Here is a 54,744-nt window from a genome sequence, read left to right on the forward strand (position 1 = left end):
CGATCACCTTCGGTTTCTTCGGCGGCCACTCCATCGTCAGCAGCTGGGTGGGGCGGCGCGCGGGCGCTGCCAAGGCGCAGGCCTCGTCGATGTACCTGTTCTGCTACTACATGGGCTCCAGCGTGGCCGGCGCCAGCGGCGGCCTGTTCTACGCCGCGCACGGCTGGAACGGCGTGGCTGCATTCACCGGCACTCTGGTGCTGGTAGGGCTGCTGATCGCGCTGGGCCTGGTCCGGCTCAAGCCGCTGGTGAACGTGGCCACGCCGCCCACGCCGATGAGCAAGGGCGCGATGGGGTGAGCTGTCAGCTTGATCCGGCGCACCCGTCATTCCGGCGCAGGCCGGAATCCGGTCAGGCAACTCGTGCGCAGCACACAGAAACTGTCTCGTGTGCTACGCGCGCACATTTCACTGGATTCCGGCCTGCGCCGGAATGACGGCAGATAACGGTCAGCGGTCCGCCGGTTTCAGCATGCCCTTCACCTGGTTGTAGTCGCCATCGTTCTTGCCGGCAGGAATGCCGAGCAGATGGGTCATCAGCGGGTAGACGTCCACATTGGGGAATTCCGGATAGCGCAGGCCGACCTGGAACGCCGGACCGTGCGCGATGAACAGCGCGCCCATGCGCGGATCGGCGTTGTCGTAACCGTGTTCGCCGACGCTGATGTGGCCGGCATGCTTGGCCAGTTCCTCGGCGGTGGCGATGCGCCAGCCGGTGTCGGCCAGGCACACCAGCTGCGGTACGCGCGGGTTGCTGCCGTAGTGCAGGCGTGCCGGGATGCGTGTCTTGTCCCAGCAGCGCATGTGCTGCTGCGGCTGTTCCAGCGTGCGTTCGATCGCGGCGAAATCGTAGCCCGGCTTCGGGTTGAAGCCGGCGACGATGTCGAGGTTGACGGTCTGCACTTCATCCAGCGGGATGAGCTTTTCGATCAGGATGGTGTTGGCGAGCGGCACGCTGGCCATGCCGTGGTCGGCAAGCACGATGATATTGGTCCGGTCGAACAGGCCGCGTTGCTGCAGTCCCGCCATCAGGCGCGCCAGCGCGGCGTCGGTGTCGCGCAGCGCCTGGTTCACCTCGGGCGAATGCGGTCCGTGGTCGTGGCCGGCATGGTCCACCTGGTCGAAATACAGGGTGACGAAAGCCGGCCGCTGGTCGGCCGGCAGGTCGAACCAGGCCAGTACCTGGTCCACGCGCTGGTCCGGCGTCACCTTGCCGTCGTAGGGCATCCAGTAGTCCGGATGCCTGCCGTGGATGCCGGCCTCGGTGCCGGGCCAGAACATGGTGGCGGTACGCAGGCCGTGCGCGTCGGCGTCCTCCCAGATCGGCGTGCCGCTGTCCCACCAGCGGCCGTCGCCCACGGCCTTGCGGTTGTCCAGCGTGAACTTGCCAAGCACCGGGTCGACCATGGTGTTGTTGACGATGCCGTGATGGTCCGGATAGAGCCCGGTGACCAGGGTGTAGTGGTTCGGGAAGGTCAGCGAGGGAAACGAAGGCCGCATCGCATCGGCATGCACGCCGCCCTGCGCCAGCATGGCCAGGGTGGGGGTGAGGCCGCGATCGAAGTAGTCCGCGCGGAACGCATCGATGGAGATCAGCAGCAACGGCGCGGGCCGGGTTGCCGCGGCGGTCGGCGGCGCTGCGGCAGGTGCCTGGGGCTGCGTGGCGCAACCGGTGCTGAACGCGACCAGGGTGGCCAGCAACAGGCGGGACAGTAGTTTCATGCGGATGCCATACGATACGGATGTCTCCCTCCATGATCGCCCAGAAGCCATGACAACCGCACGCTTCCTTTGCTCGCTGGCTGGCTTGCTCGTCGTGGCCGGCACGGCCTCGGCCCAGACCACGCCGGCCAACGCACGCTTCCAGCAGACCACGCAACAGCAATGGGTGAGCGACCAGGCGCAGAAGAACCAGCAGCAGGCGCAGCAACGCCAGAACGTGTCGAGCATGGCGCAGCAGCCCCTGGCGCAAAGCTCGGATGCGCGCAACCAGATCCGGCAGGCCGACCAGGCGCAGCAGCAGCGCGACAACGCGCGGCAGCAAGATCTCGTCAACCAGTATCGCGACACCTCCACGTCGACGACGACGGCGCCGCAGGGTCACCTCTGAAAGCCCGCTCACATTGCCGCGAACCGCGGGAAGACTTTGAACAGGCTTTGAGCGCGTTTCAGTCCGTGCGTCGGCCAGGCAACGCCACCAGCAGCAGCGTGGCAAGCAGCGCCAGATTCAACCAGACGAACCAGTCGCCCCAGCGCGCATAAAGCGTGCGTGTCGCGCGCAGCGGCAGATCGCCCACCAGCTCGGCATCGCGTCCTTCGCTGGATGCTTCGGCCAGCACGCGGCCGCGGTCGTCGCTTAGCGTGAGGCGCCCCTTGCGTGCCGCGCGGGCAATGGCGAAGCCGCTTTCCACGCCGCGCATGATCGACATGCGGCTGTGCAGCCAGCCATCCACCGTGAAATCGTCGGCCGGCACCAGCAGGAGTTGCGCGCCGCGCGAAGCGTAGGCGTGGCCGATGTCGTGGAAATCCATGTCCTTGCAGATCGCCAGGCCGATCCGCGGCGTACCGTCCAGCATGCGGTAAGTCTGCCCGGGCGTGTAAGGGTCGAGGCCGGGAAGCAGGTGATGCTTGTTGTAGGTGGCAGGCATCGCAAGGCCGGGCTGGAACGCCATCGACATGTTGCGCCGGGCCTGCGGGTCGCCCTTGAAGTCGATGCCCGTATCGAGAATCAGGTCTTGCTGCCGGGCCAGCTGCGCGAATGCCGGCACAGTAGGGGATGCGGTCGAGAAAGAGGTTTCCGGAATCACCACGATGCGAGCGCCCTCGCTCGCCAGGCGCTGGATCACCGATGCGTAACGGACTTCCAGTGCGTGGCCGGCGGCGGCCGACAGCGACGGCTGAACCGGCTTTTCCAGCGATGCCAGGCCGATGCGCAGCACGCTCGTTGCGGGTGCTTGCAGGCGGAAGACGCCATAGATCAGCGCTACCGCAATCAGCGACAGCGCAACCGCGGTCGTCGTCACGCGCACAGGCCGCGTTCCTCGCGGCATCGCCTGCGCTGCGATGGTGGCCGGCAACAGCAATACGAGGAAGCCGACGCCCCACAATCCGGTGACGGCGGCAACCTGGATCACCGGCAGCACATCCATCTGGGTGTAGGCGATATTGCCCCAGGTGCCGTGCGGCGAAACGAGGTTGTAGAGATATTCGGCGGACACCCACAGCGCCGGCACCGACAGCACTGCGGCCATCGGCTTTCCGCGCAGGAGCAACCTGCGGAACAGCAGCGCGCACAGGGCCAGGACCAAGGCCGGTTCGAAGAGCAGGCACAGGATGACCACAAGAGGCAGGCCGAGATCGACGCGCGCATAGGTCCACAGGTCGAGTCCGCCTATGGTGTAGGCCACGAGCGCGGCGAGCGCCGCCCAGTGTGCACGCACACGGGGTGCCAGCCACAGCACCGGCAGCGGCGCGATCCAGGTCAGCCACCACAACGGATGCAGGCCGCTGCCGAACCACCAGCCCAGCGCGGACAATGCAGTCGCTGCCAGCCAAGCCGGCAACGCGCGACGATCAAGCCCTGATGCCATCGAGCAGCCTCCCTATCGATGCGCGGTAGAACGCGCGGAATTGTTCTTCGTCGTAACTGAAGCGTCCGGCGCGATACAGCGCGATCAGCCCGTGCGTGTGCGCCCAGAACGTCATCGCAACGTCCCACGGGTCGTCCTTGCGCAGCACGCCTTCGCGCATGCCTTCGGCCAGCGTGTCGGCCACCACGTTGAGCGTGGGCGAGCGCCGTGCGCGGAAGTCCTCCGGAAAGCGCCGGGCGTCGTCGCGGCGCACCGAGAACGCGTGGTCGAACAAGTGCGGATGGGCCAGCGCGTAATCCAGATAGAGCATCTGGGTGGCGTGCAGGCGCTTGATGATGTCGCCCCGGCCGGCGTGTTCCTGCCACGAATCCGCCACGGACTGGAAGCCATCGTCGGAGATGCGTTTCAGCAACGCTTCGCGGTTCGGAAAGTGGCGATAGATCGCCATTGGCGTGATGCCGACCAGCTCGGCCACGCGACGCATCGTTACTGCATCGACGCCTTCGCGGTCGAACAGCGTGTGCGCGGCGCGCAGGATCTTTTCGGCAGTGGTCAGGCGCTTCATGTATACACTGTATACATGAAGCGCGAGCCGCGTCAATGCACCTTGGTGGGGACTTGGGGATATCCGATGTCCCGGTTCGCGGACTCCAGGCAGCGCAAGCGCTCGCCTCGAACAACGAAGCCAGACAACTTGAGTTCACTGAACACAAAAGGTGAGTCCCTCTCCCTTCGGGAGAGGGTGCCGGCAGGCGGGAGAGGGTTCGGGCAGAGCGAAATGTTGCCGCAAGCCTGGACACTCACTCCCGGTCCTCTTCCTCGCGCCTTAAAAGCGCGGCCATCCATGGTCGCTGCCCACGTCCGGAGGGAGAGGGGAGAAGATCGCTTGCGAAATATTCCGGACAGCAGTGTGCGAAAGTTGGAATCCCGCGCTTTTGCATTCAAGGATTGCAAGCACTGGTTCCCGGCTTGAGCAGTCATCGGCTGTTGAAAGGCGGCGCGCCGGAATGACCAGAAAATCAGCGGCTCACTGACGGATTACGCCGAGGCGAACAAGTCCCCGCCGGCGACCCGCGCCTCCATCGACAGCAGGAACTGCTTCACCGGCAGGCCGCCGCCGAAGCCGGTCAGGCTGCCGTCCGCACCGATCACGCGATGGCAGGGCAGCACGATGGGCAGCGGATTGCGGCCGTTCGCCGCGCCCACCGCGCGCATCGCCTGCGGCTGGCGGATGCGCCGTGCCATTTCGCCGTAGCTGATCGTGGCGCCGTAGGGGATGTTCGCCAGCTCGTGCCACACCGAGAGCTGGAACGGCGTGCCCACGGGGTGCAGCGGCAGCGCGAACGTCTGCCGTGCGCCGGCGAAATATTCCTCCAGCTGCACGCGGGCGAAGGCGAGCTTGCCCGGGTCGTGCACCCAGCCCGGATCGAGCGACTTCGGATGCTTTCCGCTCTCAAACCACACTTCGCGCAGGCCCTTGGCATCGGCGAGCAGGCGCAGCAGGCCGATGGGCGTGGGCAGTTCGTCGTACCAGATGGTTTCCAGGGTTTTCATAGATCGGCTCCCTTGCGTTTTGTGCGTGGTGTCGGCGCGGAGTCGCTGCTGGCGCGCCACAGATGGATCACGGCATAGGCGCGCCACGGCCGCCATGCCTCGGCGAGCGCGGTCAGCGCCTTGGTACTGAGGGCGTCGCCGCCGCCTGCCGCCGCCCGGCGCAGGATCAGGTCGGCGGCGGGGAAGGCGTCGGGATGGCTCAGCGCGCGCATCGCCATGTAATGCGCCGTCCACTCGCCGATGCCGGGCAAGGCGACCCAGCGCGCCACGAATTCGTCCAGCGGCTGCTCCGCACGGAAATCCACGCGGCCGTCCAGCAGGGCACGCGCCACGCCGCGTATCGTTTCGGCGCGCGCCGTGGTCACGCCGAGTGCGCGCAGGTCGGCATCCGCCAGCGCTTCGGGCGTGGGGAAAAGGCGGTCCAGCCCGGGCAGCGGCGCTTGCTCCAGCACGACACCGTGGCGTTGCACCAGTCGCGACGCCAACGTGCGCGCCGCGGCCACGCTCACCTGCTGGCCGAGGATCGCGCGCACCGCAACCTCGAAACCGTCCCAACTGCCCGGCAGGCGCAGCCCTGGGCGCTTGCGCAGCAGCGGGCGCAACGTGGCCTCGCCGCGCAGTGCGTCAGCGATTGCCCGCGGGTCGGCATCCAGGTCGAACAGCCGGCGCACGCGCGACACCACGCCCTGCATCTGCGCCGGCTGCGGGCAATGCAGTTCCAGCTTCAACGCATGCTCGCTGCCAGACCACGCGGAAACGCGCAGCCAGCCCGGTGCATCGGCAGGGCCGAAGACGCGCGCGTAGGCGATGTCGTCCACCTGCTCGATGCCGGGCAGCGCACGGCTGCGCAGAAAGTCGAGCAGCGAGGCGAAGTCGAACGGCGGCCGATAGGCGAGGCGCAACGTCAGCGCATCGCTTTTCGCCGCGCGCGGCTGGCGGCGCAATTCGCGCGGCGCAATATGGTTCGCCTGCGCGAACGCGGCATTGAAGCGGCGCAGGCTGCGGAAGCCGGAGGCGAGCGCGACTTCCGTCACCGGCATCGCCGTCTCGGTCAGCAACTGCTTCGCGAACAGCAAGCGACGCGTGGTGTGCACGCTCAGCGGCGCCGCACCCAGCCGCTCCGTGAACAGGCGGCGCAATTGCCGTGCACCCACGTTGACGCGCGCGGCAAGTTGTTCCAGCGAGCCCTCGTCCAGCGCGCCGTGCTCGATCAGCTTCAACGCCCGCGCCACCACATGGTCACCCCGCTGCCACACGTCGTTGCCCGGCGACAGCTCCGGCCGGCAGCGCAGGCAAGGCCGGAAGCCGGCTGCTTCCGCCGCCGCCGCGGTGGCGTAATAGCGCACGTTCTCCCGCTTCGGCGCGGGCGCGGGGCACACCGGCCGGCAATAGATGCCGGTGCTGCTGACGGCGGTGAAGAACAACCCGTCGAAGCGCGCATCGCGGCTCAGGCGCGCCTGTTCGCAGCTGCGCGGGTCGGGCAAGGTGCCGGCATGGAGTTCGTTCATGCCGTCAGGCTAGCACCGGCGAGTCGGTGCGACTCGCCGTTTTCGGACATCAATGCGGGCGCCCCGCCGTAACCGCGCCAGCTCAGTGCACGGGCGTCATCAGGTGTTGGTACGGCGTCCCGGGCCACATCACGTAGGGCACCGCCGTATCCGGCGTGGCGTCCTTCGGATACAGGTCGTAGAACGCCGTATCCGCGCCGAAGATCATCAGGTGCGGGCCGGTGCGTATCCAGTGCTGGCCCGTGGCGGGCTTCGTGGCAAACGGATCGGTGTTGCTGGCGTCGACACCGCCTTCAAGCATGTATGCCATGCCGACGCCGGGCGGCGGCGGCTTGTGCGCCATGTACGCTCCGAGCCATGCCCACGCGTTCTTGTCCGCGCACATCGGGTCCGGTCCTGGCGTGGCCGGGTTGTCCGGCATGCAGGTGAAATCGTTCGTTCCCTTGCGCAGCGTGCGCATCGTGCCGTCTGCGCCCGGCACGACAATCGTGGCGTGCTTCGCGATGCCCGTCGGCGCCGCACTCATCGCGCTCGCGATCAGCTCGGCATCCGTCGGCATCTTCTTGTCCGCAGCCTGCAACCCGCCCGCGACGAGCAGCATCGCGGTGGCAATCGTGAATCGGCAGAACGACTCGGTTGTACGCATGGCAGCCTCCCCCGCTATGACGCGCGATGGCCACTCCCGGATCCCCGGCTCGCCAGTCTCCGCCGCTGCCCGGGGCCCGTCAATTAGCGCACGGAGTAGCCGGTCGGTGTGCCGACGTGCCCTGGAGTCGCCGGGCGGCGGCCCGCGGTGGGCCTATCCGTCGCATTGACAGTTGGCCGCACGCTGCCGAACGATCCAGGTTGGCGACCCTGCCATCTCCCGGGGAGGCATGCATGACACGCGCCTATCGCATTGTCCGTTTTCCGCGCGCCGCGACGCTGGCGGCGTTGCTGTCGGCCTGTCTGCTGCTCCAGGGCTGCGTCGTCGGCACGCGACCCTCGACGCAAAAATGGGTCGCCAGTTGGGGCCAGGCGATGACCTCGCAATACGTGCACGCCGTCGGCAACGACGGCAAGCTGGTGATGGATGCCTATGGGCAACCGCTCGAGCGCGTGCCCACGGTCGATCACCTGACCCTGCGCCAGAGCGTGAATCTCAGCGCCGGCGGCGAGCGCGTGCGCATCCGCCTGTCGAACTACTACGGCCGCGAGCCGCTCACCGTGAGCGCTGCGCACATCGCGCTCGGTGCCGGCCATGCCGGCGACCTGTCGGCGATCGATCCCGGCAGCGACCGGCCTTTGAGCTTCGACGGCGGCAACACGTCGATCACCATCGCGCCTGGCAGTGAAGCGGTCAGCGATCCGGTCGAGCTGCGCGTGCCGCCGCTGTCGAACGTGGTCGTCAGCCTGTACTTCGACGGCCCGGCGCAACTGGCCGATTTCCACCCGCTGGAACGGGCGCACACCACGTACGCGGTGGATGGCGATGCCATGCAACGGGCATCGCTGGCGCAACTGCCGCCCGGGAAGGCATTGCCGACCACGCGGGACGATCACATCTACCTGCTGTCCGGCGTCGAGGTCGAGGCGCAGGCCGGCACCCGCGGCATCGTCGCGTTCGGCGACTCGATCACCGACGGCTACCTCGCCCGCGCGCCCACCGCATCCTGGCCGGCAGTGCTGGCCCGCGTCGCGCAGCGCAACGGCGACGCGGCGGCGGTGGTGAATGCCGGCATCAGCGCCGACGAACTCACCGTCGACCAGATCGGCGCGCCCGACGCCGGCACCTCCGGCCTGAAGCGCTTCCTGCGCGACGTAGTCGACCGCCCCGGCGTCACCGATGTGGTCGTGCTGTTCGGCGCCAACGACATCAATCGCGGCATCGATGCCGCCGGTTATCCCGACGGCGCGACCACCGGCGATCTCGTCGCGTCCATGCGCATGCTGGCCGACGTGGCGCACCAGCACCATCTGCGCATCTATGCCGGCACGGTCACGCCGTTCGCGGGATTCCCGGGCTGGTACACCCCGCGGCGGGAGGCCGTCTGGCTGCAGTTCAACCAGTGGATACGCAGCTCGGCGACCTTCGACGGCGTGGTCGATTTTGCCGATGCCGTGGCGGGTACCTATGTGCCGCCGCCGTTGGTCGCGAAGCAATCGCCGTTGCCGGTCGGCATGGCGGCTGTCTGCGCGGGTGACGCGGGCCTGCATCCGAACGATCGCGGCTACGCCGTGATGGGCACGCTGGCCTACGACGTGCTGTTCCACGCGGAGTTGCAGCCGCCCCAGGGTTGTCATTGAGGTTCCGCTGCTTCCAGCTTCCGGCTTTGGTTTCCGCATCGCGTGGACGAGCCGTACCGCCGGCATCGTGCCATACGCGTTTGGCGAGCTGACCCCTCACCGCCAGGGGGCAGGTCGGCGCCGCAGCTGCGCGCGTTCGAACGGGCCAACGGGGACATATTCGGCCGAAAGAGGCTTGTCAGTCATAATGGCGGGTTATTTCCCATTGACGAGCTTTCCCGCGCATGAAAACCCCTGCTGGCCTGCAGGCGCTGATAGACGATGGCGTGATCGACGAAGTTCTGCGTCCGCTGAAAAGCGGCAAGGAGGCGTCGGTCTACGTGGTGCGTTCGGGCAACGAGGTGCGTTGCGCCAAGGTCTACAAGGACATGGCCCAGCGCAGCTTCCAGCAGCGCGTGCAGTACCAGGAGGGCCGCAAGGTGAGCGGCAGCCGCCAGGCGCGCGCGATGGGCAAGGCCAGCAAGTACGGGCGCAAGGAAGCCGAGGCCGCCTGGAAAAGCGCTGAAGTAGACGCGCTGTATCAACTGGCGCGCGCGGGCGTGCGGGTGCCGCAGCCATATGGCTATTTCGGCGGCGTGCTGGTGATGGAGCTGGTCACCGATGCCGACGGTTGCTCGGCGCCGCGATTGGGCGAAGTGGAGCTGTCGGCGCAGACGGCACGCGACTATCACCGCTTTCTGATCCGCCAGATCGCACGCATGTTGTGCGAGGGACTGATCCACGGCGACCTGTCCGAATACAACGTGCTCGTGGCGGCCGATGGCCCGGTCATCATCGACCTGCCGCAGGTAGTCAGCGCCGCCGGCAACAATGCCGCGCGCACCATGCTGCGGCGGGACGTGGGCAACATCACGATCAGCCTGTCGCGCTTTGCGCCGGAGCTGCTCGATACCCACTACGCCGAGGAAATGTGGGCACTGTTCGCGCAGGGCGAACTGCGACCGGACAGCGAGCTGACCGGCCACTTCATCTTCGACGAGGGCGCGGTGGACATCGACAGCGTGATGCAATCGATCATCGATGCGCGCGAGGAAGCGGTCATCCGGCAGCAGGGTCGCGAGGCGGCGCAGGCCGAGGATTGATCCGGCGCTGGCGGACACGCCGGGTAGACCACGCAGGGGCGCAACCGTCGCTACGGGGTGCAGGTCTTGCGCAATGGCGTTTCCCTAGGCAGGTCGACAAAGCGCCGCGCGCAGCCTTGCCTGCCGCGTCGCGGCGCTTGCGACGACGACCATTTCCGGATGGCGAGGATCTACTCGCGACGCCTCGCGATCATGCTCGCCAGCACCCCGTCGCGCCGGATCAGCCCGTGGTACAGCGCCGCCGCCATATGCGCGAGGAAGGTGAGGAACAGCAGCATCGCCAGCCAGCTGTGCAGATGGCGCAGGACGGCGAAGGCGATCGGGCCTGCAGGGAAGATCGCCGGCAGGCGCAGCGAGTCGCTGAGCATCACCGGATAGCCGCCGGCCGAGAGCATCGCCCAGCCCACCAGCGGCATCGCGATCATCAGCGCGTAGAGCAGCCAGTGCGAGGCGTGCGCGGCCAGCTTCTGCAGCATGGGGAGATCCGCCGGCAGCGGTGGTGGCGGATAGCGCAGGCGCACGGCGAGGCGCACCACCGCCAGCACCAGGATCGCGATGCCCAGCGGCTTGTGGATGCGTAGCAGCCACGCGTGGCGTTCGGACACCGAGGCCACCATGCCGACGCCGATGAACAGCATCGCCAGGATCATCGCCGCCATCAGCCAATGCAGCACGCGGGCGGGCAGGGCAAACAGTCCGGTCGTGTTCTTCATGGCCGGGCCTCCGGCTGTGCTTTCGCAGGCAGAGCTGCGGTGCCCGGCAGATGCGCCTCCTCACTGGTGCGGCGCAGGTAGGAATCGGCATAGGCGGCCGAGCGCGCGGGCAGCAGCGGATCGTCGGACGGCTGGATGCCGCTCGGCAGCACGGTCGGGTCGTAGTTGATGTCGCGGCAGGGGCCGCTGTCCTGCGCCTGCTCGCTTTCGACCACCAGCGTGCCGGCGTCAACGGTCTGGCGATCCGCCGGCCATGCCTTGGTCGCGTCGTCGGTGGGATCGCCCGGGTTGGCCAGCGTCACCTCCAGCTTCCAGCGCAGCGGGCCATGGGAAAGACGCTGGCGCAGATCGGCAGCCAGGTAATCGGCATCGGCCGCCGGTGCGGCACTATCGTCATCCGCGGACTGCGGCACCATGCGCCAGCGCACCGCGTGGCGCAGACCATCCGATCCCGTGAACACGAAGGCATCGAGGCTCCAGTAGCTCTCGGTGGCGAAGCTCGCCGAGGGCTTTGCGGTCTTCGCCCAGGCACGGAAGGCTGCCGTTTCAGGGTGCGCGGCGAAGAACGTCGCCACTTTCTTCGGATCGGGCTTGCCGGTGGCCGGGTCGGGCTGCTGCGCCTGCAACTGCGCGTAGAACGCCTGCGGCGTCGCCACCGGGAATACCGGCATGCTGTTCATGCCCGTGCGCCATTGCTGCCCGTTTGCCTGGGTGAAGCGCAGCGCCATGCTGCGGATCGGCACGCTGTTGTCCGGCGCATACGGATTGCTGCCCGGGATCGCGAAGCGGCCCACCACCGGCGTGCGTTGCCCCGACGCGAACACCTGTGCCATCGAATACGGCGCGGCCTGGCCGCTGCTCTGGAAATAGCCGGCGACGCACACGCCCTTGGCGTGGTTGCGCCGGTAGCCGGGATGCACGCCGGCGTTGGCCTCGAACTGGTCGACAAGGCGCTTCGGCGTGAGCCGCTGCGGCGCGAGCCAACCGCCGACGTAGCCGAAGGCCAGTGCACAAGCCGCGGGAACGGCGGCGATCAGTACCCAGGCCCCTAGGTGGCGCGGTCGTTTTTTGGGTGTCGGTGACTCTGGCATCGGGTGCTCCGAAACAATCGAAATAGCGGTGGGCGTCGCTGGCACAGGGCGCGCCAACGACAGCTGCTTCCGGGATATTCGCCCGGCCTTCGTCCGGGGTTACCCGCATGATCGAAATATGTGGCTACGCAGGGTGCGCAGTCGACGCACAGCACTGACAACTCTCGCATCGCGATGCTACTGTCGCGCCTTTCGTGCCTTAGGAGGAGAGGCGAATCATGTCGACGCATGGACGCATTGCACTGATCGTTGCACTGGCCTTGGCGGGCATCGCAGGCCTCGGCGCATTCGGCTGGTTTGTCAGCAGCGAGATGCCGCTATTCCTGACGACGGCCGCCAAGGAAGCGCAACCCACCGGCTCCCGCATCCAGCCCCCCGCCATGCTGCGCAGGCATGCCGGACCCGTCTTCACTCTCGACGAAGTGCATGCCTTTCTCGCCAAGGTTCGCAGCGCCGAGGCCATCGCCGATCCGTTGCAACGCTGCATGAGCTATCCCGATCCACCGCGCAGTCACTGGTCGCCGGCGACGGTAGAGGCCTATTGCCGTTATTACTTGCAAAAGACGATCTCGTTTGACGAAGCGCAGGCACTCATCCAGAACGGGCGCGCCGCCGAGCTCGATCGCCGGCTAGCGCAGGCGCTTCAGGCGCAGCTGGCCTATCCCGAGTCGCATGGCCTGCTGGATTACACGTACTTCAAGGCGTTCGGTGAGGGTTCGCTCGGTGTCCGCGAAACCCTGGATGCATGGAAGCGTGCGTCGCCCAATAGCGCGTTTGCCTTTGCCGCAAGCGGCTGGGCGTATGTGGCCATGGCCTCGAAAGCGCGCGGCGGTGCCTATATAAGCGAGACGCCGCAAAGCAACATCGACGCCATGGATCGCCTGCTGGCGCGGGCGGATACCGATCTGCAGCGCGCCATGGCCTTGGATCCCAAGGTCACGCCGACCTACGTCGCGATGATCCATGTCGGTTCGATGAGCTTTGGGGCCGCCTACGTCGATCGTGCCGCGCGGAGTGGCCTCGCGGTGGCGCCCGACAACTATGCCATCTACGGCACGCTGAGCAGCGCGGCGGAACCCCGCTGGGGCGGTTCGCTGGCAGCCATGGATCGCGTGGCCCAGCAGGCGCAGGTGCTCGTAAAGGAAAACCCGCTGCTGGCGATCCTGCTCTCCGCCGAGCCGGCCTACGAATATGACGTGTGCAATTGCCGCTCGTCGGTCGATTGGTCGGCGTATCCCAAGGTATTCGACAACGTCGGCAGCACGACCCTGCTGGGCAACGCCGGCAACGTCGCCAGCGAGCACGGACACGCGGAACTCGCTGTGGTCTATCTGTCGGAGAGACTGCGCTTTCTTCCAGATGCGCAGGGCACGCGCCGGCGGCGGGACAGCAACCTTGCCGGCGTGGGCGAATCCCAGATGGCGCTCGACGACGCCAATCGCCTCATCGCCGGGAATCCCATGAACCCCGACAACTACCAGCTGCGCGGCACCGTCTACCTGTCGCGCGGGGACAGCCAGAACGCCGAAAAGGATCTCGAGCACGCACTGGCGATGAACCCCGACGACATCGGTGTGCTCATGGTGCTGGGGAATCTCTACACCAACCAGACGCACGAGTGGGACAAGGCCTGGGACATTACCGACCGCATCATCCGCAAATACCCTGGCAGCCCGGCGGGGTGGGTCATGCGGGCAAGCATCCAGGAAACGCAGCCGCGTGCCGGCCTGGACAGCACCTACCGATATTTTCTCGACCATTTTGCCAACGATCCGAATCCGGGCATGCAATGGCAAATCAGCCACATGCGTGAACTTCTCGCCAAGGCGCCGCCAAACGCGGCGGCGGGGCCGGCGCCGAAAGGCCACTAGACGGGTTGCCCGCGGGTACAACACACCTTCCCCGCAGGTTTTTCCGCCGCCATGCCGCAGCGCGCCTTTTCACGCGCCGGATGGCTCGCCACAATCGGGTTTTCCCTCGTTCCCCGAGATCGCCATGAACGCTCCCACCCGCATCGACACCACCCGCACCATTCGCGCGCCGCGCGGCACCGAGCTGAGCTGCAAGAGTTGGCTCACCGAGGCGCCGTTCCGCATGCTGCAGAACAACCTCGACCCCGAGGTGGCGGAGAACCCGGCGGAGCTGGTGGTGTACGGCGGCATCGGCCGTGCCGCGCGCAACTGGGAGTGCTTCGACGCCATTCTGCGCAGCCTGCGCGAGTTGAACGACGACGAGACCCTGCTGGTGCAGTCCGGCAAGCCGGTGGGCGTGTTCCCCACCCACAAGGACGCGCCGCGCGTACTCATCGCCAACTCCAACCTGGTGCCGGCCTGGGCCAACTGGGAGCACTTCAACGAGCTCGATAAGAAGGGCCTGATGATGTACGGCCAGATGACGGCCGGCTCGTGGATCTACATCGGCTCGCAGGGCATCGTGCAGGGCACCTACGAAACCTTCGTGGAGATGGGCCGCCAGAGCTACGGCGGTAGTTTGAAAGGGCGTTGGATACTCACCGCCGGCCTCGGCGGCATGGGCGGCGCGCAGCCGCTGGCGGCCAGCCTCGCCGGCGCGTGCAGCCTCAACATCGAGTGCCAGCAGAGCCGCATCGACTTCCGCCTCAAGACCCGCTACGTGGACGAGCAGGCCAGCGACCTCGACGACGCGCTGGCGCGCATCGCCAAGTACACCGCCGCCGGCGAAGCGAAATCCATCGCGCTGCTCGGCAACGCCGCCGACGTGCTGCCCGAACTCGTGCGTCGCAACGTGAAGCCCGACGCCGTCACCGACCAGACCAGCGCGCACGACCCGGTCAACGGCTACCTGCCCAGCGGCTGGACCGTGGAGCAGTGGTTCGAGCGCCGCAAGAGCGACCCCAACGGCACCCGCGACGCCGCCAAGCAATCCATGAAGCAGCACGTGGAAGCCATGCTCGCCTTCCACGCGCAGGGCATCCCCACCTTCGACTACGGCAACAACATCCGCCAGATGGCCAAGGACGAAGGCCTCGCCAACGCGTTCGACTTCCCCGGCTTCGTGCCCGCCTATGTGCGCCCCCTGTTCTGCCGCGGCGTGGGCCCGTTCCGCTGGGTCGCGCTGTCCGGCGACCCGGAGGACATCTACAAGACCGACCAGAAGGTGAAGGAGCTGATCCCCGACGATGAGCACCTGCACCGCTGGCTGGACATGGCCAAGGAGCGCATCAATTTCCAGGGCCTGCCCGCGCGCATCTGCTGGGTCGGCCTGGGCCAACGCCACAAGCTCGGCCTCGCGTTCAACGAGATGGTGCGCAACGGCGAGCTGAAGGCGCCGGTGGTGATCGGCCGCGACCACCTCGACTCCGGCTCAGTCGCTTCACCGAACCGCGAGACCGAGGCGATGAAGGACGGCAGCGACGCCGTGTCCGATTGGCCGTTGCTCAATGCGTTGCTCAATACCGCCGGCGGCGCGACGTGGGTGTCGCTGCATCACGGCGGCGGCGTGGGCATGGGCTACAGCCAGCACTCTGGCGTGGTGATCGTGTGCGACGGCAGCGCCGAGGCGGACAAGCGGATTGCGCGGGTGTTGTGGAACGATCCGGGTACCGGCGTGATGCGGCATGCGGATGCCGGGTATGAGATTGCGGTCGCGTGTGCGAAGGAGCAGGGATTGAAGTTGCCGATGGTTTGAGTACAAAAAGGCCAAGCTTCAAGCTTGGCCTTTTTGTTGATGTTCAAGTACTAGGATGGAAGGCCGCTTTCAGGGGGGGCATTTTCTGTTGATGTCAATTCACTGAAAATTTCAATCTGACCTGGATTTTCTGGCACTTAAATGGCGATAACCATGATTCCAGCGTCTGTGCGTTCCGAGATAAATAAGCGCGTTGAGCGGGCTGAGGCTGAGCACGGTGTTCGAGTATTGCTTGCCGTCGAGTCGGGAAGTCGGGCGTGGGGTTTCGAGTCGCCAAACAGTGATTACGATGCCAGGTTCATTTATGTGCATCCCCGGGACTGGTATCTGTCGGTTGGTCTGGAAGAGCAGCGTGATGTCATCGAATACGAGATCGTCGACGATATCGACTTGAATGGTTGGGATCTTCGCAAAGCGTTGCGACTATTTTGGAAATCCAATCCTGCTTTCGTCGAATGGATCCAGTCATCGATCATTTATCGCAACGAAGGCTCGTTCCGTGAAAGCGTTTTAGAGCTATTACCTTCAACGTACTCCTGCGAGAGTGGTATCTACCATTACCGGAGCATGGCTAAAAGGAACTATCGTGGTTATCTGCGAGCCGATTTGGTCCCGTTGAAGAAGTACTTTTACGTTCTGAGGCCACTGTTGGCTGTCCGTTGGCTGGAGCAGTACGGCAAGGCCGCTCCCATTGAGTTTGAGAAGCTCCTTCATCTCATTAGAGACAATCCTGCACTTTTGAACGACATCCATGCTTTGCTAGAAAAGAAGCGGGCTGCGCCTGAAATGGGTCTTGAGCCGCCAGTTTCGTCGATTCACTCCTTTATCGAAGACGAGCTTGACCGCCTTGAGAGGATCAACCCATCCAAGTCTTATCAGGCATCGGTTATCGACAGCCTAAGTGATGTTTTCCGCACTTGCTTGTCCGAAGCATGGGCGTAAGGGGATTCGCGAAGTAGAGTTTCTGTGATACGGGGGCGATTTTTGTTGATGCGGGTTCTCTGAAAAGTTCACTCTGACCCGAATTTCTTTATGAGGCTTTGAAGGGCTTGCCCTAGCCCGTATTTCGGCCGCGGATTTCGAGCACATGTAACGAAGGTAGGCGTAATTAAGTCATCGATCAGAATGGAGGTCGTGATGCCGTTAGATGAGCAAGATACAGAGCGGGACGATTGGGGCGGGAAGAGAGATCTGGCCAAGGAGCAGAAGCTTGAGAGGGAAAAGGCGCTATTCGTGCAGAAGCTTGCCGCTGGCGAAAAAGATACGCTGCCTACCCGAGTAGCCTGGGTGCTTAATCGGCATCCGGAAGCGCGGGACTCTGACGTGACGCTGCAGATAATCTATTGGCGAACATTTGATCATGCCTTGTTGGCTGGCCAAAATATGGTGGCGATCGAGAATCTTTATCGACTTACTAGGCTAACCAACATCACGCGAGCCCGGGCCAAGATTCAGAATGAATATCGAATGTTTCTGGCTTCCGATGAGGTGCGAAGGAGGCGTGTTGTTAAAGACGAAGAAGAGCGAGCGAAACAAGTTGATGATCGGCCTGATACGGGCACCATCACTGTTTATTCCGACGAAACAGGCAAGACTGATGACTATCTCATTGTTGGAAGCATTTGGTTTTTAAAAGGCGATGATGTCCCTGGCCTTTCGCATGCCATTGCGGAGTGGCGTGAAGCAAACCAATTCAGAGAGGAATTCCATTTCACTAGAATTCGTGACCATAATATTTCGGCCTACCTGGCAGTATTGGATCTTCTTGACCGCTTCGCAGCGACGGTTAGCTTTCGAGCTATTATGATTGAACGGCGTGGGCATGCGGATATACAGCGCGTGCTAGATGACATGCTAAAACATTTGATTATCAGAGGAGTGGCTCATGGTCATGACACTGGGCGTGCACCATTACCTCGCTCCATTAGTGTGTTCAAGGATGCCGAGGAGGAGGTTCGGGACAAGCTGGTGGTGGCTAACCTGACCACCGATCTGAAACACGCATCGCAAGCAAGTTTCGAAGGTAAGCTCTACGTCTCCTTGGTGCAGGCGGTCGATTCCAAGGAATTGGTTCCTATCCAATTAGCCGATTTGTTCTGTGGCTGTCTTGCTCGACGTTACAACAAGAGCAATCGTTCGCCGCAAGTGAACGGCGAGCCTCGCGCGAAGGATCGTTTCGCGGATGAATTTCTTTCGCGATTTAACATCCTCCCTGAAGCCAGCAAAGATTTCGGCGGTGATATGACTGTAGTCGAGCGCGTTTAAGTGTTGGCGGATAATGGGGTGGAGGCAATTAATCCACAATCATGAGGTCAATTTTCTCGTTTGCGAGCCTTCCTCGCCGGTTGACTTTGGGATGCGCGGGTCTGGCCATTGGCGCTGCCGGGCACACCTTGGCGAAGCGGCCCGGCGGGTTCGCGTTTGGGCTCAATACGGCACGTCGCCCGGATGAAGTGGTGCGGGCAGTGGCAACTGACTGAGCCGTTCGGCCTGCTCGCTGAGGAAGTGCAGCGCGGCGAAGAGGCCTTCGGTGGTGGGCGCATCCAGTGGGCAGCAGCCGGGTTCGACGGTGTCGCTTTGGCTGTTGGCGTGGAGGTCGCGGAAGGCTTCGCTGTTGGCGAGGACGCGGGCGAGGGCGTGGATGGCGGTGGTAAGGCCGGCCAAGGTGGCGGCGTCCTGCTGGTCGGGGTCGGCCTCGGCGAGCGTCCAATAGGGGCGCGAGAGCGGGTTGGTGGGGATGCGCGCATCGTCGCGCGCGACTGCCGTATGATCGGGCTTAGCCATGATCAACTCCTAGCAAGTTGGTGGTGGTCAGCGGGTCGTATGGGTAGCCGCCCATGCGGCCCGCGCTGCTTTGGTCTTGCGGGTTTTCTGCGGCCGGCGGTGCGGTGTCGGCGGCAGTGCCATGGTAAATAAGCGGGGCGGGAAAATCTGTAGGGAAAGGATTTTGTTTTGTAGGTTGTGTTTTTGATTAATGCGAAAATTCAGGAGTGGTTACGCCGAAGCTTGTCAAGCAGATCGGAAGGGAGGGGTGGGCATCTGCTACTGATCGTGAGTAAAAGTCAGGCCAGCGGTCCAGTCTATTGACATAAGCCAACGTCCGATGGGGAGGGAGAATGTATTCGCAACAGGACTTTGTCGAGCGGTTCAAGAACATGGAAACCGCCACATTGCTGCATAGGCTTGCGACGAGTGAGCTGACGGAAGAGGCAAAGGACGCCATCTATCAGGTTCTGAACGGGCGCGGCGTGCCTACGGAGCATTTGAATGGAGTTCGGCCGGATGTTCCAGAACATGAAGTTAGCCGATATGCACAAGCGATCAAGCAGGGTCCATGTCCGCTTTGCCAGCGTAGGGAATCCGCTATTGAAGTGCGTGAATCTCATTGGGTCTGGTCGGCATTGATCCTGACCAGGTGGCAAACCAAGCGTGTGGTTTGCTGCAGGAAATGTGGCGTGCATGAGAACTGGAGCGCACTTGTATTTTGCATGGGGTTGGGATGGTGGGGGTTTCCAGTGGGGATTCTGGTTACGCCTTATCAGATCGTGCGGAACCTTTTGGTTATAGCAAGTAGATCCGATAAGACAAAGCCATCGGAGGCTTTGTTGATTTTTGCGAAAGCTGATCTACTCGCTAGACGTCAATCGAATCTCGAACGCATGGCTACGAATGGCTAAGGATCATCGGTGGGCCGGGATGTAAATAAGCGGGGCAGGGAAATTTGCAGGGAAGGGATTTTGTTTTGCAATTTGTGATTTTGATTAATGGGTAAAGTCAGGGCGGCTGCATTTAATCCAAAGAGGCGGCATGGCACACTTTCTTGAGTGGTTCGGTTCAGAAGGTCGACCCTGATCCCCGTCTGGATCCACCGGCAAAATCATTCATTCGATCTGATCAATCTTGTGGAGATGGGTATGGAAACCGTTTGTCAGGCGTGTGGTTATCAGAGAAAGCCGACGGATCAGGCGCCCGATTGGCAATGCCCTTCCTGCGGCAGGGCGTACGTGAAGACGGCGCATGAATCGCCTAGCCCGCTGGTGGTCTACACGGACAGCCCAGCCGCCGCGCCGGACCACGGCTTGCCCGAGGAGCCTTCGTACCGCACGGAGCCGGAGGAGACGACGCTAAACAAGCGCGGAATACTCATCGGCACGCTTCTTTCGCTCTTTCTCATCTTCGGCATTCCCATCCTGGCCAATCCGTCGGCGGCATCCGACATTCTTCTGCACAGCGATGCCGGGTTCGTGGCACTCATTTTCATCGCGCTGATGGCGGTGGTGGGCGTGATGAGGCGCATGAGTGCGAAGGTCGATTCCGGCGACCGCAAGTCCGTATTTACATTTTATGCGGCACTTTTCGGGCTTTTTTTTGCGGTGCTTTTTTTTGGTTTGGCGATTTCGACGCGCAACGAAGACCGCATCGAGGCCAAGATCCAGGGCAACGGATTGCGTGCCACGGCGGACGTGGTTCGTATCTATAACGGCGGCTGCGGAAAGCGGTCCTGCAGCATCTACGCGGAATACGTGTTCGCGCCGGCGGCTGGCGCGGACGGCACGTCCAAGCCCATCCATGGCTACGCGCGTCTCGGCGGTCGTTCCAATGATCCCCATGTCGCGTACGCACGCACGAACCGGCAGGTTCCGATCGCCTACGAAGTGGGCCATCCGGAAGTCTCGGCCCTGAACTTCAACGACGATGTGTTCCGCCTCGATCATGGCCAACAGTCCCGCGCCGGAATGGCCTTGCTGGGCAAGCTCTTCCTGGGAGTCCTGCTGCTGGTGCTCGCGATGGTTGCCCTCAGCCTCTGGCTGCGCCCGGGCGAGAAATCGAATGCCGTGTGACCCTGATACGAAGGAACAAACAGGAGCAGGGCGCACTTCCTTGAGGCGCGAGCTGCGGGAAGCCGGTTCTGACCCTGCTTGAACGGAAGAGTGTGTCAGGTTCGCTTGGCTGCAGCTTGGGAAAGCGGACGCTTGATACGTTTTTCGAAGTGGATCGTGGAATCAATGGGGGAAAGAAATGCGCTATCGATTTTTGTTGTTGAGCCTGGTTTTCATGGAATTACTTTCCGTTAGCGGTCGAATTTTTGCGCAAACTAGAGTTCCCGACTCCAGCAATCTTGGGGAGGCTGCCATGTTGGTTGCTGAAGATGAGGCCATGAAGGACGCGGCGATGACGCGATGCGGACAAATATATCCATCCAGATCAAATCAATTTCAAAGCGCTTACGCCATTTGGCGAAAAAATAACGCCGCAGCTCTGGAGGCGAGTTCAAAAGAAGTTGCCGTACTTCGCCATAGTCCTGCACTCGCCAATCGCATCACGCTGCGACTGAACGATCGTCGCCAGGCAATTTCGTCGGGCATAGAAGCGAAGCCGGAAGTGTGCGATGGGCTGGCAAACTTGCTTTCCACGGGCGGTGAGCGCTTCGATCGGCTGATGCCGAAAGCCTATGCAGTGTTGTTAGCGTCCATCTCAAAATGACGGCAACGCTTGACGAGTGACCCGAGTTGGCGTGATGTCCGTAGGCAAGCAGTGTGTGACGCGTGGAGGAGCGGCGAATGAGCAAGTTTTCTCTAGAAGGATTGGAATGCCGTTAACAGGAGTACGCACAACATGAAGCTTTGGATATCTTCCCTCGGTCTGCTTTCCTTTGCTTTGCTCTCCTTGCCCGCCTGGTCGGCCGATGCGGTCATGCCAGCCCCACGCGGCCTAAGCATATGTGCGCCTGATAGCCAGCTGTCGAGCGCGATGAAACTTGTTGCGTCCAAGTTCGGTACGCTTGCTGGATGCTTTGTTTCCACCGAGCAAGCACCAATACACGGTACGAACAAGCCTTTGGAGTCGGCGTTTGCTATTGCTCTTTTTCAGAGCGCATCAGGTCCGTATACCGTGGCCAGCGTCGATCAGCTTTATGCCACGACAGCCCAGCAATGGAAGAACGTCAAGCCACTCTGGGACAAGGACAAGTCGGTGTATGAGCAACGCGTACGCAAGCTGATGCAGGAAGCATCCTCTTCCGCCTCGGTGCAAGGCAGCATGTCGATCGATCAACCGGTACTTGTTTCTATGCGTCGGATCGACCCGGGCTCGTACACGGTTGTTTCCATAAGACGCCGCAAGATTTCCAAGGATGGCGCCGTGTTCTCTTTCGACACCGCTGACGGCGACGCGCTTATTCTCAGCGATGGAAACCTCACGCGCTTGACGATCCAGCGGCAGCTGCGAGGGCAGAGTGACGTGGATGCAGTAAGAAGTGAAATCACCGATTGGGTACAAGAAGCCAGTAAGGCATTTCTGGCAAATTGAGAAGATTGGCTGCTGTTCGATTTCAACCAAAGAGCCGGCGCACGATAAATTAAGGAGCGATGTCGATGGCTTCCCTTCATTGGCGAATCGTGATGCTCGTGATCGTTGTAGCACTAGTCAGTGGAGGAGCAGGCTTCTACTTTGGGATCGGAAAGGGGGCCGAGGTCATGGGAGCTATCGCCAGTCAGAATCGTGTCTATGAAGCACTCGGCGATGTCAGGCGTTCAATGACGGCGCTGGAATCAAACGACGCGATCTTGGCGAAGAAGGAGATGGCGGTCGACTTGCGTATCGCCCTGTTTTCGCTAGGTGCCTATTCGTCAGCTGTCCCGTACATCAGGTGCAAAGATAAGGACCGGCAGGCTCTAGAGTTGGCACGTGGCTATGTTGCCGCGAATGCTGACGCACGAGTGTTCGGTAGTGCTCCCGAGCTGCAACGGGGACTGGATTTCTGCGTAGGTCGACAATCCTGAACCGCCCGCTTTCGACCCAAAGCGGACATTCGGGGAGCAAAGGGGGGGTATGGGGACGTTTCGGTACCTGTGGCGCACTGGTTTGTGTGTATTTGGGCTGACACTCCTGGTCAGTGGCTCATGGGCTTCGACGCCTGAATTGAAAGCGACTGACACTGTGAAAAGGCTCTATCGGGACTACTCGTGGGAGGCAACCATGATTGACGGGCCGGAGCCTTGGATCGGTGACGCTCCCAAGGCCGTGCTCGAGCAATATCTCGACAGCGAATTATCCGCAATCTGGGTCAAATCCAGGGCCTGCAAGGGAAGTGATTGTGCTGTTGACTGGGTGGGTTATGACCCGCTCTGGGACAGCATGGATCCCTCCGGGTTCTCTAACATCAACGTCGAAGCCACGGATGATCCGCATGTTGTGAGGGTCGAAATGGATGCGCCGTGCAGTCCGGCTCAGGTCTGCAAGCCAGCGGATGGGACACGGGTTCGTCTGACCTATTTTTTGGAGAGGACAACGATGGGATGGCGTATTTCGGATATACAGAGCGAAGTGCACGGTTCGTTGAAGGCCGCGCTTCTGAGGGCGCTAAGCGAACATTGAAGTGTCCGCTTTCGACCCGGAGTGCACGTCGAAAGACACTTATGAGAGAACGGGAGTCGATATGACGAGTTCTGACGAAGTTACGGTGATGTACCGCCCTGTTGGACCCGAGGAATTGGAGTTGCTACGCCACGCAGGTTTCAGGCGGTGATCTCTGCGCCTGCCCGAACAGCCCATTTTCTATCCGGTTACCAATGAGCAGTACGCAGCCGAGATAGCGGATAGATGGAATGTGCATGACAGTGGCTTTGGTGCGGGCACTCGCTTTCAGGTGCGAACATCTTTCATGAGCCGATACCAAATTCAACGCGTGGGAGGGTCTCACCACACGGAGTGGTGGGTGCCAGCTGAGGATCTTGAAGACCTAAACGACAACATCGTCGGCCTCATCGAGGTCACGCGCGAGTTCAGGTCATGAAATGGATATCCGCTTTCGACCCAAAGCGAACATGCACTGAGATAGCGCGCGACTGGAGAGAGGAGAGTTAGGGATGCTGCAGACCGACAGAGAGGGCCGTCGCTGGATAAGCCGGCTGCTAGCTTCCTTACCCATTGCCGTCATGACTATGGGGTGCAGTCAGCTCAACCCGTATGTACGGGCGCGGTCGCATATGCTGGAAGCCCCTTATGCCACGTTATGCTGGGCGCCAAGGGCGGCGCCGTTACCAGTCTCGCAGGACGTTTGCGACAACGTGTCGGCTGATGCGAACTTAAAGATATGCGTGGACCAGCTGGAGCGATCCTCGCACTGGTACACGCCCATAGAAAACGTCGAGGACAATATCCTGCGATGCATGGACGGCAAAGGGTGGAAGCGAGCGATCCTGAAGGGCTACCTCGTTACCCCGGGGTGACTTGTCCGCTTCCGACCCAAAGCGGACAGCTTCTCAAGAGGCCCCGTGTCGATCCCGCAGGCGCTCATTCGTCGCACGCATGAAGGTGACCATACCGGCCACGCTTCAGCCAAGGAGACAATCATGTCCTATATCGATGGTTTCGTGATCGCCGTACCCAACGTCAACCGCGAGAAGTTTATCGAGCACGCCCGCACCTTTGACGCTATTTTCGTGGAGTACGGCGCTATCCGGGTGGTGGAATGCTGGGGCGACAACGTGCCCGATGGCAAGCTCACCGACTTTCGCCGCGCTGTGCAGGCGACGCAGGATGAATCCGTGGTGTTTTCCTGGGTGGAGTGGCCCGACAAGGCCGCTCGCGATGCCGGCATGGCGAAATTTATGCAAGATCCGCGCATGGAAGCCGCGGCGGACTGTCCTTTCGATGGCAAGCGCATGATCTTTGGCGGCTTCATGCCAGTGGTTAGCCTTCCTGGCTAGGGAGGCCTTGAGCTGGGCGCTTTCAAAGCAACGTCCGCTTCCGACCCAGAGCGGATTCAAATAAAGGAGAGAATTGCCATGGCGGGAGTAGGCGGCACATCGCCAAAAACCAGGGGTGGAAAGATCGTATGGTGGATGGCCTTTGCGGCTTTCTTTGCCTTCGTGGTCTACGTGCTGGTAAAGAATTTCTTCTGAACTGCAGCTGGCTGGCGACATGAGCTAAGGTCCGCTCTCGACCCGGAGCGGACCTAGGGTGGTCGACCAGCTTTACACCGAACAGCCTTGCGGAAAGAGGAATTCCAGCGTGAAGACTGCATCCAAACTGCTTGTTATATTCGTTGGCATCGCCCTCTTGGCTGGAGCCCTGTTGGCCCTTGGCGGAATGGGGCCTTGCGGGCCGGCCACGGTTGGGGGTTACTTAGCGATGCTGGTAGGCTCAATGAGCTTGGTGGCGGCAGCATGCACGCTACTGTGCATGTTTGCACTCTTCCTTCGCAGGCTGCACAAATCCAACGTGCGATAGGGCGGCGATCAGCGATATCTGCTTCCGACCCGAAGCGGACACCGGTATGCGGGAGCGATGGATGCGCGAATACCACTCTGTTGATGATGTACTTGATGCGGTCTGGGGCATTGTCGAATTCGGTGGCTATCAGGAGCGGCCGACGGTCAAGTCTATTGGGATCTTTGGTAGCACCCCTCTGTTTGCGCCCATCACGTGGGGTGACACGAACGCGGTCAGGTTGCTCCTTGAAGCCGGCATTGAGTGCGATGTCCAGCGTGAAAGAGGCGAGACGGCTCTGCACCACGCCATCCGGATGGGTAAGTTTGATATCGCGAGAATGCTGTTGGCCCATGGGGCAGATCCACGGATCAAAGACATCGACGGGAAAGCGCCTTATGACTGCTGCTGGGATGGCGAGTGGGAAGGGATTTTCGGGCTTGGGTTCAAGCCCGGTAGCTAGGCAACCGCATTAACGAGGTGTCCGCTTTCGACCCAAAGCAGCCGTTCCAAGACTACGCATCCCCGTCCCGTTATCCGTGTGTTTCGATAGTCAGGCGCAGGACCAAGCCCACCGGAGGCGCACCATGACGACAAAGGCTCAGATCAGCCGCTATCTCGAAGCCCTGCCGGAGCCAAAGCAGAGCGATATGCGGATGCTCCATGGCGCCATTCTCGACATGAACCCGGGTTGCAAGTTGTGGTTCCTCGACGGGAAGGACGAAAGCGGCAAGATTGTCTCCAACCCGTGCATCGGTTACGGCACGCTTGGCAAGCAATACGCCAACGGCAAGACCAAGGAAGTATTTCAGGCAGGGATCAGCGCCAACTCGGCGGGGCTGTCGGTTTACATCATGGGCATGGACGACAAGAAGTATCTGCAGGACACGTACGGCGACTCGATCGGCAAGGCGAATGTCACCGGCTACTGCATCAAGTTCAAGGCGCTCAAGGATATCGACCTGGATACGCTCAAGAAGGCCATCCAAGATGGCATTGAAAAGACGCGTGCCTAACGGCTGGGCGACGGGTGGAGGCATTCAGCAGAAAAACAGAGAGGCGGAATGCGATTTACCGAAATGGTGTTTTGAAATGTCGGCTACGAATCTGCTCTGACAGTGTGGAGTTTGAGCGCCTCTGAAATCATTTGAAAATACGGCAATGGCATTGGAGAGATTTTTCAGCGTTGGAATATTTCTTCGAACCCTTTCTTTTTCTTGCCTTGGTGTTTCAGGTCCCGAAGTCTCAGGCATTTTCCGCGATCAACGGCATCGATGCAGATTGAAAAATACGCAGGCGATGAAGCGGGAAATCTATGCTTCATCGCCTGCGTTTCGCTTATGGCGTGTTGGGCACGTTCTTCTTGAAGATCGTCATGCCTGCGGCGGGTGTCGCGAGCGTGGTGGGTGTGAAGGTGCATTGCGATGCGCACGTGCCCGCGTTGGTTGACAGGATCAGGTTGCTGCCGTTGCTCCACACCAGATCGGCAAGGCCGTCGTGGTTGTAGTCATCGACGGCGACAATGGTGGAGGATTCCGCGCCTGCGTTCGACACGGTTACGACGGACTTGCGCTGGACGCCGTTCATCAGCCAGTAGCCCCACTGAGATCCATCGTCCTTCATCCACACCAGGTCGCTCTTGCCGTCGCCGTCGAGGTCGCCGACGCCGACGAGCTTCCAGCCAACCGGGTAGGAGCCGGCATAGGCTGAAGTGAAACGGCTGCTGCCGCTGGTGCCGTTGCTGGCCCACAGGTAAAGGTCGTTATTGGCGCTGCTCCACAGCACGTCCAGCTTGCCGTCGCCGTTGAAGTCGCCTTCCGCGATCGGGTAGTAACCCGGCGCGTATGAGGTGGTGTACGTGCTCTTGATGGTCGTGCCATTCATCAGCCAGTAGCCGAACTGATGCGTGCTGGTGTTAATCCAGTAGAGATCGGTATTGCCGTCGCCGTCGATATCGCCCGCACCGGTGATGCTCCAACCCGCCGGATATTTGCCCATGTAAGCCGACGTGAAGCCGTTACCGCCGTTCTTGCCGCCCAGCCACAAGTAGAGATCGTTGTTGGCGCTGGTCCACAGGATGTCCTGGAAGCCATCACCGTTGAAATCCGCCACGGCGACCGGGTAGTAACCTTTGGCGACGGTCTGCAACACTTGCTTTGCACCTACCTGGTTGATCAGGCGAACGTCGAGCGAGCTGGTGCTTGCATTGGTCATCACGACATCGTTGGGTGCCATGTACGGAAAGCGGAAAACTGCGCCATTGTTGCCACTGCCGGTGAGCGTGGTCGTGCCATAGAGGTTGTTGTCCGAGCCCAACATGAGCGATCCGGGATAGTAGCCAAGCGGATCGGCGTTATTGAAGCTGTAAAGCACCTTGTACGATGAACCATCCGGCGTCAATTCGAAGATCGTGCCGCCATTGTAGGTGCCGCCCGCACCGGTCGAACCATAAAGGTTGCCGTCCGCGCCCAACACCAGGGGACCATTGGGACCCAGGCCGGTGATGCTGCCCTGCGAACCGGCACCAAAATCGTGCAGCGCGGTGAATGTGGTCGTGGTGGGATCGAAGCTGTAGATCAGCCCGGCGGCGTTGGTGCCCGCCCTGCAGAGCGCGCCATAGAGCTTGCCATTGGCGGCCGCTAACAAGGTGCCATTGACCCCGCCGAATTCAGCGGCGTAGCAGCTGCCGGTGCCGCTCGTGGGAAGCGAGAAGATCTGCGTGATGCCGCCACCCGGTATGACGCGATAGATAATGCCCGAGTCATTGTCACCACCATTGATCGTGGTGCCATACAGGTTGCCATCGCTGCCGAACACGAGCGATCCGCTGGGGTGGGTGCCGGTCATGGCGCCGGTTGGACTGAAGGTGTAGAGCAGCGAAAAGCTGCCGGCGGCACTGATCGAATAGAGCGTGCCGTCGCCCGACTCGCCGCCGCTGTAGGTAACGCCATAGAGCGTGCCATCGGGACCCTGCACCAGGTTCGCTTCGGGCGAGGCGCCATCGCTGTTGTACTGGTTCAAGCCGGACCAAGTCGCGTTGGCGAAGGTGTGCACGTTGGTGTACTGGCCACCCGTGGTGAGGCTATAGATGGCGCCGCCGGGAGCAGTGCCGTTGGATGCGCTGACTAAGGTGCCGTAGAGCTCGCCGTTGCTCGCCTGGAACAAGCCGCCGAACGGCTGCTGTTGCGCCGCGGGACTGATGTCGTAGAAGTCGGTATATGTGCCTGTCATCGAGACACGATAGACACCGCCGGAATTGGTGCTGTTGCGATGCATGGCGGCGCCGTACAGGTTGCCGTCGCTGCCCTGCATTAGGTATCCGACAGGCGTGCTCAGGCCCGAGCCACCCGGCAGGGCCGCCAGCAGCGTTGGCGATGTTGTCGTCGTTGCGCCGGCCGTCAATGACGCCGCACACCCGAGTGCCCCCAGCAACGTCGCCGCGATGCGCGTCATGCGCAGGGTGCGTGGCCGGACTACCTTGCCCTTATTCATCTGTTCCATGTTGTCCTCAGTGTTGGTGTTGAAGCGAACGCGCGGCAACGCCACGCAAGGGAGTGCGCGTGTGCGAAAACTTGGGGAAACGAAAGGGCGTGGCCGATAGCCGCGCACTGCACATTCACGGATGCATGCATCCGTGAGCAGCTAGCCTGGGTATCATCGCCGGTCATCCATTGGCCTCGCCTGACTTCCCCTTAAGTCACACGGGGAGCGTGAATCGCAATAAAAAGCGATTCCTCGGTGATACGACCAAGATTCCCCTGCGCCAAATCCTGTCACGCAAGACGCTGACGCCGCAAGTATCGGTGTGATAACGGGACGGCAATTAAGGTGCGGAAATCGGCTCGAACCATAATGAGGTCACTTGTGCCTCTGATGGAAGTGAGCGAGACCCCGTCAGCTTGCGTCCCCATCCCCCGAAAAAACATACACGCCCAACGCATGGCTCTTGGCCTGGTACATGGCGGCGTCTGCGGCGCGCAGGTAGTCGTCGGTGCTCGTGAAGCCGATCTGGCTGTTGACCACGCCGATACTCGCGCCGCAGGTCACGGTGTGCGAGTCGATCCGATAGGGGGCCGCGAGGGCGGTCGCAATCTGCCGGGCCCGGTCGCAGGCGCCCGCGTGGTCGATGGACTCAAGCAGCACGTTGAACTCGTCGCCGCTCATGCGGGCGACAAAATCGATGGCACGGACGCAGGATTCAAGCCGGCGTGCGACCTGCTGCAACAGTTGGTCGCCCACATGGTGCCCAAGGGTGTCGTTGACGGCCTTGAACCGGTCGAGGTCCAGCAGCAGCACGGCGAACGGGGTGGTGTCCTCGTGTGACGGCGCGTCGCCGCCTTTCGAAGCGCTGTCTCGATGCAGCGCGATGGCGTGTTCGAGGCGATCGCGGAACAACGGCCGGCCGGGCAGGTTGGTCAAGGCGTCGTACGAGCTGCCACGTTCCGCCAGGTCGCTCAGCGATCCGGCCATCCGCACGGCGATGCCGTCTTCGAATTGGGCGATGCCGCGCCAGTTGAGCCATACCGGCCGCCCCGATCCATGGCGGGCGCGGAAATCCACGGAGAAGTTCGGGTGATGGTCCGACAGGTGCCTGCGGTAGGCAGCCTCCACGCGCTCGAGGTCATCGGGATCGATGAGCTGCTGCAGAAACTGCCAGCCGTCTTCATGCAGGTGGCCGGTGCCGCTCAGCCCGACAATCTCGTTGAAGCGCTGCGACACATGCAGGACGCCAGTCTGCAGGTTCCAGTCCCAGATGCCGTCGTTGGAGCCGCGGGTGGCGAGTGCATAGCGGTTGTCGGATTGCACCAGTTCGAGTTCGGTACTCTTCTGTTCGGTCACGTCGATCATCAGGCCGATCATGCGATTCGGGCGCCCGTGCTCGACGTCCACGCGGCACAGGTCGCGCACCCAGATGACATCGCCGGATTTGGCAATCAACCGGTAGCTCATTTCGTACGCATAGCTGTGCGTTGCATAGTACGCGGCATCGTCGATGACCAGCGCCTCGGCCAGGTCGTCGGGATGCACGTGCGCCCGCCAGAAACCCGGGTCGGCCCGCCATTCTTCCACCGAGTAGCCGAAAAGGCGCTCGACCTGCGGGCTGAGGAAGGTATTGCCCACGCCAAGTTCCGCTTCCCAGACGACGCCGTCGATGGTTTCCAGCAGCCGCAGGAAGCGCTGGCGATCCTCCATCAGGACCTGCTCGCTGATCTCGGTGATCTCGATCAGGACACCCTGGCGACTGAGCACGCGATCCGCCGCGTCGGTCTTCGGATGCAACTGCAGACGCATCCAGCGGTAGTCCGAGTTGGCGAAGCGCAGGCGAAACACCGGCATGCCTGCCCTCAAGGCGCCCGTGTCGTCGGGATGCACGAAGTCGAGCAGGGACTGGCCGAGCGTCCCGTCGACCGGGTAACCCGTGAGCTTGTGCCAGGCGGGATTGAGGTAGGTGATGACCCACCGTGCGTCCGTTTGCACCACCGCGTCGGGTAGCAGCTGCAGCAATTCTTCGGGCGGCGTGGGAGGGACAGGCATCTGCCGCTTATGCTCACCGATGCGTGAGCGTCGAGTCCAGCCCCTTGGCGTGAAGGTCGGGCCGGGATGACGCAGCCCATCGGGCGCCGCCAAGGCGGCAGCTTCAGCGCCCCGCGGATAAGCGGCGGATAGGCGAGAGGGGCGATCAAGCCGCGGCCATCGGCTCCGGCTTCCTGTTTTCAGGGGAGCAGCTTCGCGAACAACGGCCGCTTGGGCCCGGGCAGCCTGGGCGAGATCAATCTGCTGCGCGCTGCGGCAGGACGCGCTTTATTCGGCGCGGGAGTTATTCGGGCGGGAGCGGGGAAAAGAGGGCGCATCGGGTCCACTCCTTGTCCAGCGTGCGCCCCGCGGCATGTGCTGACCGAATCGCGCGCCCGATTGCGCAATACCTCATAGGGCCATCAACAGGAGCGGCGCCATGGATGATATCTGGGACGATGACACTAACCGCGGCAGGGGCGGAACGGACAACTCGCTGAAGTTGAATGCGGAGTTTCCTTTCAGCAAGTACCAGCATTACTTCGTCCGGTCGATCGCATTGAGAGGCACGGGCTGGGACGGATCCCATCATCAGGAGCTCATGATCGAGCTCGGCCAGACCATCCCTACGACGCTGGTGAGACGCGGGTACCTTCGATATCGGCCGGTGTTGCTTCGGATCTCGAGAAACAACGGCCAGGACACCTTCCAGCTCGGCGCCTCGGCGAGCAAGTACAACACGCTTCTCGAGCGGCATGTCAGTCGCAATACGATTACCTGCCGAAGGGTCTTTCAGGCTTTCGGCGAGGTTCGAAAGCTCTATCCCAGCTACGACAAGGGCAACTGCAGGCGGTTCGCCCAGGACATCTTCGAGGCCCTGGTGCCCGAGGTGACCGAGGATTTCGAGAAGGAATCCGGCGGGCGCGGCAGCAATCTGGATGAGATCAGGGACCTGTTTTTCTGAAGGGGTCTGGAAAGCAGGTATGACGCTTGGCTTTCCGGCGTGGCTGCGGTTTTTCGGAGCTGTCCGACTCTGAGGGGCTCAGCTGGTTGGAGGGGAATGTGGTCAGGTTCAGTTGGCGGCACAGTAGCGATCAAACATGCATGGCTTGGTCGCGCAGGCTGAGGTTAGGTTTTCCGGCATTCTTCAAAGGATCGAATGCGATGATCTTCTATAAAGCGGTGAATTCTGGATCGATCGACGGAATCTTGTTTCGCGGTTTAGATCCTAATCCAAGTTCTGAGGAGCGCGCGCTTGGCTCCACGTCGATAGCGTCGTCGAGTAGCGGCCGATCACCTTCGGAGGCGGATATCAGTATTCCGGGCCAATGTGTATCGGCAGACCTGTCCTACGCCTGCGACTACGTGACGATGCATCTGGGCGATTGGGTCGTCCTTGCAATTGAGGTGCCTGACGACGACTTTTCGGGTGTAGTCAACTCGAAAACGGGCGTTGCTCTCAGCGCGGGAGAAGCCGCTGACGCGATGGAGGTGAAATTGACGCAGATCATTCCAACCAAGCGATTGTGGTTTTTATATTCCACAGGAAAATGGATGTCGATTCATGATTATCACAAAAATAGTCGATCCGTGTGGGAGGGGTCAGGGGGCATCAAACCGAAAAAATTCAAGGAAGAAAATATAGAGGCCAAGAAGTCGCTCTGGTGAACAAAAGGTCCGGGTGACGCGGCATGGGGTGTTGGTGTGTGGTTGGATGCGGTACGGTTCCGGGATGAAGCTGGTTTGCTTCAGCATTGCCCCGCTGCACAAGATCTTGCTCTGGGTTCGAGTTCGGATCTTTCATGCATCATGACAGATGGTATGCGAGTGCGGAGCTCATATGCGTATTGCCTATCAAAACCTTCAGCGTCTTGGCAACAACTCGGATCCGGCCAAGCGCGCCAATATTATAAAAGATCTCAGAAATTTTTCGGTCTGGTGGCCGGATTATTATTGTTTTGTCGAATTCGGTACAAGCAACGGTGATCAGGAGTTTCGGGCATTTGGGCGCGATTTGTTTGCTTCAACTGGCCGCCTTTCCAAGGATTGGGGCTGTGAGTACGATTACTGCGATCCACATAAGCAGGGTGTCAATAACCATCGCGGCGACGAAACCTTTGCGGTATTCAAGGCCGACAAGAGCGCTGCCAATCAAATTCGGATGCAGAACACGCTCACCTACCTTGAAGCGTTCCGCACGATAGATGCCGGGCTAAGGCAAGTGCGCGAAACATTTGGTACTCGCCAATTGGCGCGCATGACTATACAAAATGCCGCGCAGAACGATTCGTTCGACCTATTGCTCGCCCATCCGTCGCCGATGAATGCATCGCAAGCGATGATCACGCTTCTTGATTTCATCAATGAGCAATACGTCGCTCAACGCAGAAAATTCCTTTTGGTCGGGGACTTTAACTACCGTCCGGATCAGCAGATGTCGACTGTCGGCAAGGAGTCGATCAAGAGCATTGCCAAAGCTCTGAATAGCGCTGTAGGCGACGGTGGGCTTCTTGCTATGTTTAACTTTTTTAGCAAGACAAGGTCGGTGATGGATTCGGTGAGCGTGCGGGAGATTGCCAAATTCAGAAAGTTTTCGGTTGCCAATTCTGGATCGGATACCCATGCCAACATGGGCGAGATCGACTACGTTTTGCACTCCGCCGATTTGCAAGTCTCCAAGCCTGGCGTGCTCACGAGAAGCCAGCCTGGGTCCGATCACCATGCACTCTATTTCGATGTCACCTGGACGTGACCTTCGAAAAGAGGCTTGTCACTTCGGGCGAAAGCGGAGTCAGGATTCCCCCGCCGAAGTCCAGGCCGCGAAACGGGTCAGGTTCGCTTTTGGGTGACTGAGCCTTAGCCCTGGTTCCGCTGAGTGCTCTGGCAGGAGGGAGGACGCCCGGCGTGGTCCGAGCGGTGTCGAGCGAGTCTGGGCGGATCTCGTGGGGCATTGGTTACTTCAGCCGGCGGTTCCCGCGCGATCCGCCGCGGGCAGGTTGATCGAATAGACGACGGAGGCGATTTTCCATCCATCGTTTGTAAGGACCGTTGTCCAGACGATGCGTCCGTGTCCCACCTTCGCCCTGTAGTCGAAGGAGATCGACCCGACCTCGCCGTCGGAATGGATGTCGAGATTTTCGATCTGGTCGGGTGGAAGTTTCACCTCGCCGGCGACGTCTTCCTTGGCGGTGATCAGGAGGGTACGCGGTACAGGCTGTTTGTTGGCGGCAGTCACGAGCGCATAGGACCTGGGGGCGAAGCCGCCCATCACGGGTGCGTCTGCACTCACGTACATGCGCAGCAATGCCGGGGCGTCCTTCGTCGCCACGGCGTGCTCATAGGCATTCCACAAGGCATGCAGCGCTGCCGCATCCGGATCTCCGCCAGACGCGCCGATCGTGTCCGCCCCGAATGCCTGCATCGTAAGCAGCAAACCTGCAGCAACAGCAGCGGCCTTACCTAACTGCTTCTTCATTGGATCCCCTTTCGAAGCGCGTCCACACCGGTACGCCCTGGCGTTGACCACGAGGATCGGATTGGAGTTCCGGATTGAGCCTTGAACAAGCAAGGGCGGCGTTTTGAGGCATGCGTTGCGGGAAGTCGGCGCCGGCCCTGCTGAAACGGGAAAGCGTGTCAGGTTCATTGTGCGGCCGCTTGGGAAAGGGTGTCAGTGGCAACCTCAGGTATTGCCGGCGAAGAGAAGGATCAGTGCTCCAGGCTCCCTTCGGTGCCATGGACGAGGTCTTCGTACAGATTGCTCGGCTCTGTTTCCACAGTGTTGCCTTTGGCGCCGGGTTCCGACGCGCAGCGCAGTTGAGCTGACCTGCATCGCTTGCTGGCTGACCATCTAACGGAGGATTGCCTGTCGCACTGTTGTTGGCGGTGACCGACAACTGCTTGGGCGAGAGCCAGTACAAACACCGGCAGCTATTTTGATGTGCGCGATGCTTTTCCAACCTTGCCAACCCGCGACGTCACGTCCAGGGGGCGGCAGATAACCGTGCTACTAGTTTCCTGCACGCCTGCGACTGAGCGCAGCGACTCGATGAGTTCTCCAAGATGAGCGGTGTCCCTGCAGGCGACGCGTAGGCGCGCGTCAAACGAACCCGTCAGCGACACCGCGTCGTGGACGACGTCGATGCTTTGCAGGACTTGTTCGAACGCCTCCATGCTGGCGCCCGGCTGGAGCTTCACGTCGACAAACGCGTGCAGTCCGAAGCCCATGGCTTCCATCGAAACGTTGGCCTGGAACCCGGTAATGATGCCGCGCTGCTGCAGGCGCGCGACGCGTTCCGCCGTGGCATTCGGGCTGAGATTGACCTGCACACCAAGCTCGCGAAAGCTCGTTCGTCCGTGCGTCAGCAGGACGCTGAGGATTTTGCGGTCGATGCCGTCTATCGCATGGTTTCGCAACGTTTAGTCTTCCTGTTTTGATGTTTTCATGCGTAAAGACACAAGATTATGTCATCGACAACATTATATGCGACATTTTAGATATCGTTCCGCGCTTAGTGCGGTCACATGCCGTTCGCGTCACGTTGGCTGCGAACCGAGACGGCAGTGCCGCGCCAGGTTTTCATCAACGGCTGTTTTACAAGGAGAGCATTCATGCGCCTTTGTCGCGTCATTACGTCGTGCGTGTTGTTGCTGGCACCACTGGGCGTGGCGGTTGCACAGGTGGCCCCGTCCGCCGGTCCGGTCGACGCATCCACCCGCCAGGCAGTTGTTGCGAGTCTCGGCAAGCAGATGCAGGCGAACTACGTATTTCCCGACGTCGCCAGCAAGGTGGCTGCCGCACTCGACGCGAAGGTCGCTGGCCATGCCTATGAGCACGACGCAACGACCGACACGTTCGCCAAGGCATTGACCCATGACCTGCAGTCGGTCGGGATGGATCGGCACCTGCGGATCATGTATGACCCGACTTTCAAGCCGGACGAAAACGACGACACGGCGCTTACGCCGAAACAGATCGATGAGCAGCGGACGATGGCGAGCCAGTACGCCTACGGCATCGCCAAAGTGGAACGACTCCCGGGCAACGTGGGTTACCTGGACATCCGCGGCTTTCTGCCGGCCGACTTTGTGGCGACCGGATATGCCGCTGCGATGAACCTGGTTGCCGGAAGCGATGCACTGATCATTGATCTGCGGAAGAACGGTGGCGGTGATCCTTCCTCGGTCGCCACCTTGCTCAGCTACTTCTTCGCCGAGGGCGATAGCCGTCACCTCAACGACTTGTACTGGCGCAAAGGCGACAAGACACAGCAGTTCTGGACGGCTGCCGTCAGCGGGCCACGCTACACCAGGCCCGTGTATGTGCTGACGTCTGCGCTCACGTTCTCCGGCGGCGAAGAATGTGCCTACGATTTCCAGACGCAAAAGCGGGCCACGCTGGTGGGTACGAGCACGGGTGGCGGCGCCAATCCCGGCGATGTCTTCGCACTGGGCCACGGTTTCGTCGCCTTCATTCCGGTGGGCCGTGCCGTCAACCCCGTCACGCATACGAACTGGGAGCATGTCGGTGTCAAACCGGATATTGCGGTGCCTGCGGCTGACGCGATGAAAACCGCCTACGTGGCCATTCTCAAGAAACAGATCGTCACGACAAAGGATCCTGACCAGCTGGACCGGCTGAAGGCGACGCTGGCGCGGGTGGAGAAGGGTGTGGAAGAGAAGCCCAACTACGATCCCCCCAAGTAAGGACAAGGGGGACGGGGCTACGCCAGGCGATCCATCACCTGTGCCACATCCATACCGGAGATCCCCCGCTCGACCTCGATGACGACCGCCTCGTGCGTGGCGTCATCGGCGACCGTCAGGTATTTGAGGACGCGCCATTCACCGGAGCTCCGAGTGAAGCTTGCGGATAGTACCGGGCGCCCCTTGCGGCGCATCATGTCGCCTGACCCAATCGGGGAGGTGCGAAATGCCGGTCGAACTGAAGATGTTGGGGTGGTCGACAGCGCTGGGGCTGATCTACCTGTTGCTGGCCACGCTGCTGTCGCTGTTACAGCGTGGCATGGCCTGGAACACTGGCAATCGCGACGAGGCGGTGCCGCTGACCGGGATGGCCGCAAGGATGGATCGCGCCAGCCGCAATTTCCTGGAGACCTTCGCGTTCTTTGCCGTCGCCGTGCTGGTGGTCGTGGTGGGGCAGCGCACCGGTGCCAGGACGGTGCTTGGTGCCGAACTCTATTTCTGGGCTCGCGTTGTCTACCTGCCGGTCTATGCGGCTGGCATTCCTTACCTGCGCACCCTGGTCTGGACCGTGTCCGTCGTCGGGCTGGTCATGGTGTTGTCCGGCGTGTTCAGTCCGAGCTGACCGAATGGCAAGATCGGTGTGACACCCTGCGTCTCGCCGGGACCGCCGATCCATGCAATCAGCGACCCGTAGCGGACCTTCGCTGCCCAGAGGCATGCCTGTGATACCGGCAACTGCGTGGTTTACGCTGCCAGACCGGCCGCGCTGCGCCATGGGCGACGCAGGCGGCAGGGTGCGCGAGGGTTTCATCAAACAGGGGTAGGGTGCACTTTCTTGACGCATGCGTTGCAGGAAGTCGACGCTGGCCCCGTTTGAAAGCGGCCGGCCGAGCCCGCCTGCCTATTGCGGCTGCTTGTATATGGCGCCGCCCTTCATCACGAAAGGCACGTGTTCGATGGCGCTGATGTCCGCTGTCGGATCGCCTTGGACGGCGATGATGTCGGCGTCCAGACCGGCCTTCAATTGTCCGAATCGGTCCTGTTGGCGCAGGACCTTCGCATCGACGGCCGTGGCGGCAAGCAGCGCGCGCGCCGGTGACATGCCGTCGCGCACCATCCACTCCAGCTCCTTGTAGTTGGTGCCGTGGGTGAATACGCCCACGTCGCTGCCCGAGCCGATGGTGACGCCCGCCTGCATGGCCAGCTTGAAGGCGTGGGCCGCCTGTTGCATGTCTTCGGTGGGAGGCAGGCCGGGCTTCCAGCCGCGGAAATATTCTGCGTAAGCGGCCTCCGCCTCGAGCGTGGGCATGTAGGCGACGTTGTGCTGCTTCATGAGTTCGAACACGTCGCGCGTGCCGCCGTAGGCATGCTCGATGGTGTCGACGCCGGCAAGCACCGAACGGCGCATGCCTTCGGGCGTGGTGGAATGCACGGCAACCGGCAGGTTCATCGAGTGCGCGGTTTCCACCGCGGCATTCAATTCTTCCTGGGTAAACGTGGGCACGGCACCTTTGCTCTTGCCGCAGTGGTAGTCGGCATAGAGCTTGATCCAGTCTGCGCCGTGGCCGGCCTGGTCGCGCACGGCGTCGATCATCTGCGCGACGCCGCTGACCGGGATACCGCCTTGCGGAAGATCCAGGTCGGCGCGGAAACCCAGCGGGCCTGGACCGTAGCAATGCGCGGCGATGGTGGCGCGCGTGGCGACAAACAGGTGCGGGCCAGGAATCAGGCCCTGGTCGATCGCGCGCTGCACGTCGACGTCCGCATAGCCTGCACCTTCGGTACCCAGGTCGCGCAGGGCGGTGAAGCCGGCCATCAACGTGTCGTGCACGTGCTGCACGGCTTCGATGGTGCGATAGGGCAGCGTTTCCTTCAGCACCTGATCGTTCCACAGGGTTTCGTTGTACGGGTGCAGGAAGATGTGCGAATGCGCGTCGATCAGGCCGGGCAGCAGGGTGGTGCCCGGAAGGGTGATGGTTTGCGTGCCGGCCGGTACGTTTACTTGCGAAGCCGGCCCCACTGCGGCGATTTTGTCGCCCTGCACCAGCACCACCCAGCCGGAATGCGTCTGTTCGCTGCGCGCGTCGAAGACGCGGTCGGCCTTGATCAGCCAAGGATGATCGGCCGGTTTCGGTACGGTGTCGGCCCGGCACGTCTGGGGAATGCTTGTGAGTCCGATGGTCGCTGCAAACAAAGCGACAACTGCACGCTGGAATCGATGCATGGTCACGTGGGCCTCCCCGCCTGCGGCTTCATCGTTCGCCGATGACGCCTGTGCCGGGGAGCATAACGGCAACGGTCTTGCGCGTCAGTCTGCTAGAAGCAGTGGTCAGCGTGCACTTTCTTGAAGCGGGCGTTGCGGGAATCGATCCTGCTTTCCGGTTTCTCTTTCTTTCCGCTGGCGCGATCTTGAGCGGCTCCGTTGCGTGCGCTAGTTTGGCCTCGATGGTGGTGTGGAAGCGGTCAGTGCGGAACGGAAACCCCCAAAGAGGAATGTCCCAATGACTGGGCAGGCGCAGGATTTTTTTCACCACTACCGGGCGTTGGATACGCGCGTCCTGTTGGCTCGTTACCGCAGCGACGGGTTGTTGCCGGAAGCCAGGGCCGCATTGCTGGAAGTACTTGCGGACCGCGGTTACACCGTGGAGGCGTTGGAAAACAGCGGTGCGGACTGGATCGTTACGCTTCGCACCGAAGAGAGCATCGAAGCGCATTCGGTGCCAGGAAAGGCGGGGCGATCGCTTGCGAGCACGTGGCGGTGGTTCCAGCGAAAGGCTGCGGTTTTCGCTTTGCTGGCCAGTGAGCGGGGTCGCCTTCGGGAAACCTGGGCACAGGTCGCCCGGCTCTGCCTGCTTGCAACGTGCCTGTGGTCGGTGGGACTGGCCAGCTTGTTCGGCATGGGGCTCTTCGCGGTCGCGAATGTCTTTTGTGACTCCGGGCCAGCGGAGAAGTGCTTTCGCATGGGACTGCACTTTCTCGAGGTCGGCGCGCTGGCCGATGTCCTGTTGATACCCGCCATGCTTGCCTTGCTGTTCCCGGAGAAGTGGATCGCCTGGTATCTCAAGGCCGTTCCCGTGCTTGCGCTCGCGGTTTTTGTCGCCGCCATCCACTGGTACCGGATACTTCCCGCGTTCTGCGCGAAGGCGGCGGAACTGAGCGCCGTGATTACGCTCCTCGCTATCGCCTACCTGATCCTTTCGTGGAAGTCGGCGCCGGCTCCAGCGCCAGAACCTGCATGACAGGGTCGTAAGACAGGGCAGGGACGCTTTCCATATCGGAATCAGGTTCACTTCGCGGCCCACCCGCGCGGAAAATGCAGCTGGGCTCACGTGGATGCTCACGACATCGACGCTTGGCCTTGTTCTGGCCCCGCTCCGGACCCCGTTATAAAGTCCGCGCTGGTTTGAGCGAAGGAGTCGCCCCCATGCTGACCACGCTTGCCGTTGCGAACTACCGCTCGCTGCGCGAACTGATCGTGCCGCTGGGACGGCTCAATCTCGTCGTCGGCGCGAACGGCAGCGGCAAGTCGAATCTGTACCGCGCGTTGCGCTTGCTCGCCGAATCGGCGCAGGCGGGCATCGTGCCGGCGCTCGCGCGCGAGGGCGGCCTGGGTTCGGCGTTGTGGGCAGGACCGGAGACGATCAGCCGTGCGATGCGTCGCGGCGAGGTGCCGGTGCAGGGTGGCCCGCGGCAGGAATCCGTGCGTCTGTGCCTGGGATTCGCCAGCGACGACCTCGGTTATGCCGTCGATCTAGGCTACCCGGAGCCATCGTTGAGCGCTTTCGCGCTCGATCCGCAGATCAAGCGCGAGACGATTTGGAACGGGCCGTTCCTGCGCGCAGCGAGCACCCTGGTCGATCGGGATGGCGGCATGGCGCGTGTGCGCGATGGGCGCAGTTGGCGAGTGATACATCAGCACCTCAATCCGTTCGAGAGCCTGTTCGGCCAGATCGCCGATGCGCAGAGTGCCCCTGAGGTGTTGACCCTGCGCGAAACGATCCGCGGCTGGCGCTTCTACGACCATTTCCGTTCGGACGCGGATGCGCCGGCGCGCCTGCCGCAGTTGGCCACGCGCACGCCCGTGCTGAGCCACGATGGTCGGGATGTCGCCGCCGCGTGGCAGACCATCCGCGAAATCGGCGACGCGGACGCGCTCGATGCCGCCGTCGCCGATGCGTTTCCCGGCGCGGAAGTCAAAGTAGGCAACACGGACGGCCGCTTCCTGCTGCACTTCTCGCAACACGGGCTGTTGCGTCCGTTGTCGGCTGCGGAACTCTCCGACGGCACGCTGCGCTACCTGCTTTGGATTGCCGCCCTGCATACGCCGCGGCCGCCGCCGCTGATGGTGCTCAACGAACCGGAGACCAGCCTGCATCCCGATCTCCTGCCACCGCTGGCGCGCCTGATCGCCGACGCCGCCATGCGCACGCAGGTCTGGGTGGTGTCGCATGCGCCGCGCCTCATCGCGGCGCTGGAAGACCAGCCGCATTGCCACACCATTCGTCTGGAGAAGGAGTTGAGCCAGACGGTGGTGAGCGGACAGAGCATGCTCGACCAGCCGGCATGGCATTGGCCGGAGCGGTAGCCAATTGGCACTCCGCAAAGTGCCATGGACAATTTGAGGCGGCTAGAGAGTGAACCCGGAACGGGGGCACTCTGAGAGGCCTGAACCTGCTCCTCGGCTCCGTCGAGCGCGGAGAAAAAGTGTCAGGGACCATGCTTGGGGCACTGTCTGTGCGTGCGAATGGTCCCCGACACCGTGCTCCCTCACTCCTCCACTTGCTCCCTCACTCCTCCAGAGGGCGCACCTCGGACTCGCCCTCGAACTCGGGCCAGTAGGTACGGTGCAGCTCCATGAATTTCGTGGCCAGCTCGACGGCGTCCGCGTGCGTGGCGGCCTCGATCAGGGAGTATCCGCCCACGACCTCTTTTGCTTCAGCGAATGGACCGTCGGATACGGTCACCTTGCCGCCGGAGAGGCGGACACGGGTTCCCTTCGCGAGCGGCTTCAGCCCGGCGCCGTCGATGAACATGCCCTTTTGCGCGCATTCCGCAATGAATCCACCCATCGCTTCGAACAGGGCGGGCGGGACATCGCTGTGGTCGTAATCCGTAGGGTGCTTGATGAACATCATGTATCGCATGCAGTGCGGCTCCTTGGAGGTGAAGACTGGCGTGAATCCGGCGGATCTTGCCGGTCGGGTTGGCGGTTCTGTCGAGGCGCGCCACGGTCACTACGAATGGCGCCCGTCGAAATCGACATGGCGAGATCAGGACGGGGCGCAGGCTCGGGCCGCAGGTCTTGCCGTACTGCCTGGAAGTCGGCCGCGGCATCGGCAACCGAAAGCAGGGTCAGATTCACCGAGTGCCCGCAGGCACTGAATTCGCCCCGTTCTGATCAACCCGTCGGCGACGGATCCCGAGTCAATCGCAGGTCGTTGAACTTGCGTCGCTCGATCAGAGCGTCGACGCGGCCATGGGCGTCGCGCCGGAAGATGATGAGGTTCCGTTCGTCGTCGCTGCCCATGAATACGTCCTTCGCGACCGGCTGCAGCACGTTCGCCGTGCCGCCGGCATGCGTGGTGTAGCTCAGCACGCCATGCTGGTCGGCGACGGTCCAGGCGCGCCCGGGCGCATAGCGGTAGGTGCCGGTGTAATCGGATGACGTCAGTCCCACGACGTGCAGATCCGGCGGTGCGGTGGGGAGAGTGACGTCCTCGTAGCCGACCAGCTTCCACGTATCGGCCTGCCGCACGAAGGTGAGCAGGCTCTCGTAACGCACCACCAGTTGCTGGCCGAACACGGTCTCGCGTTCGTATTCCTCGACTTGCATCACCGCGCTGTCGCCGTATTGGCGCACGTGCGCGTCGCGCAGCTCGATGCTGCCGGAGAAGCCGGCCGGAAACGGGTGCAGCGAGGCCACGGTGTCGGCCTTGTGGGTAATGCGGCCGAACTCGTCGACGAGCACGGCGTCGTCGGCGAGCCAGCGTTGCCAGGGACCGCGATCGCCCCGCGGGATCGCATCGACCAACTGCTGCGTGATCTGCAGCAGCTGGTTGCGCAGAGCATCCGGTGCAGATGCAGGTGCCGCGTGCGTAGCGCCCTGCGCGCAAGTCAGCGCCAGGCCGAACATCCATCCGTACCGTATTCCGCGCATCGCGATTCTCCCGTGTCGCTCTGCAGCCTAGCGATGGGCTGGCGATGCGGTATGTGCATGAAGTCATCGGGCGATGAGGGATGGGCAGCGGACAAGACCGTCGCGCCTTCAGGATCGTAGGAACGGTGAGGTTCGATCAGAACCGACTTTTGGAGCCGAAAGGGTCAGGTTCACCTGTCTGGTGTGGTTCGGTTTGTCCGCATTCGATTGGCCAAGCCGCTGTCGTCGGCTTTCATTGCTCAATCAGGTGCGGAGTCAGGAGCGTTCCCGCGCGCCAAATCCACGGGTGTACCATCGGCCTCCTAAGGTCTGTCGCCTTCAGCCAGATGATTGTCGAGGCAAAAGGAGGTCGCCCATGGTCGCGCAAGTTATTACCGGCGAGGCGCTCGATTACTCGCAGCCGGATGGCATGCTCCCGTACGACAAGAACTGTGTCGCCATGACGTTCTCCCGATTGCTTGGCGTGGGGGTGTATCCGACGATCAATTTCCTGATCAGGAAGGGCTGGATCACCCGGGCCTCCGATTTGGAGAACGACACCACCATCAACAAGGTAATCGAGAAGCTCGCTTTGGCGGCGCGTTACGCCGATACGCCTTGGGAAACCGTCAAGGTGGGCATGCAGGGCATGCAGGACGGGCGCTATTACGCGACCAATTGGGGGCCAAGTGGCTCCAGCGGCGGCAGGGGGCACGCGTTCGCCATAGTCAAGAAGGGCGGAATTGGCGTCTATGGCAACAACCAGGAAGTGAAGCAGTCGGAAAGCAGTCCGTCGAGGCCTTATCACCAGTCGATACACGCCACGCACAAAATTTCGGTATACGGACCCATCTTGTAAGGCTGAATGCGTGGGGGGGCGCTGAAAGGCGATCGATAGGCGTTGGGTGCGGTGCCGGTAGGTTCGAGGCAGGAGTGGTGGCAAGCCGCTTCCATCTTGTCGCCCACGCCAGAGCAGGGGGCGGTCATCTCGTGGCGAAAGCGACGGCAGAAGCAGCCCTTCAATGCGTCAGCCCAGCGTGCTCTGATTTCTGTTTTTCTTGATTCGAGAACGAAAAGTTCGAGCTAAGGAGAAGGTCGATGCCGTTCGATGAAGAGGAATTGCAACGTGCCGCGGATTTGCGCCGCGCCGCCAATCGGGACACCAGGGCGAGGGGATTGATGATCGGCGAAACCCACGTCAATCCGCATCCTCGCGGACTGTTGTGCAACTTGATCCAGGACGGTGTCGTGGACAACCTGTTCTTGGAGGATGTCGAGTTCGTGCCCGCCGATCTAGGCTTCGATTTTCCGGCAGGCCAGAAGCTGGGTCGGTGGTTGAGGGACCGTGCAGCACACTCCGAGGACATCAGCCAGATTCCGGCGTGGCAGGAATTCAGGGCCCAATCCAGCCTCATGTGGCCCGGTGACAAGACAAATCCGGTCAAGACGGCCCGGGTAATGGAGTTCGCGGTACGACGCGGCGTGAATATCTTCCTCGTGGACTGCAACACCCGGGTCTCGGCAGGCAAAGGGAAGATGAAGGGTCCGGCGGAGACATCGGCCGAAGGCCTGAAGTTGCGCGATACCTACATGCTTCAACAGATTCGCGATGTCGTGCCCAATGGCGCTTTGGCGCGCTGCGTCCTGTTGACGGGAAGCTATCACATCGAATCGGGACGACTGGGTTCACTCAACATGGGATCGGTGATTCCGTTCGATGCAAAGAATCCCTAGAGGCGAGAATGGGGGCGCAAAGCGCGACTGCGATATTTTCTTCATCATCTGCAACGTAGTTATGCTTTTTTCGAATTGCTGCAATTTGAAAAGGAAGCTGTATGCCTACTGTCGATCAAGTCCTTGAGGCTGTTCATGGTGCCCTGAGGGAATTCAAGATGGAAATGCCGTCCTTGAACTCGCTCATAAGTACTCAGTTGACTTCGCCAAAACTGTCGTGCGTAAATTTCGCAGGGGCCATTTTGGAGCGGCTGAGTGCGAATCCGCAAGAATGGCCTTGCTCGCAATATATTTATCCATCAGGTTTGTTTCTCAATGTCACTTTGATGGGCGATCCGTCGGAATATAATCATGGGTTCTGTGTCTATTTCTATAATAATGTGGCCTATGTGATACAGGCTTTCCTTGATCACAAAATCAGACTTATAACCCCAATGGGCGTCGATGTATTTGTCGCGAACATAGTAAAGCTGAGGAGCGGCAGGCGAGAAGATGTTGCTGCGGGTTACGCGGGAATATCATCCGTAGACATTTCCGCCAAAAATTATGCATTGAACGCAATGTATGTTTTTAAGGCCTGATCTTGAAATACAAGAGCTAATTTATCTAAAGAGTGCCGTAGGCTCACGGAGCCTGGGTTTGCGCTAAGGTGTGCGCTTCCGTCCAGTATGCGGGCGACGCGTAAATCCTTCCTTCAAACGAGAGACCGAAACGGGGGCGAAGTGCACCTCTCGGATTGCTTGGAACCTTGCGTGGTCACCCGATTTTGAGTGGCCCGGAGCGCAGGAGAAAGACGCAGAGAATCATTGCCTTCGGCGATGCGAAAAATGGCCCTGCGTGCCTTCGCCGGCACTCGCGCCTTTTTCATGGCTAGCCGCAGTAGATGCCGGCCTCAGTCCGGGTCCTTGTCGTAACGCGTGATGCCTTCGGGCAGCTGCACCCATGCGTGCCGGCGGCATTCGTAAACCGAATCCTGCGGCGGCGGAAAGTCGGGATCGGCGAAGGCGCCCACCGCTACCATCACGAAGGCGTCGTTGCCTTCCTCGGTGTGGAACACTTGGCTGCCACACACCGGGCAGAAGCGGAAACGGAAGCTGGCGCCCTGGTCGCCGGTGCGTACGAACTCGGTGGCTGTGCCTTCGATTTTCCAGGGCGCTGCGTAGCCAGCCAGCGCCGCAAATACGCTGCCGGTACGCCGCTGACAGGCCAGGCAGTGGCAGACGCCGGCGCCCAGCGTCCGGCCCTGGACTTCGATACGCAGTTGCCCGCAGTAGCAGGAGGCGGTTCGGCTTTCCATCGGATACCTCGGCGACGGTTTCGGGATGCCTCACGCACGGCGAACGGCGGCGAATTCAGCGCGATGCAGTCGATCATCGACGCGCTCTAGGAAGCTGTCATCCGCCGGCAGGGTGCGAGGTGGCGCAGGCGGAAGCGTGTGAAGCTGGCACCTCTCGGTGCGCGATAGTACCGGTCAGCTCTTGGCGGCCTTCTTGGCGGTCTTTTCGGCTTTCTTTTCCTTGGCCGTCTTCAAGGGCTTCTTCTTGTCACTTTTTTTCTGGTTCATGCCTTTCATGGGGTGCTCCTGCGGGCGTGGATTCGCCGCGGAATCATGGTGACAGCTTTGGGCTGTGCCGGGTCCTTTTTCTTTCAGCGGACGTCACGCGTGGCGGCCCGGCATCGAATGCGAACCTGCCGGGGTTGCGGCGGACCGCGCTTGCAGGCGGCGGGGACGAATTGGGCGAGCAGAGAAAGCATGATGCCTGGACGGCGGTTCCGCCGGATGGATCGGCTGTGCTCAGGCGACGGCGTAGTCGCCCATGCGGATATCCGGGCGGATCGGCAACGTGAGGTCGCCCGCGATGAGTTGCAGTTCACCGTCCTGGATCAGGCATTGCAGGCGCATGCCGCGTTCACACAGGGCGGCCAGTTGCTGCATGTCGGCGTGGTCAATGGCGAGCACGCTGAGGTTGTCGTGACGCGTGAGCGTGCCGGCGATCTTGCTCCACCAGATGTCGGCGGCGTGGCCACCGTAGGCCAGCACCACGACTTGCCGCGACTGGTTGCACGCTTTGCGCAGGCGCGTTTCATCGGGCAACCCGACGTCGATCCACAGTTCGATTTCGCCGGTATAGGCCTTGCGCCACAGCGCCGGCTCGTCGGTGTCGCTGAGTCCCTTGCCGAACTCCAGCCGCTCGTCGGCATACAGCGCGAACGCGAGCAGGCGCGCCATCAGCCGCTCCTCGGTTTCCGACGGATGCCTCGCGAGCGTCAGCGCATGGGTGGCGTAATAGTGCCGGTCCATGTCGCTGATCGACAGTTCGGCCTTGTGGATGGTGGCGGTGAGGGCCATGGGCGTATTCGAGGGAGCACAAACCGCCTATTCTACGCGGCGTTGCAGAGCGGGTGAGGAACGGAGAGTAGTGACCCTATTCCTTGGGACGCCGAAGACGCCACGTCGGCCAGGCCCGGTCGGCCACGGTGCCCGCACGATGAGTGCGCAATCTCCCACCAGGACCATTGGCCTGCATGCCTATGACGACATGCAGGCTAGGATCTTGCCGGCCCGCTGGACATATTTGGCGCAGCGAATTCATTTGCCCAAGATGCACCACCCTACGCGCTTTGCATCATCGGTCTGCAGTCGCGCGCAGTGCGCGCGTAGTAGTACGGCCTGTCTGTCGTGCCTGCATACACGCTGGATGACGTGCCGCCACTGGATACGCCGCTGATACCTGGCGGTATCGCGGCGCACCTGCTTTCCATGGCGATGCGCGCCTGCTTGACTGGTTGCGCGAACGCGCGCAGGACACGCGGCGCATCGTTTCGGTCTGCATCGATGCGTACGTGCTGGCGGCGGGGCTGCCCGATTTGCGACCACCTGTCCCTGACACTTTCATCCGGCGCGCGCTAGAGATGGCCGGCGAAGAACGCTTCCGCGGTGGCGATCGCGGTGGCATGGGTGCGCTGCTGCGGCACGCGGATGTGCTGGCAGATCGGCTCTTGCTGTTGGCCCTGTGCCGTGCAGTCGGCGAGGAAGTCGTAATGGCCGACGCCGGGCAGGGCTTTCAGGGTGGCGTGGGGCAGCAGGGTTGCGGCGAGCTTGCCGTTGCTGGCAGGCGGGGCCACCGGGTCGGCCTCGCCGAGCAGGATGCTCACCGGAGTGTCCAGCGTGTGCAGGCTGGCAGGAGCCATCGCCTCGATACCGCCGGGTGCCATCACGAACACCGCGCGGACACCGGGGATCGCGTAATCGTCGCCGGCGTGTTTCGCCAGCGCCGCCATCGCCGGCGCCTTCAATGCCTGCTCGCGGGCCGCCAAGGTCTGGTCGGGCGCCTCGGCCTGCGCGGCACACGTGGCGTCGGTGGCGTGCGATCGACAGAACTGGATGTAGTGGTCGATGTCGACCCGAGCGCCAGCACTCACCAGGGCCGCGAGGCCTCCCATCGAAAAGCCCGCCACGCCCACGCGCTGCGCGTCGAGATGCGGGCCGATGAGGGCGTCGTCCTTGGCTGCATCGAGGGCCACGCGCAGGTCCACCGCGCGATCCCACACCAGCAGGCCGCCGGTCATGGTCATCGGATCGCGCCCGTTGGTGCCGGGGTGGTCCACCGCGATCACCACGTCGCCGGCACGCGCCAGCGCGGTGCCGAACCAGGCCATGATCCTTGCGGTGCCACCGAAGCCGTGCGAGAGCAGGATCACCGGATGCCGGCCCGGCGCGAAGGGCGCATCGGCGGCGGCGCTGCCGGCGTCGAACACCGGATGGTCCGGCGGACCGATCTGCAGCGGCGTCTCGGCGACGTTGCCGGCCGCGGGATACCACACGGTGATGCGCAGTTCGTCGCGATGTTGCGCGTCGCGCAGCGCGGCGCTCGGCGTATGCGCCACGCGATGGGTTTCGCCCACCGTGCCGGCGCGGGCCAGGGTGCAGACGCCCAGCGATGCGGCGGCCAGGGCAAGGAGAAGAGTGCGTGCGGTCATGCGGTCCTCGTCGAAGGTGATGGCGGGGGAGTCAGGTTTGCAGCGGCAGCCAGATCTCGACGTCGCCACTGCCGGTGGTGTCGTTGAAATCGGCCCCGTATTTCTCGAAATCGGGCGCATCGGCCACCTGCAGGCCCGAGCGCGGCAGCCAGTCGTTGACGAAGGTCTGCCAGGTGTGGCGGATCTCCGAGATATGGCCGTGATGGGTGGCTACCACGTACTCGCGGGCCGGCAGCCGCAGGGTGCTGAGCGCGGGATCCAGACCGCCGAAGCCCGGCACGTCCACGCCGGCGATGTACTCGAAGCTGCCCTCGTCGTCGCTGTTGCAGCACACGCCGTATGCAGTCTGCCGTTTCGGCAGGGCGGCCGAGAAATGCAGCGACAGGCGCTGCCACTGCGCGGGAATGCCCTGTGTCGTGTCGGATGTGTAGCGGCAGCCGAGCCCGGCGATGAAGCGCGTGTCGTCATGCGCAAGGCGGGGCTCGTCCAATGTCGCGCGTACGCCGTCAGCGGTGCGCCAGGGTTCGACCAGCGCCAGACCGGTCACCGAGCCGCGCTCGCGTACGCTGGCCGGGCTCAGGCCGAACTGTTCGCCGAAAGCGCGCGTGAAAGCCTCGTGCGAGCCGTAGCCGCTGGCCAGCGCCACCTCCAGGATGTCCGGTGCGCCGCCGGCCAGGCGACGCGCGGCTTCGGTCATCCGGCGGCCGCGCAGGTAGCGCACCACCGAACAGCCGGTCATCGCCGGGAACAACCGCGCCAGATGGAACGGTGAGACCCCGGCCACCTCGGCGATGCGACCCAGCGACAGATCCTCGCTGTAGTGGCTTTCAATGAACCAGAGCGCTTTTTCGGCAGCAGCCATCCCTGAAACCCGGCGGTGGAATCGAGGGATGCAGGGTAACCGCAGCCTCGACGGCCGCGTTTGATCGTTCTTGCGGGCGATTCGGTCCGTGGAAGAAAAAGGGAAGCAGAGCGCACTTTTCCCCGTGACGGGGGAAGGGGGTGCCAGCGATTTTCTCGCTGGCACCGGCACGCGTCGATTACGGCTTGGGCACCAGCTCGCCCGTCACCTTGCCGTTGGCGTCCAGCATCTGCAGCGACGGCGAGCCGTCCTTGGCGACCTTCATCACGATGCGCGGATGGCCCTGCAGGTCGTCCATGGCGAGCTGCACGCTGCCGTCGGTGTCGCGGCCGAGCACCATGCGCTTGGTCGGGCCGCCATGTTCGGCGAAGAACGCCTTCATCCGGGTTTGCTGCTGATCCGACGGCAGGCTCTTGATGGAATCCATTAGCTGGATTTCGTCCAGGATCGAATAGTCGGGATAGTCGTTGAACTGCAGCCTGGTATAGCGGCCGTCCTTTTCCTGGTGGGAATCCAGCGCCATGGTCTGGTCCTGCTCATAGGCGTCGAAGGACAGATGGCCGTGCGACTCCTTGGTGCCGTCCTTGTCCTTCTCGCCGCCGAAGATCAGGCCGCCGTTCTCGGTGCCCTCGTCGTTGTAGAAGATCATGCCGGCGGCCTTGCGGCTGGGGTGCGGGTATTCCTTGCCCTTGATGATGATGCCCGGCTCAGTGGCGGCATCGGAGATCACCAGACGCAGCGTGCCGTCCGGCTCGCGCACGTTGATGCGGTGCACGTCCAGTTCGTCTAGCGACAGTTTGCGGGGTGCGAGCGCAAAGCCGCTCAGCACCGTGGCGGCGAATACCACGGTGAGCACGCCGGCATAGATCGTCAGGAAACGCTGGCCGATGGGTTGCATGGGCTTACCTCTTCGTTGTCGGGCGGGATACCCGGCATGGTCACACGGATCGCCTGGATGCGGCGGCATGAGCCTTCGGATTTGCCGATCCCGTGGGCAAATCTGATTTGCCGGGAATCAGCCGGCCCTTGGGCGCCCCCGGCCAGAGCCATCGTAGGGATGCGTGCTTGCGTGGCAGCCAGCCTTCCCGTCGATGCCGCTGCTGCACGCCGATGCCTTGGCCGAACGCATTAAACCCTGCGCGGCGTCTGGGCATCACATGACAAACCGCCGGCTACGTTTACCGGATTCCCCTGTCGAAAGGCTACCTCGATGAAATTCCTGCTTGGTGTCTTGCTCGCCGCTGGACTGTTGGCGGCGGCCCCATCCGCAAGGTCGCAGCTTGTGCCCGGTTCGGTGGCTATGCACTGGGATGAAGGTGCGGACGACTGCACCGCGAAGCCGCATCCGCCCATCCAGGTGCATCCGTACAACGACCGTACCTATGTTTTGCGCGAGAACCTGTGTGCCACCTTCGAGGCGCCCTTCATGTATTTGCTGGTGGGCTCCCACAGAGCGCTGTTGATCGACACGGGCGACGTGGCCGACCCGGGACGAATGCCGCTGGCACAGACGGTCATGGGACTGCTGCCGGGTAAGGGGGCATCGAAGATGCCTTTGATCGTGGTCCACACGCATGGCCACCTGGACCATCGCGCCGGCGATCCGCAGTTCGAGCACCTGCCTGACGCGACGGTGGTTCCCGCCGATCTCGATCACGTCCGATCCTATTTCCATTTCACCGACTGGCCCAACGGCGTTGCCCAGATCGATCTCGGCGACCGGACCGTCGACGTGTTGCCGGTTCCCGGCCACTACCCTTCGCACATCGCGTTCTACGACCGCAATACCGGTCTTTTCTTCTCCGGGGATTTTTTCCTGCCGGGTCGCCTGTTGATCGACAACACCGCCGCGGCCCAGGCCAGCGCGAAGCGCGCGGTGGACTTCGTCGAGAACCGCCCGATCAGCTATGTGCTGGGCGGCCATGTCGAGATGAACCGTGCCGGTGAAACCTTCCCGTTCGGGTCCACCCATCATCCGGACGAACATGCGCTGCCGATGACCAAGGCGGACTTGTTGCGTCTTCCGGCCATCCTGGATGGATTCAACGGCCTCTATGCCGAGCACGACGGTTTCACCATCATCCATCAGCCGCACGAACTGATGGCATTGGGTCTTGCAGCCTTTCTGATACTCGTTCTGGCGATCATGCTGGTGCGCTGGTTGGTGCGCCGCTGGAGAAGCATCCGACGGCGGCGTGCACTTGCTCCGGCTTGACGACGCGACGCCTGCGACGCGCCTGCCGCAAAAGCAAAGGCCCGCATTGTTGCGGGCCTTTCAGTGAGTGCCTGTGGATGTCTCAAACGTGGGGCTGATGCCTGTCCTTCACCTCACGAAGAAGTTCAAGCAAATGCTCCCGTTGTGCGCGCTGCTTCAGTTCCTGCGCTTCAAGCAATTGTTGCCGCCTCGTCATCGGCCGCAAAGGCCGGTCGGATGCTGCCGTCGATGACGGATGCATGATATGCGTGAAGTAATTGACCCATGTCCGGAAGCGCCGCGGCGATTGGGGTTGCGATTCGAGTGTCATGGACGGGGGCCCTCGCATAGCCAGAGCAACAAATCTGCGCCAGCGATCGTTAGCCGGCAGTGATGTTATCGATAAGGCCTCTGGCGCCCGTGATGTTCGGCGCATGGAAAGGGTGCCGGGACGGCTTCTGACCTGGCTACCTTGGTCCGGGCATGCCGTGCCCCCATGGTTTCAGGGAAGCGGTTGGCGATGACGGAGAGCGGAACATGAAATCCTTCGGCAAGGCGCCGCAGGGCGAGCGGCTGGAGCGTTTGCGCGATCTGCCGATGTGGGACGGCGAACACCTGCGCAATATCCATCCGGTGCTGCCCGGCCTGCGCGATCCGCAGGCGGCGCGGCCGACGCTGCGCGAGTTTCTGTGCGGCGACGACAACCGCACGCCGCCGGAGCCCTTGCCCGCGCACGACCCGCGCGCGGCATGGCTGCGCAGGCCGTCGAGCGGGTTGCGCGCCACCTGGCTGGGGCATTCCACGGTGCTGCTGGAGATCGATGGGTGGCGGGTCCTCACCGATCCGGTGTGGGGCCAACGCGCCTCGCCGTTCACCCTGCTCGGGCCGAAGCGTTTCCAGCCGGTGCCGGTCGGGCTGCGCGACCTGCCCGCGATCGATGCCGTGGTCATCTCGCACGATCATTACGATTACTTGGACTATCCGACGATACGCGCGCTGGCGAAGTCGAAGGTGCCGTTCGTCACTTCGCTGGGCGTCGGCGCCCATCTCGAAAGCTGGGGCATCGAACCTTCCCGCATCACCGAACTGGTCTGGTGGCAAAGCCACCGCGTGCTCGGCACGGGTCTCACCATTACCGCCGCGCCTTCGCAGCATTTCTCCGGCCGCGGCCTGAAGGATCGCAACCAGACCCTGTGGTCGTCGATGGTGATGGCGGGCGAGCGCCACCGCGTGTTTTTCAGCGGCGATACGGGTCTCACCACGGAATACGAATCCATCCGCGACAGGCTTGGCCCGTTCGACCTGGTGATGCTCGAGGTCGGTGCGTTCCACCCCTCCTGGGGTGACATCCATCTGGGTCCCGCCAATGCGCTCGCGGCGCATCGCCTGCTCGGCGGCGGCGTGCTGATGCCGGTGCACTGGGGCACGTTCGCACTGTCCACGCATGCCTGGGACGAGCCGGTCGAAGACCTGCTCGCCTTGGCCGATCCCAACGGCACCGCACTGCTGTTGCCGCGTCTCGGCGAGCCGGTCGAGCCGGTCGAACGGCGCGAAGTGCAGCCTTGGTGGCGGCACGGACAGCCTGTCGGCGATAGGTCTTTAACCAGATCCGGGTCGCCCGAACCGGCTATCAACGAGCAGCTGAGCGACCAGTTACCCTGGCCGCTGGATTGAGCGGGAAAACGGAGCTGAGCACTTTTCGATGATCGACGCACCCGCTTCGCCCGATTGCCGCGATGGCAACCGGGCGGAGTTTCAGGCAGCCACGTCCACCAGCACTAGCTCGGCATCCTCCAGCGCGGTGACGCGCAGGACGGGTTCGTCGCGGATCGCCGCGCCGTCGCGGGCTTCCAGCTTCAAGCCATTGAGTTCCACTGCGCCGCTGGCCGGCACCAGGTAGCCGTATCGACCGGTTGCCATCGCGTATTCCGCCGTCTCGCCGGCCTTCAGCGTGGCGCCCAGCACGCGTGCATCGGTGCGCAGGGGCAGGGCGTCGCCGTCGCCAGCGATGCCGCTGGCCAGGACCACGAAACGCCCGGCCCGCTCGCCCTTGGGGAAGGGCCGTGTGCCCCACGCCGGCGGCTGGCCGTGCGCATCGGGGATGATCCAGATCTGGAAGATGCGCGTGGTTTCGTCCTCCATGTTGTATTCGGCATGCGTGATGCCGCTGCCGGCGCTCATCACCTGCACGTCGCCCGCCACGGTGCGGCCCTTGTTGCCGAGGCTGTCCTGGTGGCTGATCGCGCCCTCGCGCACGTAGGTGATGATCTCCATGTCGGAATGGGGATGCGGCGGGAAGCCGGAGTGCGGCGCGATGGTGTCGTCGTTCCACACGCGCAGCGCGCCCCAGCCCATGCGCGCAGGCTCGTGATAGCCGGCGAACGAGAAATGATGTTTCGCCTTCAGCCAGCCGTGGTCGGCGCCGCCGAGGCGGTCGAAAGGCCTGCGTTCGATCATGGGAATGCCCTCAAGAGTGGATGCGCACAGCATGGGGCCGGGGAGGGTGGAGGGGAACCGACAAACGGTGAACGGATTGTTTCCATCGCGGGTCGTTGGTGACAATGAAAGTGGGGCTAAGCAGTAGGCGTGCATTTTTGCCACAAGTGGGGGCGACTCCATCCACTGCCTCGGACGACGCTAATAGCGGCGTGGTTACAACCGCCGGTGCTGCCCATTCGAACGAGCAGAGTCCACCTGCGTTTGATAGATGTATTCTGAATGCGATCAATGCAGTGCGCCGCACTCGCGATCAGGTGGCGAGCAGCAGCTCCAGAGGGTGAGGCAAGCATTGGGACGGGGAGTTGGGCGATGCAGGGCGTCGAATGGCCGAATAGGCCGCGTCAATCCGCACCAAGCTTAGTTGAGCAGGCAACCAGGGAGAGTGCCATGGCAGACATCTTCGATGACGATTTCATGGGTGGTGGCGGCCTCAACAACGGGCTCACGATGAACCCCCGGTGCCCGTTCTGGCAGCACCAGCACCGTTTCGTCAGAAGGATCATGCTGCGAGGGACCGGCTGGGACGGATCGCATCACCAGGAGCTGATGATCGAGCTTCAGGGTCAGCTTCTGCTGCGTATCTCGCGCAACAATGGCATGGATACCTTCCAGATTGGCGCCAACCCGAGCAAGTACAACACGCTGGTGGAGCGGCACGTCAGCGGAGACACGATCACCTGCCGTAGAGTCCTGCAGGCGTTCGGCGAGGTGCGCCGACTATGTCCGACCTACGACCGTGCAAATTGCAGGCGATTCGCCCAAGACATATTCGAGGCCCTGGATCCTGACGTGGTTGGCGCGTTTCAGGAGGAATCTGGGGGGCGCGGCAGCAGTGCGCAGGAGATCAAGGATCTCTTTTTCTAACTTTTGATCTTGGCTGCGGACTGCAAAGATCGGGACGAAGGAAAAATCATTTCCCGATTTTGCGAAGCCGAAATCGACAATCCTTGGTTCGTCTCCGCCACGTGTCAGGGGGGGGCTTGGCATGATCTGCCCGAGAGCGAACCCAGCCGCTCCTACAGGGTAGGTTCCAGCATCCCGCACTCGATGCCGCTGAGCCCGGTCGAGGCGATCAACTGGTCGATGACCGCCTTGCCGGCGTCGTTGACGTAGATGCGCGATCTGGCGGTCGCAGGATCCTTGAAGACGGCGGCTTCGGCGGGGACTTTCGACAGGTCGAACACTTCACGCCGGATGCGGCCGAGTTCGTTTTTCTCCGAGTGCTCGACGTCCACGCAGCGCACCAGATGGGTGACGTTGTAGAAAAAGCGCGGACCAGGCGCTCCCTCGCTGTCGAGCTCGAGCAGTTGTCCGAATGCCGACAGGAACGGCGCCAGCACCGCGTGCGCATGCGCGTTCAGCACCATCGCGCCGGGCACCATCGCGCTGACGTCGGCGGGGGGGCGCTCATGGTTCTTG

At 62.3% G+C, this 54,744-nt stretch carries 54 protein-coding genes and 2 pseudogenes (2 of these 56 running past the window's edge); 31 read left to right on the plus strand and 25 right to left on the minus strand.

Going from position 1 to position 54,744, the window contains the following annotated elements:
- Positions 1-299, plus strand: the 3' end of a protein-coding gene (locus IHE49_RS03375; RefSeq protein WP_192154879.1) for an MFS transporter. Its footprint begins 976 nt before the window's first position; 299 of the gene's 1,275 nt are visible here — the last part of the coding sequence; its start codon lies beyond the left edge, outside the window; its stop codon occupies positions 297-299.
- A 150-nt stretch (positions 300-449) separates the two neighbouring features.
- Here the strand turns inward: IHE49_RS03375 and IHE49_RS03380 are convergent, their stop codons facing one another.
- On the minus strand, positions 450-1,721 hold the full coding sequence (locus IHE49_RS03380; protein WP_192154881.1) for an ectonucleotide pyrophosphatase/phosphodiesterase: 1,272 nt from the start codon (positions 1,719-1,721) through the stop codon (positions 450-452).
- A gap of 49 nt (positions 1,722-1,770) precedes the next feature.
- Between IHE49_RS03380 and IHE49_RS03385 the strand changes: the two genes are divergently transcribed.
- Positions 1,771-2,109 carry a hypothetical protein gene (locus IHE49_RS03385; protein WP_192154882.1) on the plus strand — a complete coding sequence of 113 codons (339 nt, stop codon included), beginning with the start codon at positions 1,771-1,773 and terminating at the stop codon, positions 2,107-2,109.
- Between the two features lie 58 nt (positions 2,110-2,167).
- On the opposite strand, the gene IHE49_RS03390 is transcribed toward IHE49_RS03385, so the two are convergent.
- The 5 genes from IHE49_RS03390 to IHE49_RS03410 form a co-directional block, all read right to left on the minus strand.
- Positions 2,168-3,589 carry a nitrilase-related carbon-nitrogen hydrolase gene (locus tag IHE49_RS03390; RefSeq protein WP_192154884.1) on the minus strand — a complete coding sequence of 474 codons (1,422 nt, stop codon included), beginning with the start codon at positions 3,587-3,589 and terminating at the stop codon, positions 2,168-2,170.
- Positions 3,573-4,154, minus strand: a complete 582-nt coding sequence (locus IHE49_RS03395; RefSeq protein WP_192154886.1) for a TetR/AcrR family transcriptional regulator — start codon at positions 4,152-4,154, stop codon at positions 3,573-3,575. Before IHE49_RS03395 ends, IHE49_RS03390 begins: the two co-directional genes overlap by 17 nt.
- A gap of 473 nt (positions 4,155-4,627) precedes the next feature.
- Complete coding sequence (locus IHE49_RS03400; protein WP_192154888.1) at positions 4,628-5,143, minus strand: methylated-DNA--[protein]-cysteine S-methyltransferase; 516 nt, start codon at positions 5,141-5,143, stop codon at positions 4,628-4,630.
- Positions 5,140-6,651, minus strand: a complete 1,512-nt coding sequence (locus IHE49_RS03405) for a DNA-3-methyladenine glycosylase 2 (protein ID WP_192154890.1) — start codon at positions 6,649-6,651, stop codon at positions 5,140-5,142. The genes IHE49_RS03400 and IHE49_RS03405 overlap by 4 nt, the downstream gene beginning before the upstream one ends.
- An 82-nt stretch (positions 6,652-6,733) precedes the next feature.
- The gene (locus IHE49_RS03410) at positions 6,734-7,297 is read right to left on the minus strand and encodes a hypothetical protein (RefSeq protein WP_225578122.1); all 564 of its coding nucleotides are present in this window, start codon (positions 7,295-7,297) and stop codon (positions 6,734-6,736) included.
- A 233-nt stretch (positions 7,298-7,530) separates the two neighbouring features.
- On the opposite strand from IHE49_RS03410, the gene IHE49_RS03415 reads away from it, so the two are divergent.
- Together IHE49_RS03415 and IHE49_RS03420 are read left to right on the plus strand one after the other, a co-directional pair.
- Positions 7,531-8,937 carry a GDSL-type esterase/lipase family protein gene (locus IHE49_RS03415; protein WP_192154892.1) on the plus strand — a complete coding sequence of 469 codons (1,407 nt, stop codon included), beginning with the start codon at positions 7,531-7,533 and terminating at the stop codon, positions 8,935-8,937.
- 224 nt (positions 8,938-9,161) lie between these two features.
- On the plus strand, positions 9,162-10,019 hold the full coding sequence (locus IHE49_RS03420; RefSeq protein ID WP_192154894.1) for a PA4780 family RIO1-like protein kinase: 858 nt from the start codon (positions 9,162-9,164) through the stop codon (positions 10,017-10,019).
- A 170-nt stretch (positions 10,020-10,189) separates the two neighbouring features.
- Here IHE49_RS03420 and IHE49_RS03425 read toward each other — a convergent pair whose 3' ends face one another.
- Together IHE49_RS03425 and IHE49_RS03430 are read right to left on the minus strand one after the other, a co-directional pair.
- Entirely contained in the window at positions 10,190-10,732 is a 543-nt protein-coding gene (locus tag IHE49_RS03425) for a cytochrome b (protein ID WP_192154896.1), read from the minus strand.
- Entirely contained in the window at positions 10,729-11,823 is a 1,095-nt protein-coding gene (locus tag IHE49_RS03430) for a catalase family peroxidase (RefSeq protein ID WP_192154898.1), read from the minus strand. The genes IHE49_RS03425 and IHE49_RS03430 overlap by 4 nt, the downstream gene beginning before the upstream one ends.
- A gap of 218 nt (positions 11,824-12,041) precedes the next feature.
- Between IHE49_RS03430 and IHE49_RS03435 the strand changes: the two genes are divergently transcribed.
- From IHE49_RS03435 to IHE49_RS03450, 4 genes are all read left to right on the plus strand, one after another.
- Complete coding sequence (locus IHE49_RS03435; protein WP_192154899.1) at positions 12,042-13,694, plus strand: tetratricopeptide repeat protein; 1,653 nt, start codon at positions 12,042-12,044, stop codon at positions 13,692-13,694.
- A 124-nt stretch (positions 13,695-13,818) separates the two neighbouring features.
- A complete protein-coding gene (gene hutU / locus IHE49_RS03440) occupies positions 13,819-15,489 on the plus strand; it encodes a urocanate hydratase (RefSeq protein ID WP_192154900.1) in 1,671 nt (556 codons plus the stop codon).
- Between the two features lie 153 nt (positions 15,490-15,642).
- The gene (locus IHE49_RS03445) at positions 15,643-16,431 is read left to right on the plus strand and encodes a nucleotidyltransferase domain-containing protein (RefSeq protein WP_192154901.1); all 789 of its coding nucleotides are present in this window, start codon (positions 15,643-15,645) and stop codon (positions 16,429-16,431) included.
- A gap of 195 nt (positions 16,432-16,626) precedes the next feature.
- The gene (locus IHE49_RS03450; RefSeq protein ID WP_192154902.1) at positions 16,627-17,754 is read left to right on the plus strand and encodes a DUF3800 domain-containing protein; all 1,128 of its coding nucleotides are present in this window, start codon (positions 16,627-16,629) and stop codon (positions 17,752-17,754) included.
- 162 nt (positions 17,755-17,916) lie between these two features.
- On the opposite strand, the gene IHE49_RS03455 is transcribed toward IHE49_RS03450, so the two are convergent.
- Complete coding sequence (locus IHE49_RS03455) at positions 17,917-18,273, minus strand: hypothetical protein (protein ID WP_192154903.1); 357 nt, start codon at positions 18,271-18,273, stop codon at positions 17,917-17,919.
- A 332-nt stretch (positions 18,274-18,605) separates the two neighbouring features.
- On the opposite strand from IHE49_RS03455, the gene IHE49_RS03460 reads away from it, so the two are divergent.
- The 10 genes and pseudogenes from IHE49_RS03460 to IHE49_RS03500 all read left to right on the plus strand — a co-directional run bounded on the left by IHE49_RS03460 (position 18,606) and on the right by IHE49_RS03500 (position 25,718).
- Positions 18,606-19,166 carry a hypothetical protein gene (locus tag IHE49_RS03460; RefSeq protein WP_192154904.1) on the plus strand — a complete coding sequence of 187 codons (561 nt, stop codon included), beginning with the start codon at positions 18,606-18,608 and terminating at the stop codon, positions 19,164-19,166.
- Positions 19,167-19,493: 327 nt separating this feature from the next.
- Positions 19,494-20,330, plus strand: a complete 837-nt coding sequence (locus IHE49_RS03465; protein WP_192154905.1) for a hypothetical protein — start codon at positions 19,494-19,496, stop codon at positions 20,328-20,330.
- Between the two features lie 178 nt (positions 20,331-20,508).
- Positions 20,509-20,973: a hypothetical protein gene (locus IHE49_RS03470; RefSeq protein WP_192154906.1), complete on the plus strand. Its 465-nt coding sequence runs from the start codon at positions 20,509-20,511 to the stop codon at positions 20,971-20,973.
- A gap of 132 nt (positions 20,974-21,105) precedes the next feature.
- Positions 21,106-21,798 (plus strand): hypothetical protein, encoded by a 693-nt coding sequence (locus IHE49_RS03475; RefSeq protein WP_192154908.1) that lies wholly within the window; start codon positions 21,106-21,108, stop codon positions 21,796-21,798.
- A gap of 65 nt (positions 21,799-21,863) precedes the next feature.
- The gene (locus IHE49_RS03480) at positions 21,864-22,271 is read left to right on the plus strand and encodes a hypothetical protein (protein ID WP_192154910.1); all 408 of its coding nucleotides are present in this window, start codon (positions 21,864-21,866) and stop codon (positions 22,269-22,271) included.
- A 196-nt stretch (positions 22,272-22,467) separates the two neighbouring features.
- Positions 22,468-22,866, plus strand: coding sequence for a hypothetical protein (locus IHE49_RS03485; RefSeq protein ID WP_192154912.1), 399 nt, complete (start codon positions 22,468-22,470; stop codon positions 22,864-22,866).
- Between the two features lie 61 nt (positions 22,867-22,927).
- Positions 22,928-23,284: pseudogene (locus tag IHE49_RS18650) on the plus strand (ADP-ribosylation/crystallin J1).
- Between the two features lie 559 nt (positions 23,285-23,843).
- Positions 23,844-24,200: a DUF1428 domain-containing protein gene (locus tag IHE49_RS03490; protein WP_192154914.1), complete on the plus strand. Its 357-nt coding sequence runs from the start codon at positions 23,844-23,846 to the stop codon at positions 24,198-24,200.
- Between the two features lie 584 nt (positions 24,201-24,784).
- Positions 24,785-25,165, plus strand: a complete 381-nt coding sequence (locus IHE49_RS03495) for an ankyrin repeat domain-containing protein (protein ID WP_192154916.1) — start codon at positions 24,785-24,787, stop codon at positions 25,163-25,165.
- A 124-nt stretch (positions 25,166-25,289) separates the two neighbouring features.
- Positions 25,290-25,718, plus strand: a complete 429-nt coding sequence (locus tag IHE49_RS03500) for a DUF1801 domain-containing protein (protein WP_192154918.1) — start codon at positions 25,290-25,292, stop codon at positions 25,716-25,718.
- A 322-nt stretch (positions 25,719-26,040) separates the two neighbouring features.
- Here IHE49_RS03500 and IHE49_RS03505 read toward each other — a convergent pair whose 3' ends face one another.
- Entirely contained in the window at positions 26,041-28,203 is a 2,163-nt protein-coding gene (locus IHE49_RS03505) for a choice-of-anchor tandem repeat GloVer-containing protein (RefSeq protein ID WP_192154920.1), read from the minus strand.
- Between the two features lie 393 nt (positions 28,204-28,596).
- Entirely contained in the window at positions 28,597-30,237 is a 1,641-nt protein-coding gene (locus IHE49_RS03510; RefSeq protein WP_192154923.1) for a PAS domain-containing protein, read from the minus strand.
- 418 nt (positions 30,238-30,655) lie between these two features.
- Between IHE49_RS03510 and IHE49_RS03515 the strand changes: the two genes are divergently transcribed.
- The 3 genes from IHE49_RS03515 (at position 30,656) to IHE49_RS03525 (ending at position 32,968) form a co-directional block, all read left to right on the plus strand.
- A complete protein-coding gene (locus tag IHE49_RS03515; RefSeq protein WP_192154925.1) occupies positions 30,656-31,180 on the plus strand; it encodes a hypothetical protein in 525 nt (174 codons plus the stop codon).
- A 140-nt stretch (positions 31,181-31,320) separates the two neighbouring features.
- Positions 31,321-31,884 (plus strand): hypothetical protein, encoded by a 564-nt coding sequence (locus IHE49_RS03520; RefSeq protein ID WP_192154926.1) that lies wholly within the window; start codon positions 31,321-31,323, stop codon positions 31,882-31,884.
- Between the two features lie 172 nt (positions 31,885-32,056).
- The gene (locus IHE49_RS03525) at positions 32,057-32,968 is read left to right on the plus strand and encodes an endonuclease/exonuclease/phosphatase family protein (protein ID WP_192154927.1); all 912 of its coding nucleotides are present in this window, start codon (positions 32,057-32,059) and stop codon (positions 32,966-32,968) included.
- Between the two features lie 207 nt (positions 32,969-33,175).
- On the opposite strand, the gene IHE49_RS03530 is transcribed toward IHE49_RS03525, so the two are convergent.
- Together IHE49_RS03530 and IHE49_RS03535 are read right to left on the minus strand one after the other, a co-directional pair.
- On the minus strand, positions 33,176-33,691 hold the full coding sequence (locus IHE49_RS03530) for a hypothetical protein (protein ID WP_192154929.1): 516 nt from the start codon (positions 33,689-33,691) through the stop codon (positions 33,176-33,178).
- A 452-nt stretch (positions 33,692-34,143) separates the two neighbouring features.
- Positions 34,144-34,629, minus strand: a complete 486-nt coding sequence (locus IHE49_RS03535; protein WP_192154931.1) for an Lrp/AsnC family transcriptional regulator — start codon at positions 34,627-34,629, stop codon at positions 34,144-34,146.
- A 108-nt stretch (positions 34,630-34,737) separates the two neighbouring features.
- Between IHE49_RS03535 and IHE49_RS03540 the strand changes: the two genes are divergently transcribed.
- Positions 34,738-35,919 carry a S41 family peptidase gene (locus IHE49_RS03540; RefSeq protein WP_192154933.1) on the plus strand — a complete coding sequence of 394 codons (1,182 nt, stop codon included), beginning with the start codon at positions 34,738-34,740 and terminating at the stop codon, positions 35,917-35,919.
- 20 nt (positions 35,920-35,939) lie between these two features.
- Here the strand turns inward: IHE49_RS03540 and IHE49_RS03545 are convergent.
- Positions 35,940-36,065: pseudogene (locus IHE49_RS03545) on the minus strand (IS3 family transposase); the annotation flags it as partial.
- An 80-nt stretch (positions 36,066-36,145) separates the two neighbouring features.
- Between IHE49_RS03545 and IHE49_RS03550 the strand changes: the two are divergent.
- Entirely contained in the window at positions 36,146-36,541 is a 396-nt protein-coding gene (locus tag IHE49_RS03550; protein WP_192154937.1) for an MAPEG family protein, read from the plus strand.
- Between the two features lie 279 nt (positions 36,542-36,820).
- On the opposite strand, the gene IHE49_RS03555 is transcribed toward IHE49_RS03550, so the two are convergent.
- Positions 36,821-38,143 (minus strand): amidohydrolase family protein, encoded by a 1,323-nt coding sequence (locus IHE49_RS03555; RefSeq protein ID WP_192155446.1) that lies wholly within the window; start codon positions 38,141-38,143, stop codon positions 36,821-36,823.
- Positions 38,144-38,420: 277 nt separating this feature from the next.
- Between IHE49_RS03555 and IHE49_RS03560 the strand changes: the two genes are divergently transcribed.
- Together IHE49_RS03560 and IHE49_RS03565 are read left to right on the plus strand one after the other, a co-directional pair.
- Positions 38,421-39,158 (plus strand): hypothetical protein, encoded by a 738-nt coding sequence (locus IHE49_RS03560; RefSeq protein WP_192154938.1) that lies wholly within the window; start codon positions 38,421-38,423, stop codon positions 39,156-39,158.
- A 185-nt stretch (positions 39,159-39,343) separates the two neighbouring features.
- The gene (locus tag IHE49_RS03565; protein WP_192154940.1) at positions 39,344-40,504 is read left to right on the plus strand and encodes an AAA family ATPase; all 1,161 of its coding nucleotides are present in this window, start codon (positions 39,344-39,346) and stop codon (positions 40,502-40,504) included.
- A 202-nt stretch (positions 40,505-40,706) separates the two neighbouring features.
- Here IHE49_RS03565 and IHE49_RS03570 read toward each other — a convergent pair whose 3' ends face one another.
- The gene (locus tag IHE49_RS03570) at positions 40,707-41,054 is read right to left on the minus strand and encodes a YciI family protein (RefSeq protein ID WP_255523405.1); all 348 of its coding nucleotides are present in this window, start codon (positions 41,052-41,054) and stop codon (positions 40,707-40,709) included.
- 263 nt (positions 41,055-41,317) lie between these two features.
- Positions 41,318-42,076, minus strand: a complete 759-nt coding sequence (locus tag IHE49_RS03575) for a nuclear transport factor 2 family protein (RefSeq protein ID WP_192154944.1) — start codon at positions 42,074-42,076, stop codon at positions 41,318-41,320.
- Positions 42,077-42,431: 355 nt separating this feature from the next.
- Between IHE49_RS03575 and IHE49_RS03580 the strand changes: the two genes are divergently transcribed.
- From IHE49_RS03580 to IHE49_RS03590, 3 genes are all read left to right on the plus strand, one after another.
- Positions 42,432-42,914, plus strand: a complete 483-nt coding sequence (locus tag IHE49_RS03580; RefSeq protein WP_192154946.1) for a hypothetical protein — start codon at positions 42,432-42,434, stop codon at positions 42,912-42,914.
- A 239-nt stretch (positions 42,915-43,153) separates the two neighbouring features.
- Positions 43,154-43,789, plus strand: coding sequence for a hypothetical protein (locus IHE49_RS03585; RefSeq protein ID WP_192154948.1), 636 nt, complete (start codon positions 43,154-43,156; stop codon positions 43,787-43,789).
- A gap of 101 nt (positions 43,790-43,890) precedes the next feature.
- Entirely contained in the window at positions 43,891-44,370 is a 480-nt protein-coding gene (locus IHE49_RS03590) for a hypothetical protein (RefSeq protein WP_192154950.1), read from the plus strand.
- Between the two features lie 311 nt (positions 44,371-44,681).
- Here IHE49_RS03590 and IHE49_RS03595 read toward each other — a convergent pair whose 3' ends face one another.
- The 5 genes from IHE49_RS03595 to IHE49_RS03615 all read right to left on the minus strand — a co-directional run bounded on the left by IHE49_RS03595 (position 44,682) and on the right by IHE49_RS03615 (position 49,530).
- Positions 44,682-45,086 (minus strand): GFA family protein, encoded by a 405-nt coding sequence (locus IHE49_RS03595; protein WP_192154952.1) that lies wholly within the window; start codon positions 45,084-45,086, stop codon positions 44,682-44,684.
- Positions 45,087-45,584: 498 nt separating this feature from the next.
- On the minus strand, positions 45,585-46,139 hold the full coding sequence (locus tag IHE49_RS03600) for a YaeQ family protein (RefSeq protein ID WP_192154954.1): 555 nt from the start codon (positions 46,137-46,139) through the stop codon (positions 45,585-45,587).
- Positions 46,140-46,696: 557 nt separating this feature from the next.
- Positions 46,697-47,770: an alpha/beta hydrolase gene (locus IHE49_RS03605; RefSeq protein WP_192154956.1), complete on the minus strand. Its 1,074-nt coding sequence runs from the start codon at positions 47,768-47,770 to the stop codon at positions 46,697-46,699.
- Positions 47,771-47,801: 31 nt separating this feature from the next.
- Complete coding sequence (locus tag IHE49_RS03610; protein WP_192154958.1) at positions 47,802-48,632, minus strand: AraC family transcriptional regulator; 831 nt, start codon at positions 48,630-48,632, stop codon at positions 47,802-47,804.
- Between the two features lie 178 nt (positions 48,633-48,810).
- Positions 48,811-49,530 carry a hypothetical protein gene (locus IHE49_RS03615; protein WP_192154960.1) on the minus strand — a complete coding sequence of 240 codons (720 nt, stop codon included), beginning with the start codon at positions 49,528-49,530 and terminating at the stop codon, positions 48,811-48,813.
- A 312-nt stretch (positions 49,531-49,842) separates the two neighbouring features.
- Between IHE49_RS03615 and IHE49_RS03620 the strand changes: the two genes are divergently transcribed.
- Positions 49,843-50,847 (plus strand): MBL fold metallo-hydrolase, encoded by a 1,005-nt coding sequence (locus IHE49_RS03620; RefSeq protein ID WP_192154962.1) that lies wholly within the window; start codon positions 49,843-49,845, stop codon positions 50,845-50,847.
- A gap of 82 nt (positions 50,848-50,929) precedes the next feature.
- Here IHE49_RS03620 and IHE49_RS03625 read toward each other — a convergent pair whose 3' ends face one another.
- Positions 50,930-51,157: a hypothetical protein gene (locus IHE49_RS03625; RefSeq protein ID WP_192154964.1), complete on the minus strand. Its 228-nt coding sequence runs from the start codon at positions 51,155-51,157 to the stop codon at positions 50,930-50,932.
- A gap of 206 nt (positions 51,158-51,363) precedes the next feature.
- On the opposite strand from IHE49_RS03625, the gene IHE49_RS03630 reads away from it, so the two are divergent.
- A complete protein-coding gene (locus IHE49_RS03630) occupies positions 51,364-52,500 on the plus strand; it encodes an MBL fold metallo-hydrolase (protein ID WP_192154966.1) in 1,137 nt (378 codons plus the stop codon).
- A gap of 81 nt (positions 52,501-52,581) precedes the next feature.
- On the opposite strand, the gene IHE49_RS03635 is transcribed toward IHE49_RS03630, so the two are convergent.
- Entirely contained in the window at positions 52,582-53,283 is a 702-nt protein-coding gene (locus IHE49_RS03635; protein WP_192154968.1) for a pirin family protein, read from the minus strand.
- A 429-nt stretch (positions 53,284-53,712) separates the two neighbouring features.
- Here IHE49_RS03635 and IHE49_RS03640 point away from each other — a divergent pair, with 429 nt between their 5' ends.
- Positions 53,713-54,189, plus strand: a complete 477-nt coding sequence (locus IHE49_RS03640) for a hypothetical protein (protein ID WP_192154970.1) — start codon at positions 53,713-53,715, stop codon at positions 54,187-54,189.
- Between the two features lie 152 nt (positions 54,190-54,341).
- Here IHE49_RS03640 and IHE49_RS03645 read toward each other — a convergent pair whose 3' ends face one another.
- On the minus strand, positions 54,342-54,744 hold the 3' portion of the coding sequence (locus IHE49_RS03645; RefSeq protein ID WP_192154972.1) for a hypothetical protein. The gene runs 155 nt beyond the window's last position; the window shows 403 of its 558 coding nt (coding positions 156-558); its start codon lies off the right edge, out of view; it ends in the stop codon at positions 54,342-54,344.

It is taken from the genome of Rhodanobacter sp. 7MK24 (genome assembly GCF_014842995.1).
GTDB lineage: Bacteria > Pseudomonadota > Gammaproteobacteria > Xanthomonadales > Rhodanobacteraceae > Rhodanobacter_A.

What these genes read in the sequence shown, in the direction of transcription:
- IHE49_RS03380 (WP_192154881.1), bottom strand. Translation starts at nt 1,721, where the DNA reads ATGAAACTACTGTCCCGCCTGTTGCTGGCCACCCTGGTCGCGTTCAGC.
- IHE49_RS03385 (WP_192154882.1), top strand. Translation starts at nt 1,771, where the DNA reads ATGACAACCGCACGCTTCCTTTGCTCGCTGGCTGGCTTGCTCGTCGTG.
- IHE49_RS03390 (WP_192154884.1), bottom strand. Translation starts at nt 3,589, where the DNA reads ATGGCATCAGGGCTTGATCGTCGCGCGTTGCCGGCTTGGCTGGCAGCG.
- IHE49_RS03395 (WP_192154886.1), bottom strand. Translation starts at nt 4,154, where the DNA reads ATGAAGCGCCTGACCACTGCCGAAAAGATCCTGCGCGCCGCGCACACG.
- IHE49_RS03400 (WP_192154888.1), bottom strand. Translation starts at nt 5,143, where the DNA reads ATGAAAACCCTGGAAACCATCTGGTACGACGAACTGCCCACGCCCATC.
- IHE49_RS03405 (WP_192154890.1), bottom strand. Translation starts at nt 6,651, where the DNA reads ATGAACGAACTCCATGCCGGCACCTTGCCCGACCCGCGCAGCTGCGAA.
- IHE49_RS03410 (WP_225578122.1), bottom strand. Translation starts at nt 7,297, where the DNA reads ATGCGTACAACCGAGTCGTTCTGCCGATTCACGATTGCCACCGCGATG.
- IHE49_RS03415 (WP_192154892.1), top strand. Translation starts at nt 7,531, where the DNA reads ATGACACGCGCCTATCGCATTGTCCGTTTTCCGCGCGCCGCGACGCTG.
- IHE49_RS03420 (WP_192154894.1), top strand. Translation starts at nt 9,162, where the DNA reads ATGAAAACCCCTGCTGGCCTGCAGGCGCTGATAGACGATGGCGTGATC.
- IHE49_RS03425 (WP_192154896.1), bottom strand. Translation starts at nt 10,732, where the DNA reads ATGAAGAACACGACCGGACTGTTTGCCCTGCCCGCCCGCGTGCTGCAT.
- IHE49_RS03430 (WP_192154898.1), bottom strand. Translation starts at nt 11,823, where the DNA reads ATGCCAGAGTCACCGACACCCAAAAAACGACCGCGCCACCTAGGGGCC.
- IHE49_RS03435 (WP_192154899.1), top strand. Translation starts at nt 12,042, where the DNA reads ATGTCGACGCATGGACGCATTGCACTGATCGTTGCACTGGCCTTGGCG.
- hutU (WP_192154900.1), top strand. Translation starts at nt 13,819, where the DNA reads ATGAACGCTCCCACCCGCATCGACACCACCCGCACCATTCGCGCGCCG.
- IHE49_RS03445 (WP_192154901.1), top strand. Translation starts at nt 15,643, where the DNA reads ATGATTCCAGCGTCTGTGCGTTCCGAGATAAATAAGCGCGTTGAGCGG.
- IHE49_RS03450 (WP_192154902.1), top strand. Translation starts at nt 16,627, where the DNA reads ATGCCGTTAGATGAGCAAGATACAGAGCGGGACGATTGGGGCGGGAAG.
- IHE49_RS03455 (WP_192154903.1), bottom strand. Translation starts at nt 18,273, where the DNA reads ATGGCTAAGCCCGATCATACGGCAGTCGCGCGCGACGATGCGCGCATC.
- IHE49_RS03460 (WP_192154904.1), top strand. Translation starts at nt 18,606, where the DNA reads ATGTATTCGCAACAGGACTTTGTCGAGCGGTTCAAGAACATGGAAACC.
- IHE49_RS03470 (WP_192154906.1), top strand. Translation starts at nt 20,509, where the DNA reads ATGCGCTATCGATTTTTGTTGTTGAGCCTGGTTTTCATGGAATTACTT.
- IHE49_RS03475 (WP_192154908.1), top strand. Translation starts at nt 21,106, where the DNA reads ATGAAGCTTTGGATATCTTCCCTCGGTCTGCTTTCCTTTGCTTTGCTC.
- IHE49_RS03480 (WP_192154910.1), top strand. Translation starts at nt 21,864, where the DNA reads ATGGCTTCCCTTCATTGGCGAATCGTGATGCTCGTGATCGTTGTAGCA.
- IHE49_RS03485 (WP_192154912.1), top strand. Translation starts at nt 22,468, where the DNA reads ATGATTGACGGGCCGGAGCCTTGGATCGGTGACGCTCCCAAGGCCGTG.
- IHE49_RS03490 (WP_192154914.1), top strand. Translation starts at nt 23,844, where the DNA reads ATGTCCTATATCGATGGTTTCGTGATCGCCGTACCCAACGTCAACCGC.
- IHE49_RS03495 (WP_192154916.1), top strand. Translation starts at nt 24,785, where the DNA reads ATGCGCGAATACCACTCTGTTGATGATGTACTTGATGCGGTCTGGGGC.
- IHE49_RS03500 (WP_192154918.1), top strand. Translation starts at nt 25,290, where the DNA reads ATGACGACAAAGGCTCAGATCAGCCGCTATCTCGAAGCCCTGCCGGAG.
- IHE49_RS03505 (WP_192154920.1), bottom strand. Translation starts at nt 28,203, where the DNA reads ATGGAACAGATGAATAAGGGCAAGGTAGTCCGGCCACGCACCCTGCGC.
- IHE49_RS03510 (WP_192154923.1), bottom strand. Translation starts at nt 30,237, where the DNA reads ATGCCTGTCCCTCCCACGCCGCCCGAAGAATTGCTGCAGCTGCTACCC.
- IHE49_RS03515 (WP_192154925.1), top strand. Translation starts at nt 30,656, where the DNA reads ATGGATGATATCTGGGACGATGACACTAACCGCGGCAGGGGCGGAACG.
- IHE49_RS03520 (WP_192154926.1), top strand. Translation starts at nt 31,321, where the DNA reads ATGGCTTGGTCGCGCAGGCTGAGGTTAGGTTTTCCGGCATTCTTCAAA.
- IHE49_RS03525 (WP_192154927.1), top strand. Translation starts at nt 32,057, where the DNA reads ATGCGTATTGCCTATCAAAACCTTCAGCGTCTTGGCAACAACTCGGAT.
- IHE49_RS03530 (WP_192154929.1), bottom strand. Translation starts at nt 33,691, where the DNA reads ATGAAGAAGCAGTTAGGTAAGGCCGCTGCTGTTGCTGCAGGTTTGCTG.
- IHE49_RS03540 (WP_192154933.1), top strand. Translation starts at nt 34,738, where the DNA reads ATGCCGTTCGCGTCACGTTGGCTGCGAACCGAGACGGCAGTGCCGCGC.
- IHE49_RS03550 (WP_192154937.1), top strand. Translation starts at nt 36,146, where the DNA reads ATGCCGGTCGAACTGAAGATGTTGGGGTGGTCGACAGCGCTGGGGCTG.
- IHE49_RS03555 (WP_192155446.1), bottom strand. Translation starts at nt 38,143, where the DNA reads ATGCATCGATTCCAGCGTGCAGTTGTCGCTTTGTTTGCAGCGACCATC.
- IHE49_RS03560 (WP_192154938.1), top strand. Translation starts at nt 38,421, where the DNA reads ATGACTGGGCAGGCGCAGGATTTTTTTCACCACTACCGGGCGTTGGAT.
- IHE49_RS03565 (WP_192154940.1), top strand. Translation starts at nt 39,344, where the DNA reads ATGCTGACCACGCTTGCCGTTGCGAACTACCGCTCGCTGCGCGAACTG.
- IHE49_RS03570 (WP_255523405.1), bottom strand. Translation starts at nt 41,054, where the DNA reads ATGATGTTCATCAAGCACCCTACGGATTACGACCACAGCGATGTCCCG.
- IHE49_RS03575 (WP_192154944.1), bottom strand. Translation starts at nt 42,076, where the DNA reads ATGCGCGGAATACGGTACGGATGGATGTTCGGCCTGGCGCTGACTTGC.
- IHE49_RS03580 (WP_192154946.1), top strand. Translation starts at nt 42,432, where the DNA reads ATGGTCGCGCAAGTTATTACCGGCGAGGCGCTCGATTACTCGCAGCCG.
- IHE49_RS03585 (WP_192154948.1), top strand. Translation starts at nt 43,154, where the DNA reads ATGCCGTTCGATGAAGAGGAATTGCAACGTGCCGCGGATTTGCGCCGC.
- IHE49_RS03590 (WP_192154950.1), top strand. Translation starts at nt 43,891, where the DNA reads ATGCCTACTGTCGATCAAGTCCTTGAGGCTGTTCATGGTGCCCTGAGG.
- IHE49_RS03595 (WP_192154952.1), bottom strand. Translation starts at nt 45,086, where the DNA reads ATGGAAAGCCGAACCGCCTCCTGCTACTGCGGGCAACTGCGTATCGAA.
- IHE49_RS03600 (WP_192154954.1), bottom strand. Translation starts at nt 46,139, where the DNA reads ATGGCCCTCACCGCCACCATCCACAAGGCCGAACTGTCGATCAGCGAC.
- IHE49_RS03605 (WP_192154956.1), bottom strand. Translation starts at nt 47,770, where the DNA reads ATGACCGCACGCACTCTTCTCCTTGCCCTGGCCGCCGCATCGCTGGGC.
- IHE49_RS03610 (WP_192154958.1), bottom strand. Translation starts at nt 48,632, where the DNA reads ATGGCTGCTGCCGAAAAAGCGCTCTGGTTCATTGAAAGCCACTACAGC.
- IHE49_RS03615 (WP_192154960.1), bottom strand. Translation starts at nt 49,530, where the DNA reads ATGCAACCCATCGGCCAGCGTTTCCTGACGATCTATGCCGGCGTGCTC.
- IHE49_RS03620 (WP_192154962.1), top strand. Translation starts at nt 49,843, where the DNA reads ATGAAATTCCTGCTTGGTGTCTTGCTCGCCGCTGGACTGTTGGCGGCG.
- IHE49_RS03625 (WP_192154964.1), bottom strand. Translation starts at nt 51,157, where the DNA reads ATGACACTCGAATCGCAACCCCAATCGCCGCGGCGCTTCCGGACATGG.
- IHE49_RS03630 (WP_192154966.1), top strand. Translation starts at nt 51,364, where the DNA reads ATGAAATCCTTCGGCAAGGCGCCGCAGGGCGAGCGGCTGGAGCGTTTG.
- IHE49_RS03635 (WP_192154968.1), bottom strand. Translation starts at nt 53,283, where the DNA reads ATGATCGAACGCAGGCCTTTCGACCGCCTCGGCGGCGCCGACCACGGC.
- IHE49_RS03640 (WP_192154970.1), top strand. Translation starts at nt 53,713, where the DNA reads ATGGCAGACATCTTCGATGACGATTTCATGGGTGGTGGCGGCCTCAAC.